This window comes from Roseovarius atlanticus, from assembly GCF_001441615.1.
In the GTDB taxonomy this organism is placed as follows: domain Bacteria; phylum Pseudomonadota; class Alphaproteobacteria; order Rhodobacterales; family Rhodobacteraceae; genus Roseovarius; species Roseovarius atlanticus.
The window spans coordinates 1-56,844 of the sequence record NZ_LAXJ01000008.1 but is presented as its reverse complement, the minus strand read 5'-3'; the positions used below and the strand labels follow the sequence as shown (position 1 = coordinate 56,844).

The 56,844-nt window shown below is 61.5% G+C and carries 52 protein-coding genes, 1 tRNA gene and 1 pseudogene (1 of these 54 only partly in view); 28 read left to right on the top strand and 26 right to left on the bottom strand.

Features of this window, described 5'->3' with window-relative positions; translation table 11 throughout:
- The 3 genes in view from hisG to hisS are tightly spaced (each overlapping or abutting the next) and all read right to left on the bottom strand, a layout consistent with a single transcriptional unit that may run on beyond the window.
- A protein-coding gene (hisG, locus tag XM53_RS09110) for an ATP phosphoribosyltransferase (protein WP_057792532.1) crosses the window boundary here: on the bottom strand, positions 1-594 show its 5' portion. Its footprint begins 102 nt before the window's first position; only the first 594 of its 696 coding nucleotides appear in the window; the start codon lies at positions 592-594; the stop codon falls past the left edge of the window.
- The gene (locus tag XM53_RS09105) at positions 591-1,688 is read right to left on the bottom strand and encodes an ATP phosphoribosyltransferase regulatory subunit (RefSeq protein ID WP_057792530.1); all 1,098 of its coding nucleotides are present in this window, start codon (positions 1,686-1,688) and stop codon (positions 591-593) included. The genes hisG and XM53_RS09105 overlap by 4 nt, the downstream gene beginning before the upstream one ends.
- On the bottom strand, positions 1,685-3,172 hold the full coding sequence (hisS, locus tag XM53_RS09100; RefSeq protein ID WP_057792528.1) for a histidine--tRNA ligase: 1,488 nt from the start codon (positions 3,170-3,172) through the stop codon (positions 1,685-1,687). The genes XM53_RS09105 and hisS overlap by 4 nt, the downstream gene beginning before the upstream one ends.
- A gap of 165 nt (positions 3,173-3,337) precedes the next feature.
- On the opposite strand from hisS, the gene XM53_RS09095 reads away from it, so the two are divergent.
- The gene (locus XM53_RS09095; protein WP_057792526.1) at positions 3,338-3,532 is read left to right on the top strand and encodes a SlyX family protein; all 195 of its coding nucleotides are present in this window, start codon (positions 3,338-3,340) and stop codon (positions 3,530-3,532) included.
- A 22-nt stretch (positions 3,533-3,554) separates the two neighbouring features.
- Here XM53_RS09095 and XM53_RS09090 read toward each other — a convergent pair whose 3' ends face one another.
- Positions 3,555-4,409: a hypothetical protein gene (locus tag XM53_RS09090; protein ID WP_057792524.1), complete on the bottom strand. Its 855-nt coding sequence runs from the start codon at positions 4,407-4,409 to the stop codon at positions 3,555-3,557.
- A 115-nt stretch (positions 4,410-4,524) separates the two neighbouring features.
- Complete coding sequence (dnaE, locus tag XM53_RS09085; protein ID WP_057792522.1) at positions 4,525-8,073, bottom strand: DNA polymerase III subunit alpha; 3,549 nt, start codon at positions 8,071-8,073, stop codon at positions 4,525-4,527.
- A gap of 166 nt (positions 8,074-8,239) precedes the next feature.
- On the opposite strand from dnaE, the gene XM53_RS09080 reads away from it, so the two are divergent.
- The 7 genes from XM53_RS09080 to XM53_RS09050 all read left to right on the top strand — a co-directional run bounded on the left by XM53_RS09080 (position 8,240) and on the right by XM53_RS09050 (position 14,975).
- A complete protein-coding gene (locus tag XM53_RS09080) occupies positions 8,240-9,757 on the top strand; it encodes an ABC transporter ATP-binding protein (protein ID WP_057792520.1) in 1,518 nt (505 codons plus the stop codon).
- Positions 9,758-9,847: 90 nt separating this feature from the next.
- On the top strand, positions 9,848-10,930 hold the full coding sequence (locus XM53_RS09075) for an ABC transporter permease (protein ID WP_057792518.1): 1,083 nt from the start codon (positions 9,848-9,850) through the stop codon (positions 10,928-10,930).
- Positions 10,930-11,295, top strand: coding sequence for a hypothetical protein (locus tag XM53_RS09070; RefSeq protein WP_057792516.1), 366 nt, complete (start codon positions 10,930-10,932; stop codon positions 11,293-11,295). The genes XM53_RS09075 and XM53_RS09070 overlap by 1 nt, the downstream gene beginning before the upstream one ends.
- Positions 11,295-12,215, top strand: coding sequence for an ABC transporter permease (locus tag XM53_RS09065; RefSeq protein WP_057792513.1), 921 nt, complete (start codon positions 11,295-11,297; stop codon positions 12,213-12,215). Before XM53_RS09070 ends, XM53_RS09065 begins: the two co-directional genes overlap by 1 nt.
- A gap of 28 nt (positions 12,216-12,243) precedes the next feature.
- Positions 12,244-13,317: a BMP family ABC transporter substrate-binding protein gene (locus tag XM53_RS09060; protein ID WP_057792511.1), complete on the top strand. Its 1,074-nt coding sequence runs from the start codon at positions 12,244-12,246 to the stop codon at positions 13,315-13,317.
- A gap of 255 nt (positions 13,318-13,572) precedes the next feature.
- Positions 13,573-14,232, top strand: coding sequence for a DUF938 domain-containing protein (locus XM53_RS09055; protein WP_057792510.1), 660 nt, complete (start codon positions 13,573-13,575; stop codon positions 14,230-14,232).
- On the top strand, positions 14,229-14,975 hold the full coding sequence (locus tag XM53_RS09050; RefSeq protein ID WP_057792507.1) for a GH25 family lysozyme: 747 nt from the start codon (positions 14,229-14,231) through the stop codon (positions 14,973-14,975). The genes XM53_RS09055 and XM53_RS09050 overlap by 4 nt, the downstream gene beginning before the upstream one ends.
- Positions 14,976-15,167: 192 nt before the next feature.
- Here the strand turns inward: XM53_RS09050 and XM53_RS09045 are convergent, their stop codons facing one another.
- The 4 genes from XM53_RS09045 to XM53_RS09030 all read right to left on the bottom strand — a co-directional run bounded on the left by XM53_RS09045 (position 15,168) and on the right by XM53_RS09030 (position 22,434).
- Entirely contained in the window at positions 15,168-17,675 is a 2,508-nt protein-coding gene (locus XM53_RS09045) for a GcvT family protein (RefSeq protein ID WP_057792505.1), read from the bottom strand.
- Between the two features lie 152 nt (positions 17,676-17,827).
- Entirely contained in the window at positions 17,828-19,534 is a 1,707-nt protein-coding gene (locus tag XM53_RS09040) for a hypothetical protein (protein ID WP_144435498.1), read from the bottom strand.
- An 87-nt stretch (positions 19,535-19,621) separates the two neighbouring features.
- Complete coding sequence (gene ggt, locus XM53_RS09035; protein WP_057792500.1) at positions 19,622-21,412, bottom strand: gamma-glutamyltransferase; 1,791 nt, start codon at positions 21,410-21,412, stop codon at positions 19,622-19,624.
- A 35-nt stretch (positions 21,413-21,447) separates the two neighbouring features.
- Positions 21,448-22,434 carry a 2-hydroxyacid dehydrogenase gene (locus tag XM53_RS09030; protein ID WP_057792498.1) on the bottom strand — a complete coding sequence of 329 codons (987 nt, stop codon included), beginning with the start codon at positions 22,432-22,434 and terminating at the stop codon, positions 21,448-21,450.
- Between the two features lie 105 nt (positions 22,435-22,539).
- On the opposite strand from XM53_RS09030, the gene XM53_RS09025 reads away from it, so the two are divergent.
- Both XM53_RS09025 and XM53_RS09020 read left to right on the top strand, forming a co-directional pair.
- Positions 22,540-23,043: an SH3 domain-containing protein gene (locus XM53_RS09025; RefSeq protein WP_057792496.1), complete on the top strand. Its 504-nt coding sequence runs from the start codon at positions 22,540-22,542 to the stop codon at positions 23,041-23,043.
- 95 nt (positions 23,044-23,138) lie between these two features.
- A tRNA-Gln gene (locus tag XM53_RS09020) sits at positions 23,139-23,213 on the top strand.
- A gap of 172 nt (positions 23,214-23,385) precedes the next feature.
- Here the strand turns inward: XM53_RS09020 and XM53_RS09015 are convergent.
- From XM53_RS09015 to XM53_RS09000, 5 genes and pseudogenes are all read right to left on the bottom strand, one after another.
- On the bottom strand, positions 23,386-25,026 hold the full coding sequence (locus XM53_RS09015) for a recombinase family protein (RefSeq protein WP_057792494.1): 1,641 nt from the start codon (positions 25,024-25,026) through the stop codon (positions 23,386-23,388).
- Positions 25,023-25,433, bottom strand: a complete 411-nt coding sequence (locus XM53_RS22435) for a DUF2924 domain-containing protein (RefSeq protein ID WP_082630866.1) — start codon at positions 25,431-25,433, stop codon at positions 25,023-25,025. Before XM53_RS22435 ends, XM53_RS09015 begins: the two co-directional genes overlap by 4 nt.
- Positions 25,423-25,725: a DUF3489 domain-containing protein gene (locus tag XM53_RS09010; RefSeq protein WP_057792492.1), complete on the bottom strand. Its 303-nt coding sequence runs from the start codon at positions 25,723-25,725 to the stop codon at positions 25,423-25,425. Before XM53_RS09010 ends, XM53_RS22435 begins: the two co-directional genes overlap by 11 nt.
- Before the next feature lie 322 nt (positions 25,726-26,047).
- Positions 26,048-26,454 (bottom strand): annotated as a pseudogene (locus XM53_RS23685) (transposase); the annotation flags it as partial.
- 207 nt (positions 26,455-26,661) lie between these two features.
- Positions 26,662-28,047 (bottom strand): amidase, encoded by a 1,386-nt coding sequence (locus XM53_RS09000; protein WP_082630862.1) that lies wholly within the window; start codon positions 28,045-28,047, stop codon positions 26,662-26,664.
- A 355-nt stretch (positions 28,048-28,402) separates the two neighbouring features.
- On the opposite strand from XM53_RS09000, the gene XM53_RS08995 reads away from it, so the two are divergent.
- The 8 genes from XM53_RS08995 to XM53_RS08960 all read left to right on the top strand — a co-directional run bounded on the left by XM53_RS08995 (position 28,403) and on the right by XM53_RS08960 (position 38,796).
- Entirely contained in the window at positions 28,403-29,485 is a 1,083-nt protein-coding gene (locus XM53_RS08995) for a TRAP transporter substrate-binding protein (protein WP_057792485.1), read from the top strand.
- 147 nt (positions 29,486-29,632) lie between these two features.
- Positions 29,633-30,571, top strand: coding sequence for a TRAP transporter small permease subunit (locus XM53_RS08990; protein ID WP_236544451.1), 939 nt, complete (start codon positions 29,633-29,635; stop codon positions 30,569-30,571).
- Between the two features lie 25 nt (positions 30,572-30,596).
- Positions 30,597-33,242 carry a TRAP transporter large permease subunit gene (locus XM53_RS08985; RefSeq protein ID WP_057792481.1) on the top strand — a complete coding sequence of 882 codons (2,646 nt, stop codon included), beginning with the start codon at positions 30,597-30,599 and terminating at the stop codon, positions 33,240-33,242.
- A gap of 1,084 nt (positions 33,243-34,326) precedes the next feature.
- Positions 34,327-34,821 carry an Lrp/AsnC family transcriptional regulator gene (locus XM53_RS08980; protein ID WP_057792479.1) on the top strand — a complete coding sequence of 165 codons (495 nt, stop codon included), beginning with the start codon at positions 34,327-34,329 and terminating at the stop codon, positions 34,819-34,821.
- A gap of 190 nt (positions 34,822-35,011) precedes the next feature.
- Positions 35,012-36,181 carry a glycine cleavage T C-terminal barrel domain-containing protein gene (locus tag XM53_RS08975; protein ID WP_057792476.1) on the top strand — a complete coding sequence of 390 codons (1,170 nt, stop codon included), beginning with the start codon at positions 35,012-35,014 and terminating at the stop codon, positions 36,179-36,181.
- Positions 36,178-36,642: an OsmC family protein gene (locus XM53_RS08970; RefSeq protein WP_057792474.1), complete on the top strand. Its 465-nt coding sequence runs from the start codon at positions 36,178-36,180 to the stop codon at positions 36,640-36,642. The genes XM53_RS08975 and XM53_RS08970 overlap by 4 nt, the downstream gene beginning before the upstream one ends.
- Positions 36,643-36,667: 25 nt before the next feature.
- On the top strand, positions 36,668-37,471 hold the full coding sequence (locus XM53_RS08965) for an enoyl-CoA hydratase (RefSeq protein WP_057792472.1): 804 nt from the start codon (positions 36,668-36,670) through the stop codon (positions 37,469-37,471).
- A 500-nt stretch (positions 37,472-37,971) separates the two neighbouring features.
- Positions 37,972-38,796, top strand: a complete 825-nt coding sequence (locus tag XM53_RS08960) for a cobalamin B12-binding domain-containing protein (RefSeq protein WP_057792470.1) — start codon at positions 37,972-37,974, stop codon at positions 38,794-38,796.
- 268 nt (positions 38,797-39,064) lie between these two features.
- On the opposite strand, the gene XM53_RS08955 is transcribed toward XM53_RS08960, so the two are convergent.
- The 8 genes from XM53_RS08955 to XM53_RS08920 all read right to left on the bottom strand — a co-directional run bounded on the left by XM53_RS08955 (position 39,065) and on the right by XM53_RS08920 (position 46,002).
- Complete coding sequence (locus tag XM53_RS08955; protein ID WP_057792467.1) at positions 39,065-39,940, bottom strand: lysophospholipid acyltransferase family protein; 876 nt, start codon at positions 39,938-39,940, stop codon at positions 39,065-39,067.
- Between the two features lie 555 nt (positions 39,941-40,495).
- Positions 40,496-41,389, bottom strand: coding sequence for a transglutaminase family protein (locus XM53_RS08950; protein WP_057792465.1), 894 nt, complete (start codon positions 41,387-41,389; stop codon positions 40,496-40,498).
- Between the two features lie 258 nt (positions 41,390-41,647).
- The gene (locus XM53_RS08945) at positions 41,648-42,139 is read right to left on the bottom strand and encodes a hypothetical protein (RefSeq protein ID WP_057792463.1); all 492 of its coding nucleotides are present in this window, start codon (positions 42,137-42,139) and stop codon (positions 41,648-41,650) included.
- A gap of 853 nt (positions 42,140-42,992) precedes the next feature.
- The gene (locus tag XM53_RS08940) at positions 42,993-43,832 is read right to left on the bottom strand and encodes a transglutaminase-like domain-containing protein (RefSeq protein WP_057792914.1); all 840 of its coding nucleotides are present in this window, start codon (positions 43,830-43,832) and stop codon (positions 42,993-42,995) included.
- Between the two features lie 34 nt (positions 43,833-43,866).
- Positions 43,867-44,823 carry a hypothetical protein gene (locus XM53_RS08935; protein WP_144435497.1) on the bottom strand — a complete coding sequence of 319 codons (957 nt, stop codon included), beginning with the start codon at positions 44,821-44,823 and terminating at the stop codon, positions 43,867-43,869.
- Positions 44,824-44,867: 44 nt separating this feature from the next.
- On the bottom strand, positions 44,868-45,341 hold the full coding sequence (locus XM53_RS08930; RefSeq protein WP_236544449.1) for a hypothetical protein: 474 nt from the start codon (positions 45,339-45,341) through the stop codon (positions 44,868-44,870).
- Positions 45,338-45,691, bottom strand: a complete 354-nt coding sequence (locus tag XM53_RS08925) for a hypothetical protein (RefSeq protein ID WP_057792457.1) — start codon at positions 45,689-45,691, stop codon at positions 45,338-45,340. Before XM53_RS08925 ends, XM53_RS08930 begins: the two co-directional genes overlap by 4 nt.
- Positions 45,688-46,002: a hypothetical protein gene (locus tag XM53_RS08920; RefSeq protein ID WP_236544448.1), complete on the bottom strand. Its 315-nt coding sequence runs from the start codon at positions 46,000-46,002 to the stop codon at positions 45,688-45,690. The genes XM53_RS08925 and XM53_RS08920 overlap by 4 nt, the downstream gene beginning before the upstream one ends.
- Positions 46,003-46,269: 267 nt before the next feature.
- On the opposite strand from XM53_RS08920, the gene XM53_RS08915 reads away from it, so the two are divergent.
- From XM53_RS08915 to XM53_RS08905, 3 genes are all read left to right on the top strand, one after another.
- Entirely contained in the window at positions 46,270-46,701 is a 432-nt protein-coding gene (locus tag XM53_RS08915; RefSeq protein ID WP_057792454.1) for a hypothetical protein, read from the top strand.
- Positions 46,698-47,111, top strand: coding sequence for a hypothetical protein (locus XM53_RS08910; protein WP_236544447.1), 414 nt, complete (start codon positions 46,698-46,700; stop codon positions 47,109-47,111). Before XM53_RS08915 ends, XM53_RS08910 begins: the two co-directional genes overlap by 4 nt.
- Before the next feature lie 306 nt (positions 47,112-47,417).
- Positions 47,418-47,606: a hypothetical protein gene (locus XM53_RS08905; protein ID WP_057792449.1), complete on the top strand. Its 189-nt coding sequence runs from the start codon at positions 47,418-47,420 to the stop codon at positions 47,604-47,606.
- A gap of 58 nt (positions 47,607-47,664) precedes the next feature.
- Here the strand turns inward: XM53_RS08905 and XM53_RS08900 are convergent, their stop codons facing one another.
- Positions 47,665-48,399 carry a Crp/Fnr family transcriptional regulator gene (locus tag XM53_RS08900; protein WP_057792447.1) on the bottom strand — a complete coding sequence of 245 codons (735 nt, stop codon included), beginning with the start codon at positions 48,397-48,399 and terminating at the stop codon, positions 47,665-47,667.
- Positions 48,400-48,549: 150 nt separating this feature from the next.
- On the opposite strand from XM53_RS08900, the gene XM53_RS08895 reads away from it, so the two are divergent.
- The 4 genes from XM53_RS08895 to XM53_RS23905 all read left to right on the top strand — a co-directional run bounded on the left by XM53_RS08895 (position 48,550) and on the right by XM53_RS23905 (position 51,183).
- Positions 48,550-48,786 carry a hypothetical protein gene (locus XM53_RS08895; RefSeq protein WP_057792444.1) on the top strand — a complete coding sequence of 79 codons (237 nt, stop codon included), beginning with the start codon at positions 48,550-48,552 and terminating at the stop codon, positions 48,784-48,786.
- A gap of 193 nt (positions 48,787-48,979) precedes the next feature.
- A complete protein-coding gene (locus tag XM53_RS08890; protein ID WP_057792442.1) occupies positions 48,980-49,267 on the top strand; it encodes a co-chaperone GroES in 288 nt (95 codons plus the stop codon).
- Between the two features lie 44 nt (positions 49,268-49,311).
- Complete coding sequence (gene groL, locus XM53_RS08885) at positions 49,312-50,940, top strand: chaperonin GroEL (RefSeq protein ID WP_057792440.1); 1,629 nt, start codon at positions 49,312-49,314, stop codon at positions 50,938-50,940.
- Positions 50,941-51,048: 108 nt separating this feature from the next.
- Entirely contained in the window at positions 51,049-51,183 is a 135-nt protein-coding gene (locus XM53_RS23905) for a hypothetical protein (RefSeq protein ID WP_268873919.1), read from the top strand.
- A 421-nt stretch (positions 51,184-51,604) separates the two neighbouring features.
- Here XM53_RS23905 and XM53_RS08880 read toward each other — a convergent pair whose 3' ends face one another.
- Positions 51,605-52,321, bottom strand: coding sequence for a DUF5681 domain-containing protein (locus tag XM53_RS08880; RefSeq protein ID WP_057792438.1), 717 nt, complete (start codon positions 52,319-52,321; stop codon positions 51,605-51,607).
- Positions 52,318-53,619 (bottom strand): site-specific DNA-methyltransferase, encoded by a 1,302-nt coding sequence (locus XM53_RS08875; RefSeq protein WP_057792436.1) that lies wholly within the window; start codon positions 53,617-53,619, stop codon positions 52,318-52,320. The genes XM53_RS08880 and XM53_RS08875 overlap by 4 nt, the downstream gene beginning before the upstream one ends.
- Before the next feature lie 134 nt (positions 53,620-53,753).
- On the opposite strand from XM53_RS08875, the gene XM53_RS08870 reads away from it, so the two are divergent.
- From XM53_RS08870 to XM53_RS22425, 3 genes are all read left to right on the top strand, one after another.
- Positions 53,754-54,083: a helix-turn-helix domain-containing protein gene (locus tag XM53_RS08870; protein WP_057792434.1), complete on the top strand. Its 330-nt coding sequence runs from the start codon at positions 53,754-53,756 to the stop codon at positions 54,081-54,083.
- 3 nt (positions 54,084-54,086) lie between these two features.
- The gene (locus XM53_RS08865; RefSeq protein ID WP_057792432.1) at positions 54,087-54,956 is read left to right on the top strand and encodes an ImmA/IrrE family metallo-endopeptidase; all 870 of its coding nucleotides are present in this window, start codon (positions 54,087-54,089) and stop codon (positions 54,954-54,956) included.
- 107 nt (positions 54,957-55,063) lie between these two features.
- On the top strand, positions 55,064-56,179 hold the full coding sequence (locus tag XM53_RS22425; protein ID WP_082630858.1) for an acetamidase/formamidase family protein: 1,116 nt from the start codon (positions 55,064-55,066) through the stop codon (positions 56,177-56,179).
- A 472-nt stretch (positions 56,180-56,651) separates the two neighbouring features.
- On the opposite strand, the gene XM53_RS23415 is transcribed toward XM53_RS22425, so the two are convergent.
- A partial coding sequence (locus XM53_RS23415) for a hypothetical protein (RefSeq protein ID WP_456238905.1) occupies positions 56,652-56,844 on the bottom strand: 193 nt, incomplete at its 5' end.

Here is a 56,844-nt window from a genome sequence, read left to right as displayed (position 1 = left end):
GATCATCCCGTCCTCCAACGTCTTCAGGTGATTGGCCCGCAGCGTATCCCCGGACGAGGTGATGTCGGCAATTGCCTCCGCCGTCTCGTTCTTCACCGTGCCTTCTGTCGCCCCCTGGCTGTCGACCAGTTGGTAATCGGCCACGCCGTTGTCGCGCAGGAAGTCCCGCACCAGCCGGTGGTACTTCGTGGCGATCCGCAACCGAAAGCCGTGCCGCTCCCGAAACGCCGCCGCCACCGCATCCAGATCGTCCAGCGTGCCCACGTCCACCCAGGCTTGCGGAACCGCCAGCACCAGATCGGCGGCGCCAAAGCCCAGAAGCTCGACCTCTTCCACGACCTGCTCCCAGCCGCCCAGCTTCTCGCGCACCAGGTCCTGCCCGGTCACGCCCAGATGGATGCGCCCCGCCGCCAGCTCGCGCGGGATCTCCCCCGCCGACAACAGCACCAGCTCGACATTCTCGACACCGCGCACGAACCCCGCGTATTCACGCTCTTCCCCACTGCGGCCCAGCTCCACGCCCCGGTCCGCGAACCAGCCGAACGTCTTTTCCATTAACCGGCCCTTCGAGGGCACACCGATCTTCACGCTCACGCCCCGCCCTCCAGCGCCACCACCTGGTCGGGCCGGATGACCCCGCCCACGGCAGGAATCTCGTGGCCTCCGCCCAGCCGCCGGGTCAGCGCGTCATACCGCCCGCCCGTGGCCACCGGGGGCAGATCCGGGCGCTTGGGCACCGAAAAGCCAAAGACGAAGCCATCGTAATACTCCATCTGAGTGCGGCCATAGCTGGCCTCGAACTCAAGGCTGTGCGGGGCCACGCCCGCGCGCTCCAGCGCCTCCAGCCGTTTGGCCAGCGCCTCGACCGCGCTCGCGATCGCCGGCATGTCGACCGCGATATCGCGCAGGTGCTCCAGCGCGTTGTCAGCCGTCTCGCGCACCGCCAGAACCGCGTCCAGCAATTCCACCTCGCGCGCCGCCAGCGGCGGCGTCGCGGCATCCTCGCGCAGCGCCCTGATCCGCGCCGCAATCTCGTCCGGCCCGCGCAGCCCGATCATCGGCGCGTCACAGGCCATAGGGTCCTTGACCGCCAACAGCGCCGCCCGGCTCTCCGGCACCGGCGCCCGCCCCGAGAACCGCTCTATCAGCGCCCGGAACCGCCTTGGCCGCCAGATATGACGGCGCAGCGCCGCCTTGCGCCGCTCGGTCGTCTCCAGCCCGTCGACGGCGGCCATCAGGATGCCGATATCGCCGATGACCGCCTGTAACGGCAAATGCTTCACCGCCTCGTGGATCACCGCGAAAACCCTTGCATCCGCCTCTTCCGGCGCGCGCCGGTCGAACATCTCGAACCCCACTTGCAGGTATTCGTTGGCCCGATCCCGGTCGTCTTCCTGTCGGCGAAAGACTTCGCCCGCATAGGTGTAACAGGCCGGCTCCGCTCCGTGCGCCATGTGCATCTGCACCACCGGCACGGTAAAATCGGGCCGCAGCATCTGCTCGCCGCGCAGCGCGTCCGAGGTCACGTAGGCCCGCGCCCGTATATCCTCGCCATACAGATCCAGAAGCGTGCCCGCCGGTTGCAGCACCGAGGTTTCCACCGGCACCGCACCCGCCGCCTCGAACAGGTCGCGCAGCCGCGCCGCCTCGGCCTTGACCGCCGCACGGTTGTCGGGGGTGATACTCATCCGTCCTGGCCGTCCAGGATCTCGCGCACCTTCGCGACCAGCTGGTCGCGCGGCACCTCGAACTGGCTCGGGCGTTCCTTCCATTCCTCCAGCGTGGCGTTCTCGGCGATCTGCGCCCCCAGCACCAGGTCCTTGATCTGCACCTTGCCCGCGTCGAACTCGTCGCTGCCCGCGATGACCGCGACGGGACTGCCCCGCCGGTCCGCGTATTTCATCTGGTTGCCGAAATTCTTGGGATTGCCCAGGTACACCTCTGCCCGGATGCCCGCGCTGCGCAGCTCCGCGACCATCGCCTGGTACTCCGCCATCCGGTCCCGGTCCATGACGGTCACCACGACCGGCCCCTCGACCGAGCCGCCAATCCGCCCCTTCTCGCGCAAAGCCGCCAGCAGGCGGTCCACGCCAATGGAAACCCCCGTCGCCGGCACCGCCTGCCCTGTGAACCGCTTCACGAGGTCATCGTACCGACCACCGCCCGCGACCGAGCCGAACTGCCGCTTGCGACCCTTGTCGTCAAAGATCTCGAAGGTCAGCTCCGCTTCGTAGACAGGGCCGGTATAGTATCCCAAGCCCCGCACCACGCTCGGGTCGATCACGATTCGGTCCGGGCCATAGCCCTGCGCCGCCAGCAGATCGGCAATCGCCTCAAGCTCCTGAACGCCGTCCGCGCCCATCGCGCTTTCGCCCACCGCGTCGCGCAGATTGGCCAGCGTCTCGGCCGCGTCATCGGATTTCGAGGTCAGAAACGCCAGCACCGGCTTTGCCTGCGCATGGGTCAGCCCCACACCGTCGATGTAAGCCCCCGACGCATCCAGCCGCCCTTCAGTCAAGAGCGCGCGCACGCCCTCCTCGCCCACCTTGTCGAACTTGTCGATGGTCCGCAGAACCGCGTCGCGCTGGTCGCCTTCGTCAAGGCCCATGACCTCCAGCACGCCATTCAAAACCTTCCGGTTGTTCACCCGAATGAGGTAATCCCCGCGCGGAATCCCCACCTCTTCCAGCGTATCCGCCAGCATCGCGCAGATCTCGGCGTCCGCCGCCATGCTGGCCGTGCCCACCGTATCCGCGTCGCATTGATAGAACTGCCGGTACCGCCCCGGCCCCGGCTTTTCATTCCGCCACACCGGCCCCATCGCATAACGCCGATAGGGCGTTGGCAGGTCGTTGCGATACTGCGCGTAAACCCGCGCCAGCGGCGCCGTCAGGTCATAGCGCAGCGCCATCCAGTCGCCCTTGTCGTCCTCGTCGAACTCCTGCCACGCAAAGACGCCCTCGTTGGGCCGGTCGACATCGGGCAGGAACTTGCCCAGCGCCTCGACCGTCTCCACCGCGCTCGTCTCCAGCGCGTCGAACCCGTAGCGATGATAGACCCCGGCGATCTTGCGCAGCATCTCGGCGCGCTCGGTCACCTCGACACCGAAATAATCGCGGAACCCCTTGGGCGTTTCCGCCTTCGGGCGCGGGGCCTTCTTGGTCTTCGCCATGTCCTTAATTCCTTGGCTAAGGGCTTTGCGGCGCGGTCTAGCCCAAGGCGGGGTGCGGGGCAAGCACGGCGCGGGCCCGACTGTGACCCAGCGTCACTTGTTTTCCCCTTGATCACCGGCAGACAAGGTTTGATCATGTTTCGGCACACAGCCCCAAGGTCGCATATGCAAGAGCTTGAAGAGAAAATCGCCCATTTGACCCGCGCCGTGGACGACCTGTCGGACACCGTCGCACGGCAGGAAACGGTGATTGCCCTGCTGAACCGCCGGCTTCAGCTTCTGCTGGAACGCGAGGCCGAGCGCGAAACGGCGCTCGGCGACCGTGAGGTCGTCGGCGACAGCCGCCCGCCCCACTGGTAATGCCCGGCCCGGGCCTGCGGCTCTAGCCGCCCTTGCGGTCCTGCGCCAGAACATCCCCGTCATAGACCAGAACCGTGTTCCACTGCGCATTGCTGCCGAACCGTTCGTAGATGCTGACAAACACCGTGTCGTTCGACAGCCGGTTGATGCGGTTGCCGCACGGCTTGCCCCGGCCCACCCGGCACACCCGCGACTTGAGGTCCTCATAGGCCTTGTCCGTGGTGCTGTAGGGCTGCACCTCCGCGGGCAGGCCATACCGCAACTGCTCGTGGGACTCCGCCCCCGCCAATACCGCGACGGCGGCCGAAAACTGCCGCGCGCAGCCATCGTCGAACCCGGTCAGGTAAAAGGTCCGCAACGCCGTACTGCCCGGCGCACTGTCATAAAGCGCATAGGTGCCGCGCCGCTCGGGGTAGGTCTCGACCTTGCGGCCCATCTGCCCGGCGCTCAGCCCGCAGATCCGCGCAACCTTGCCATAAGGCAGCACCGTACCCGGCGCGACCTCGCTCGTGGCACCCGCCGCGGGCGTGTTGCCACCACCACCTAGCAGGCCAAACAGGCCCCGCTTTTGTGATTTCGGTTCGACTTCGCGCGTCGCGCCATACGTCTCCGGCGGTGTCAGGCTGGCCGTCTTCTCCGCGCCGTCGGCCTCCGCTTCCGGCGCTCGCTCGGCCGCCTGGGCCTTCGGTGCGCCGCCGCCCAAGAGCCGCGCCAGAAACCCGCCACCGGCGGCCTCCTGCTGCGCCTCGGGTCCGGGCACCGCGCCCATGGTCTGGGCATCCTCGGGCAGGTCCTGCTCCGACAGCCGGCCGATTTCGGCCTGCGGTGCGCCACAGCCCGCCAGGGCCAGCACGCACATCAACGCAATTTTCCGCATGGTCCTCCCGGGGTCCACCGCTTCCAGCCAACGATCTAGCCCAGAACCACGATCCGGTCCACTGGCCCGACATCGAACCGGTGGAGTGTTGCCGATCCGAATCACCCGAGGCGGTTCAAAGGTCCTCGACCATCACCACGCCCTCAAGGCTCTTGATCGCGCCCTTGATCTGCGGCGTCACCGGAAACTCGCGGCCCGCGTCGATCTCCACCTCGCCAGGCAGCGCGTGGTCCATCAGGCAGAACCGGATCGGTCCGCGCCCGCCCCGCGCCGCCGTCGCCGGCGCGTTGGTCAGCACCTGCGCGACCGACCCGATGGCGGCCTCGCTGTCGACGAAGATCTTCAGCCCGCTTGCGCCCGCATCCGCGACCACCGCATCGGCGGGCTGCACCGACCGCGCCAACAGCTTCAGCTGGTCGCTTTCCATCGTCGCCTCGACCACGATCACCACCTGGTTGCCGGTCTCCAGATGCTCGCGCGCCACCTCCAGCGTGTCCGAGAACATCGTCACCTCGTAACCGCCCGTGACATCGCTCAGCTGCACGAAGGCAAAGCGGTTGCCCCGCGCCGACTTGCGCTCCTGCCGCCCGGCCACGACACCCGCCATCTTGGCCACTACCGCGCCCGACCGCGCCGCCAGCTCGTTGACCTCGTCCAGCGTCTTGACGTCCTTGCGCTTCAGCGCCGCCATGTAGTCGTCCAGCGGATGCCCCGACAAGTAAAAGCCCACAGCGGCATATTCCTCGGTCAGCCGCTCCGCCGGCAGCCAGTCCTCGACCGGACTGAGCCGCGGCTCCGGCAGGTCCTCGCCCGCCTCGCCGAATAGCGACACCTGCGCCGAGCCCTTCTGCTCGTGGATCGCCGCCGAATAACGCATCAGCGCCTCCAGGCTGTCGAAGACCCGCCGCCGGTTGCGGTCCAGTTCATCGAACGCCCCCGACCGCGCCAGCATCTCCAAGGGTCGCTTGCCCACCGCCTTCAGGTCCACGCGCCGGGCAAAATCATAGAGCGTCACGAACGGCTTCTCGTCGCCCCCGCCCCGGACCTGATCCGGGGCCTCCTCGCAGCCCTCACGCCGCGCCGCCACGATCAGCCGCATCGCCTCGACGCCCACGTTCTTCAGCGCGCCCAACCCGTAATGCAGCACGCCGTCCTTCACCTGAAACGTCGCGTCGGACCGGTTCACACAAGGCGGCGCCCAGGGCAATTCCAGCCCCTTCTTCACTTCCTCGAAATAGATGGCCAGCTTGTCGGTCAAGTGGATATCGCAGTTCATCACCCCGGCCATGAACTCCACCGGATGGTTGGTCTTCAGCCATGCCGTCTGGTAACTGACCACCGCGTAGGCCGCCGCGTGCGACTTGTTGAAGCCGTAGTTGGCGAACTTGTCCAGAAGGTTCCAGACCTCCAGCGCCTTGGCGTCATCGACCCCGTTTTCCTTGGCCCCCGCGATGAACTTGGGCCGCTCGGCATCCATCGCCTCCTGGATCTTCTTGCCCATGGCCCGGCGCAAAAGGTCCGCACCGCCCAGGGAATACCCGGCCATCTCCTGAGCGATCTGCATCACCTGTTCCTGGTAGACGATGATGCCCTGCGTCTCGTCCAGGATATGGTCCACCGACTTGTGCAGGTAATCGCGCTCGCTCAGGCCGTTCTTCACCTCGCAGTATTTCGGGATGTTCTCCATCGGCCCGGGCCGGTAGAGCGCCACAAGCGCCACGATATCCTCGATGCAGGTGGGCTTCATCCGCTTCAGCGCATCCATCATGCCCGAGCTTTCCACCTGGAACACCGCCACCGTCTTGGCCTTGGCATAAAGCGCATAGGTCTTTTCGTCATCCAGCGGGATCTGCCCGATATCGTTCTCGGCCCCCTCGTTGGGCTCGTAGATCCGGCTCCCATCGGCGGCGGTATGCAAATCCCGCCCGCCTGCATGGATCTGCTCGATCGCGTTCTGGATCACCGTCAGCGTCTTCAGCCCCAGAAAGTCGAACTTCACCAGCCCTGCCTGCTCGACCCATTTCATGTTGAACTGCGTCGCCGGCATGTCCGACCGCGGGTCCTGGTACAAAGGCACCAGCTCATCCAAGGAGCGATCCCCGATCACCACGCCCGCCGCGTGGGTCGAGGCGTTGCGCAAGAGCCCCTCCACCTGCATCCCGTATTTCAGCAGGCGGTCCACGACCTCCTCGTTGCGCGCCTCCTCGCGCAGACGATCCTCCTGCGCCAGCGCCTTCTCGATGGAAACGGGCTTCACCCCCTCCACCGGGATCATCTTCGACAGGCGGTCCACCTGGCCGTAAGGCATCTGCAACACCCGCCCGATATCGCGCACCGCGGCCTTGGACAAAAGCGCACCGAAGGTGATGATCTGCCCCACCTTGTCGCGACCGTACTTGCCCTGCACGTATTGGATCACCTCTTCCCGGCGATCCATGCAGAAGTCGATGTCGAAGTCGGGCATCGACACACGTTCCGGGTTCAGGAACCGCTCGAACAGCAGGCTATAGCGCAGCGGGTCGAGGTCCGTGATCGTCAGCGCATAGGCCACGAGGCTGCCCGCGCCAGACCCACGCCCCGGCCCCACCGGGATGTCATGATCCTTCGCCCACTTGATGAAATCGGCCACGATCAGGAAGTAACCCGGGAAGCCCATCCCCTCGATGATCCCCAGCTCGAATTCCAGCCGCTTCTCGTACTCCTCGACCGGCGCCGCATGGGGAATGACCGCCAGTCGCTCCTTCAGGCCTTCCTTGGCCTGCCGCCGCAACTCGTCCACCTCGTCATCGGCGAACCTGGGCAGGATCGGGTCGCGCCGATACGCGCCAAAGGCACAGCGCCGCGCGATCTCCACCGTGTTCTCCAGTGCCTCGGGCAAGTCGGCGAACAGCGTCGCCATCTCGGCGGGCGACTTGAAATAATGCTCCGCCGTCAGCCGCCGCCGCGGCTCGGACTGGTCCACGTAAGCCCCTTCCGCGACGCAGATCATCGCGTCATGCGCCTCGTACATCTTGGCTTCGGGGAAATAGACGTCGTTCGTCGCCACCAGCGGCAGCTCCATGGCGTAGGCCATCTCGACGAACCCGCGCTCGGTCTTGGCTTCCGCCTCCGGCACGCCCGCCTCGCCCCGATGCCTTTGCAACTCCACGTAAAGCCGATCCCCGAAGATCCCCGCCAGCTTCTGCATCAACGCCTCCGCCGCCGGGCGCTGACCCAGTTGCAAGAGCTTGCCCACGGCCCCCTCCGGCCCGCCGGTCAGACAGATCACCGACGCCCCATGCGCCTCCAGATCCTCCACCGTCAGATGCGCCAGCTGCCCGTCCCCGCGCAGATACAGCGCGGAATTGAGCTTCATCAGGTTCTCGTAGCCTTCCTCGTTCTGCGCCAGCAGAACCACCGGCGCGGGCGGCACCGGCCGCTTGCCCGGCTCGGGCGTCATGTATTCCAGGTCCATCTGGCAGCCCATGATCGGCTGCACCCCCGCCCCCTGCGCGGTGACGGAGAATTCCAGCGCGGCGAACATGTTGTTGGTGTCGGTCACGGCCACCGCGGGCATCTGGTGCCGGGTGCAAAGATCGGCCAGCTTTTTCAGCCGCACCGCCCCTTCCAGCAGGGAGTACTCGGTATGGACGCGAAGGTGGATGAATCGGGGGGAACTGCTCATGCCGCCACACTATCCAGCGCCGCCCCCGCCGCCAAGCCCGACATCTGCCCAAATCCGCATCACGCGCGCCCGACCGACGCCGCGTATCCCACACGCGCCATTGCCGTTCCCGCCCGCCTTGCGCTAACAGGGACGGGGGACCGCGAAACCGGGGGGACAACGGCGCGTGACGGAACCGCTGCTCAGCATCGAAGGGCTGACCAAGGCCTATCCCGGCGTGGTCGCCAACGAGGACGTCAGCTTCGACATCCGCGCGGGCGAGGTCCACGCCCTGCTGGGCGAAAACGGCGCGGGCAAATCCACGCTGGTCAAGATGATCTACGGACTGGTCAAGCCCGACAGCGGAACCATGCACTTGCATGGATCACCCTTCACACCGTCCGAGCCCAGCGACGCGCGCCGTCAGGGTGTCGCCATGGTGTTCCAGCACTTCTCGCTCTTCGACGCGCTCACCGTGGCCGAAAACGTCGCGCTCGGCATGGAAACCCCGCCGCCCATGCGCACCCTCGCCGCCCGCATCCGCGAGGTCTCGGAAACCTACGGCCTGCCGCTCGACCCCACCCGTACCGTGGGCGACCTCTCGGCCGGCGAACGCCAGCGGGTCGAGATCATCCGCTGTCTCTTGCAGGAACCCCGCCTGCTGATCATGGACGAACCCACCTCGGTCCTGACCCCGCAAGAGGTCGCGATCCTGTTCGAGACCTTGCGCAAACTCACCTCCGAAGGCGTGGCGATCCTCTATATCTCCCACAAGCTGGAAGAGATCCGCACGCTCTGCGACCGCGCCACCGTTCTGCGCCGGGGCCGAAACGTGGGCACCTGCGATCCCGCGCAGACCACCGCGCAGGCCATGGCCGAAATGATGGTCGGCAGCGCCTTCGCCACCCCCGCCCGGCGCGACACCTCGCCCGGAAAGGCGCGCCTCACGCTCGACGCCCTCTCGGTCCGCGCGCCCTCGGCCTTCGGCACGTCTCTCAAGGACGTCTCCCTCACGCTGCACGCGGGCGAAATCCTCGGCATCGGCGGCGTCGCGGGCAACGGACAGGACGAACTCCTCGCCGCGCTTTCCGGCGAGTTGCCCGTGCCGCAAGGCGCCCTGCGCCTCGACGACACCCCCATCGGCCGCCTGCCCCCGCAGGCCCGCCGCGACCTCGGTCTCTTCGCCGCCCCCGAGGAACGGCTGGGCCACGCCGCCGCGCCCGAGATGAGCCTGACCGAAAACACCCTGCTCACCGGCGCCACCAAGCAGAACCTCTCCAACCGCGGCTTCCTCCACTGGCCTCGTGCGCAAGGCTTTGCCGAGAAGGTCATCGCCGCCTTCGACGTGCGCACGCCGGGGCCGAACACCGCCGTGCGCGCCCTGTCCGGTGGCAACCTGCAAAAATTCGTCATCGGCCGCGAGATGGCGCACGACCCCGAGGTGCTGATCGTCAACCAGCCCACATGGGGGGTCGACGCCGCCGCCGCCGCTTTCATCCGGCAGGCGCTGATGGACCTTGCCGCCAAAGGCGCCGCCATCCTGGTGATCAGCCAGGACCTTGACGAGCTGATGCAGATCTCCGACCGTTTCGCCGCGCTCAACGCCGGCTGCCTGTCGGACATCCACCCCACTGCCGCCCTCACGACCGAGCAGGTCGGCCTGATGATGGGCGGCGCGCATGACATGGAGGTGGCGCATGTCTGAGACCGCGTACAAAGAGTATCTTGCCTCCGGCGGGGATATTTTCGGCCAGAGGAAGACACGGCATTTCGCCCCCTGCACAGGACGCACCCCGTGCTGAAACTCGAGCGCCGCCCCCAACCCTCCCGCACGTGGTCCGCCCTGGCCCCGGTGCTGGCGGTGCTGATCACCATGATCGCCGGCGGCGCGATGTTCGCGGCCCTGGGCCAGGACCCGGTCGCGGCCATCCGCACGATCTTCTGGGATCCGCTCTTCGGCGAGTTTGCCTTCTACTACCGCCCGCAGCTGCTGGTAAAGGCCGCGCCGCTGATCCTCATCGCCATCGGTCTCGCCCTGGGCTTTCGGGCGAACATCTGGAACATCGGCGCCGAGGGGCAGTACATCATCGGCGCGCTCACCGGCGCGGGCGTGGGGCTGGCCTTCTATCCTGCCGAGTCCGCCCTGATCTTCCCGCTGATGGTCGTCGCGGGCGCGCTGGGCGGCTGGGCCTGGGCGATGATCCCGGGCCTTCTCAAGGTGCGCTTCGGCACCAACGAGATCCTCGTCTCGCTGATGCTGGTCTACGTGGCCGAGCAACTGCTGGCCAAAATGTCGCTGGGCCTCTTGCGCAACCCCGAGGGCCGCGGCTTTCCCGGCTCGCGAAACCTGCGCGACTATCCGTCGGCCCATAACGCCGAGATCTTCGCCGATACCGGCATCCACTGGGGTGTGGTGGCTGCGATGATCGCCGTGATATTCGCCTATATCCTGCTCGCCCGGCACATGCTGGGCTTTCACATCAGGCTGGCGGGGCAAGCCCCCCGCGCCGCGCGCTTTGCAGGCGTGAACCCGGCCCGCCTGACACTGATCTGCCTTGGCCTCTCCGGCGCGCTGGCGGGCCTTGCCGGAATGTTCGAGGTCGCGGGCCCCGCGGGCCAGATCAATATCGAGTTCAACGTGGGCTACGGCTTCACCGCCATCATCGTGGCCTTCCTGGGTCGCCTGCACCCGATCGGTATCCTGCTGGCCGGGCTCTTGATGGCGCTGACCTACATTGGCGGCGAAGCTGCCGAATCCAATCTTGGCCTGCCCGCCGCCGCCATACAGATGTTCCAGGGGATGCTGCTCTTCTTCCTGCTGGCCGTGGACGTGCTGACCCATTTCCGCCTGCGGTGGAAAACGACGGAGGTGGTGTGATGAACATCTTTCTCAGAAGATTCTCCATTGCCACAGGCCTGAGCATTCTAATCTTGTTTGTGCTGTCCTTTACGCAACTCAATGTCCTACCCTTGCTGTTTACGCTATTGGTCGTAGAGCCGCAGGTGGGTTGGCTATTTTTTGCAATCCTCGGTGTGCCGTTCGGCGGCTTTCTCGCTCTTTTGTTATTCACACCAAACTCAAAGTTTCTGGTTTACTTGACGGATTTCTGCGGCTTCTGGGTCGGTGGCCTGTTCGGTTCTCTGATCGGCCTTTACATTGCGGACCCACAATTCGAAGAGATTGAGGGTGTTGCGCTTCAACGTGAAGAGGCTGCCGAACTGAATCCAGAGGGGTCGCAATGATGGACCTCTCCGCTATCGACCCCATCCTGCTTTTGGCCGCGCTCATCGTGGCCTCCACACCCATCCTTCTGGCCGCGCTGGGCGAGTTGGTGGTGGAGCGCGCAGGCGTGCTCAACCTCGGGGTCGAGGGCATGATGATCACCGGCGCGATCTGCGGCTTCGCCATCGCGGTCAACACCGGCTCGCCGTTCATCGGCTTCGTGGCGGCAGCCCTTGGCGGGGCCGTTCTTTCCTTGCTCTTCGGCGTCCTGACGCAATTCGCACTGGCCAACCAAGTCGCCTCGGGACTTGCCCTCACCCTATTCGGGCTGGGCCTCAGCGCGCTTCTGGGTCAGGGCTATCAGGGTATCAAGCCGCCGCCCACCCGCGCCCTCGACATCCCCGTCCTCTCGGACCTGCCCATCGTCGGCCCCATTCTCTTTTCCCACGACCTCATGGTCTATCTCGCCCTCGCGCTTGTCGCCGCCGTCTGGGCGATGCTGAAATACACCCGAGCGGGCCTCATCCTGCGCGCGGTGGGCGAGAACCACGACGCCGCCCACGCGCTGGGCTACAAGGTCGTGCGCGTGCGGCTTATGGCGATCCTCTTCGGCGGCGCCTGCGCGGGGCTCGGTGGCGCTTACCTTTCCCTCGTGCGCGTGCCGCAATGGACCGAAGGCATGACCGCCGGCTACGGCTGGATCGCGCTCGCGCTGGTCGTCTTCGCCAGCTGGAAGGCCGGCCGCGTTCTTCTGGGCGCCTGGCTTTTCGGCGGCATCTCGGTGCTGCAACTCAATCTTCAGCCTACCGGCATCCCGATCCCCGTCGAATACCTCTCCATGTCGCCCTACTTGATGACCATCCTCGTGCTGGTCATCATGTCGGGCGACAAATCCCGCGCGCCCGGCTCGCTGGGCCGCATGTTCCATGCCTCGCAGTGAGGCCAACCAACCCAACAGGGAGTTCTCCATGACACTCACCCGCATCCTCGGCGCCGCCGCCCTGACGCTCGGCCTCGCCCTGCCGGCGCTTGCACAGGACAAGACCAAGGTCGGCTTCATCTACGTGGGCCCCGTCGGCGACGGCGGCTGGACCTATGAACACGATCAGGGCCGCCTCGCCGTCGAGGAACATTTCGGCGACCAGGTCGAAACCGTGTTCCAGGAAAGCGTGCCCGAAGGCGCCGATGCCGAGCGCGCCATCACCCAAATGGCCCTGCAAGGCGCGGACCTCATCTTTACCACCTCCTTCGGCTTCATGGACGCCACCATGGCCGTCGCGCAGAAATTCCCGGACGTGAAGTTCGAACACGCCACCGGCTTCAAGACCGCCGACAACGTCTCGGTCTACTCCGCCCGCTTCTACGAGGGGCGCGCGATCCAGGGCCACATCGCCGGCAAGATGACCGAATCCAACATCATCGGCTACATCGCCTCTTTCCCGATCCCCGAGGTCATCCGTGGCATCAACGCCGCCTATATCCACGCGAAAAAGGTCAACCCGGAGGTCGAGTTCAAGGTGATCTGGGCCTACACCTGGTTCGATCCCCCGAAAGAGGCCGACGCCGCCACCGCGCTCATCGACCAGGGCGCCGACGTGATCCTGCAACACACCGACTCGACCGCCCCCCAGGCCGCGGCGGAAAAGGCCGGTGGCGTCATCACCTTCGGACAGGCCTCTGACATGGCCGAATACAAGCCCACCCCGCGCGTCAGCTCCATCATCGACAACTGGGCGCCTTACTATATCGCCCGCACTCAGGCGGTGATCGACGGCACCTGGGAAAGCACCGAGACCTGGGACGGCATCGCCCCCGGCATGGTCGAGATCGGCGAGATCACCGACGCCGTCCCCGCCGAGGTGAAGGAAGAGGCGCTGGCCATGAAAGACGCCATCGCGTCGGGCGAATACCACCCCTTCACCGGCCCCCTGAACCGCCAGGACGGCTCGGCCTGGCTGGCCGAGGGCGAGGTCGCCGATGACGGCACGCTTCTGGGCATGGACTTCTTCGTCGAAGGCCTCACCGCCGAGATTCCGAACTAAGCCTGGAACGCCCCGCCCAACCCGGCGGGGCCCAAGGTCATCCTAGGGTCATGTCGGGGATGACCTTTGCGCTGTTCGTAGGGTGGGTGACAACCCACCACTTTGGTGGGTGACAACCCACGCGCCGTTCACGCTTGCACCCACATTGCGATACCCCCTGCCACCTGCGCTCCCCCCGTCCCGCGCCCGACCCGGGACCTCTCACCCTCAAAATCCCCCTTGCACCGCACCGCGATCCGCGCCCAACTGTCCCCCATGACAGACACCCCGCCCCGCATCTCCGTCGCCCACAAGGGCGCAGGCGCCCGCCTGCACGCGCCCGCCGCCGAGCGCAACGCGGACGCGCTCCTCGACCTGCTGCGCGCCCACGCGCCCGCCTCCGGCACCGCGCTCGAAATCGCCAGCGGCACCGGCCAGCACGTGACGCACTTCGCGACCCACCTGCCCGGCCTCACCTGGCAGCCCAGCGACATCACCGACGACCGCCTCGCCTCCATCGCCGCCTGGTCCACCGATGCGCCCAAGGGTGCTATATTGCCCCCTCTGCGACTCGACGCCACGCAAGCCGGCTGGTCCGGCACCCACAAAGGCTTCGCCCTCGTCCTGCTGGTCAATCTACTGCACCTGATCCCGACCGATGCCGCCCGCACGCTCATCGCCGAGGCCGCGCAGGCGCTTGCCCCGGATGGCCGCTTCATCGTCTACGGCCCTTTCCTGCGCGACGGCAAGGCCACCTCGGACGGCGACGCACGTTTCGATGCCGCCATCCGCGCCGATCATCCCGAAGCGGGCTACAAGAACGACGCCGACATGGTACGCTGGTCGGGCGAGTCAGGGCTGGACGTCATCGCGCGCATCGAGATGCCGGCCAACAACCTGGCCCTTGTAATGGTACGATCACAGGAGACGTCATGATCCGGTTTCTCGTCGCCGCGCTGGCCCTTTGCCTGCTCACCCTGACCTCTGCCTGCGCCGGGCCGCGTTTCGGCGACAACGATCCGGTCGACTGGGACGGCCCGCCGCCCTGGAACTACGACATCCACGGCATCGACGTCGCCCGCTTCCAGAACGATATCGACTGGGGCCGCGTTGCACAGTCCGGCATCGAATTCGCCTTCATCAAGGCAACCGAGGGCGGCGACCGGCTCGACCCCAAGTTCGCCCGCAACTGGGCCGGTGCGGCGCAGGCGGGCGTTCGGCGCGGCGCCTACCACTTCTACTATTTCTGCACCCCGCCCGAGGTGCAGGCCCGCTGGTTCATCCGCAACGTCCCGCGCGAAGGCGGCGCCCTGCCCCCGGTGATCGACCTGGAATGGAACCCCTACTCGCCCACCTGCACCACCCGCCCGCCGGGCGCCGAGGTGCGCCGCCAGGCGCGGGTCTTCATGGACATCCTGGAACGTCACTACGGCCAGCGCCCGATCATCTACACCACGCTGGAATTCTACCGCCAGACCGGCATCGGCCAGCTGAACGAGGAATTCTGGCTGCGCTCCACCGCCCGCACGCTCGCCACCACCTATCCCGGCCAAAGCTGGAGCTTCTGGCAATATACCGGCACCGGCGTCGTGCCCGGCGTGGCGGGCGGGGTCGACATCAACGTCTTCGCCGGCAACCGCGCCACCTGGCAACGCTGGCTTCGGGCGCGCACCCGCTGACGCCCACACGCCCCATACCCCAAAGCCCCCGTCCCGGGCCTGACCCGGGACCTCCAGAGCGAAACGCACGAGCCCGCCCCGAACGCTCCATTAAGAAACGCGCCGGGCACATGGCACCGACGCGTTACGCCTTGAATACCGACGTGATACCGACGCGGGTTTCAGGCCGTTAACACCTTGAGTCGCGGCCCCTCACCCATCCTTGCGGATGGTCTCGTTTTTCGGGTCATACGGGCTGTCGCAGGTCACGGTCGCGTCCCACAGCGTGTCGAACATCTTGACCTTCAGCTTGGTGCCTTCCACCGCCAGATCGGGCTTCACATAGCCCATCCCGATCGACTTGCCGAAATGCACCGAATACCCGCCCGAGGTCAGCCGTCCGACGCGTGTGCCATCCTCGGTGTAAAGCACCTCGCGGCCCCACGGATCGGCATCCTCCGGCCCGTCGATCAGAACCGTGCAGCATTTCGAGCGCACACCCGTTTCCTGCAATTTATCCTTGCCGTGGAAGTCCTTATCCAGATCGACAAAGCGCGGCAGGTCGGCCTCCAGCGGGGTCGCGTCGCGGCCCAGCTCGTTGCCGAAGGCGCGATAGGATTTCTCCTGCCGCAACCAGTTCTGCGCCCGTGCCCCGACCAGCTTCATGCCATGTTTCTCGCCCGCCTTTTCCAGCAGGTCGAACAGGTAATTCTGCATCTCTATCGGGTGATGCAACTCCCATCCCAGCTCGCCGGTATAAGCCACGCGGATCGCCTTCACCGGGCACATCCCCAGCTCGATCTCGCGGCAGGACAGCCACGGAAAACGCTTGTTGCTCAATGCCGTAGCCGGATCCGCATCCTTGATGACCTCGTTCAGAACGTCACGCGACTTCGGCCCCGCGATGGCGAACACACCCCATTGCGTGGTCACGTCCTGGATCTCGATATACCCGAATTCCTCGGCCTTCTCCTCGGCTGCCTTGCGCAGGTAATCGGCGTCGTATTCGGTCCAAGCCCCTGCGGAGACACAGTAATACTGGTTTTCGGCCTCGCGCACGATGGTGTATTCCGTGCGCGTCGTGCCCATCGCGGTCAGCGCATAGGTCAGATTGATCCGCCCCACCTTCGGCAGCTTGTTGCAGGTGAACCAGTCCAGGAACGCCGTCGCCCCCGGCCCCTTCACCACGTGCTTGGTGAATGCGGTTGCATCGATTAGGCCCACGCCGTTACGGACCGCCTCTGCCTCGGCCTTGGTGTGCTCCCACCAGCCGCCGCGTCGGAACGACCGCGCGTCGTGGTCAAAGCTGTCCGGCGCATCCAAGGGCCCGAAATAGTTGGGTCTTTCCCATCCGTTGACGAACCCGAACTGCGCGCCACGCGCCTTCTGCCGGTCGTAGGCGGGCGCCGTGCGCAGCGGGCGGCAGGCGGGCCGCTCCTCGTCCGGGTGGTGCAGGATGTAGACGTGCTCGTAGGCTTCCTCGTTCTTGCGCGCCGCGAACTCGGTCGTCATCCAATTGCTGGAATACCGCTTGGGATCGAGGCTCGCCATGTCGATCTCGGCCTCGCCCTCGACCATCAGCTGCGCGAGGTAATAGCCCGTGCCACCGGCGGCGGTGATGCCAAAGCTGAAGCCTTCGGCCAGCCACATGTTGCGCAGCCCCGGCGCGGGGCCAACCAGCGGGTTGCCATCGGGGGTATAGCAGATCGGACCGTTGTAATCGTCTTTCAAACCAACGGTTTCCGTCGACGGAATCCGGTGGATCATCGACATGTATTCTTCCTCGATCCGCTCCAGATCAAGCGGGAAGAGGTCGGCGCGGAACGTATCCGGCACCGAGTACTCAAAACGCGCCGGCGCGTTCAACTCGTAGGGCCCGAGAATCCAGCCGCCACGCTCTTCGCGCACGTACCACTTGGCGTCGGCATCGCGCAGAACCGGGTGCTCCTCGCCGCCCTCCTGGCGGTACTTGACCAGCTCGGCATCGGGCTCGGTCACGATGAACTGGTGCTCCACCGGGATCGCCGGCATCTTGATGCCCAGCATCCGCGCGGTGCGCTGCGCGTGGTTGCCGCTGGCGGTCACAACATGTTCAGCCGAAACCACAATCTGCTCGTCCGAGGGAACGAGGTTGCCGCCCTTCTCGACCATCTTGGTCAGCGTCACGTCCCAGTGATCGCCCTTCCATTCAAAGCCGTCGGCCTGCCATTTGCGCTCGATCATCACGCCGCGTTGGCGAGCGCCCTTGGCCATCGCCATGGTCACGTCGGCGGGGTTGATATAGCCGTCGGTCGGGTGATAGATCGCGCCTTCCAGGTCGTCGGTATTGACCAGCGGCCACCGCTCCTTGATCTGCGCGGGCGTCATCCACTCATAGGGCACGCCACAGGTCTCGGCGGTCGAGGCGTAAAGCATATATTCATCCATACGCTCTTTGCTCTGGGCCATGCGCAGGTTGCCCACGACCGAGAAGCCGGCGTTCAGCCCGGTCTCTTCCTCGAGGGTCTTGTAGAACTTGATCGAGTAGTCATGAATATGCGTCGTGGCATAGGACATGTTGAAATAGGGCAGCAGGCCCGCGGCGTGCCAGGTCGAGCCGGAGGTCAGCTCGTCACGCTCGATCAACATGACATCTTCCCAACCTGCGCGGGCCAGATGATAGGCGATCGAGGTCCCGACGGCACCGCCGCCGACGATCAGTGCTTTGACTTGGGTTTTCATGCCATCCGACTCCCTTGGCAGGTCTGCTGGCGTGCGTTGTATCACGCCTGTAAACATGCGGCGGGTCCATCCGACATGTCACAGAACAAAAACGACGCGCCGCGCCCATACTCGGGCACGACGCGTTCAGGTTTCGTTAAGACCGCTCTGGTCTAGTCGCAGAAACTTCCCACGCAGCGTTGGCCTGACTTGGCGCTGCCGCTGGACAATTCGAGCCGCTTGGGCTTGGCCGCCGGTTCCGTGGGTTGAGGCGTCAGCGATGCGCCCTCCTCGCCACCGGTGACCTGGTCGATCAGCTTGGACAGCAGGCCGCTGGGTTGCACGCCCTTCGACGTGTCGCATTCCAGCCGCAGCGCGCCCATGTCAAAGCTGCAGCTTCCCTGCGGCAGATCATGCTTGCGCTCGAACCCGCTGGCGGCGATGGCCATGCCCATCTCCATCTCCTCGTCCGTGGCATTGCGGGCCGCGCGGAACGTCTCGAACTCGACAAGGTCGATGGGCCTGGAAAAGATCAACCCGGCATCGCGGTCGCTGCTTTCCTCGTCGACCTGCATCAGGATCTTGCCGCCCGATGAGGCGTCCATGTCCCGCGCCCGATTGGCCGCGGCGATCACCGCGGTGTCTTGCGCATTCGACGACTGCCCGGTGCCGAGCGGCATGTCGGTGGCCCCGCTGAGCGCGGCAAGCTCTGCCCGCAACTCGGGCGACATTTCCGGCTCGGGCGCATTTGCGGCGCGGGCGGCGGCAGCGGCGGTCTCGGCGTCGGCCACCATCATCACGGTGTCGACCATCTGTTTGACGTCCGCCTGCACTTCTTCGGCGGATTTGCCCGCCATCACGGCTTCGCGCCCGCGATAGTAACCCAGTTCGATCAGCCCGCTCAGGTCCGTGACCTTGCCGCCAGTGATGTCCACGTCACCGCCCATGCCGCCAAGTCGCATCGAATAGGCGCTCAGAACCATGGCTCCGGTATCGATGTTCTCGATCTTGTACTGTGCTTCCAGCGCCCGCAGGCCCAGGAACTCCGATTTAAGACGGCGCAATTCCACGCTCAGAGCCACCGGGTCGATATCGTCGGGCAGTGTCGCGTCGTTGCCGACACTGGGCACAGGGCGCGGCAGCAGGTCGTTCAGGCCGTCATAGTCGATCCGGCTCAGGATTTCCTGCGTGGCGTCGCGCGACGCGTTGGCGTGAACGCGCAGATGCACCTCGTGTCCAAACCCGATCGACCCTTCCAGATAGCGAAAATGATAGGGCCGCTCGCCATCATGCCCCAGCTTCTCGGTCAGTCCGAAACCGCCGGTCACACCGTATCCCACGTTGCGGTCGAAGGCGTCCATCATGACACCGTCCATTGCACTGGCCACGATCCCTATAAGAGAGTTCGAACTGGGCCGTTCCACCAAGCGCACCTCAACGAACACGGTCTCAGTGCCGCGTTGATAGATCCACGACCGCGTGGCGCGTTCCTTCAGCTGCTTGACGTGATCGCGGGCCTCCATCTGCTGCAAGAAACCCTTGCCGGCGGAGTTGCTCATGTCCCCGTCCAGCATCGCCTCGGGCGGCAGGATCGCACTGTCGTCGCCTTCCAGCAGGGCACGCCGTTCCCATCCCTCGGGCGCCTCGGGCAGGTAAGCCAAGCCACCCTGACGCCAGCGGCTCTTGCGCTCGCGTTCGGCAAGGTCGGACAGTTTCTCTTCCTTGGCGGAACTGAACCTGTTCGGAATGGTCTCGATATACGCGCCGGGCGTCATCTGGCCCAACGAAAAGCCCGCCCTGTTCGACTGGTCGTAGTAATCGACACCGGCCAGGATGGTCCCGGCGGTCAGAACGAACCCGATGGAATACGCGTTTATCATGCCCTGCTCCGCAAACTGTTTGCGACAGGACATGCCAGCCAATTCGGGCAGGATTGGGATGGCTGCGGGGCGATTTCCCGGCGCGTCCTACTCGCCCAGCGCGATGCCCTCGCGCCGCGGGTCGGCCCCGCCTTGCAATGTCTCTCCGAGCGAAATGGCGTGCAGGCCGGAGACCAGCACTTGCGGCGCCATCTCGAAACCCATTGCCTCCAGGTCTGGCAGCAGGTCCATTGCGGCCGTTCCAACCTCGACGTCAAAGGCACCGAAGCGGTTGACAAGGTGAGGCATATCAATCGCCGCCTGCACGTCCAGCCCCCAATCGAGATGCGCGATGATCGTCTTTGCCACGTAGCCGATGATGCGGCTGCCGCCCGGGCTGCCCACGGCCAAGACAGGTGCGCCATTCTTCATTACGATGGTCGGCGCCATCGACGAACGCGGCCTCTTGCCGGGCTCCACCCGATTGGCAATGGGGCGACCATCCTCGTGGCTGGCAAACGAGAAATCCGTCAACTCGTTGTTCAAAAGGAACCCCCGCACCATCAGCCGCGAGCCGAAGGCGTTCTCGATCGTGGTGGTCATCGAGGCCACGTTGCCGAACCGATCCACAATCGAAACATGCGACGTCGAGGGAAGCTCGATCGAGGCATCGTCCCCCCAAGCACGCGCATGATCGAAATCCGGCTCTCCGGCTTCGACGTCCGGCAAGGCCGTGTCTCGCTTCAGGAGTTCTGCACGCTCCGCAAGGTAGCCCGCGTCCAGCAGCCCCTTCACCGGCACCGGCACGTAATCGCTGTCGGCCATGTAACGGCCCCGGTCGGCAAAGGCCAGCCGGCTGGCATCGCCGATCAGCCGCCACGCCTCAGCGCTGTCCGGCCCCATCTCCCCGATGTCGTAGGGTGCCAAAAGCCGCAGGATCTGCCCCACGGTCAGCGCGCCCGAGGACGGCGGGCCCATGCCGCACACCTCGAAACCGCGATAGGGCGCACAGACCGCGTCACGCTGTTTGACGCGGTAAATCGCAAGATCGACCGCAGCCATGACGCCGGGATTGCCCTCTGCCTGCCTCACGGTCGTTACGATGTCGGCAGCGATATCACCCGTGTAGAACGGCGCGGCACCCTCTTGGGCAAAGCGACGCAAGGTGTCCGCATAGGCTGCATTCTTCAAGCGTTCGCCCGGTCGAATGCGCTGGCCGCCGGGGAAGAAATAATCGCGCGTCGCCTCGAAGCGGAACAGTCGGATGGCATCCTGTGCCACCATCGCGGCCAGGCGCGGCGACACCTCGAACCCGTTCTCCGCAAGCGTGATCGCCTCTGCAAACAGGCTGTCCCATGCGGCACGCCCCCATTTCGAATGCGCTTCCGCCAGCAATGCAGGGGTGCCCGGCACACCCACCGACCGCCCGCCGACCACCGCGTCGAAAAATGAAAGGGGCTTACCCGCATCGTCCTGAAACAGCGTGGGTGTAGCAGCCAGAGGCGCCGTTTCCCGCCCGTCTAGCGTCGTCAATTCCCCGCTGTCAGCGTCGTACCACACCAGGAAAGCTCCGCCGCCCAGACCGGAACTTTGCGGCTCGACGAGGCCCAGCACCAGTTGCACCGCTACCAGCGCATCCGCCGCCGTGCCGCCGTCGCGCAAGACTTGCGCTCCGGCCTCGACCGCCAGCGGGTTGGCCGCGGCCACCATCCAGTTCTGCGCCTCGACGGCTCGACCCGCCTCCTTGGCCTTGAGCGCGGCGGCAACGGCAGCGGACGTGCTGACCGCGCCTGCGCCCGCGCCCTCGGGCTGAACCTCGTCGGCAACCTGCTGTGCCACCGACATCCCGGCCAGACAGGGGGCAACAGACAAAACAAGGCTGGCAAGCAAAAGGCGCATTGCAATACTCCGGCATTTCTCGCCCCGGCGGGCGGTTACAGCATCGACGGCACGACCTGGTCCGGCGGACGGTGTCCATCGTCGAAGGTCTTGATGTTCAACAAAACCTTCTCACCCATTTCCAGCCGCCCCTCGACCGTGGCCGAGCCCATATGCGGCAGCAGGACGACATTCTTGAGCTCGCGCAGGCGCGGATTGATGGCGCCGGCGTTTTCGTAAACGTCCAGCCCCGCCCCGGCGATCTCTCCGGCCCGCAGCATCCGCGTGAGCGCATTCTCGTCCACCACCTCGCCCCGACTGGTGTTCACCAGCACCGCGTCGGGCTTCATCAGTTTCAAGCGCCGGGCGTTCATCAGGTGAAACGTCGACGGCGTGTGCGGGCAGTTGACGCTAAGTACGTCCATCCGCGCCACCATCTGGTCAAGGCTTTCCCAGTAGGTCGCGCACAGATCGTCCTCGATCTCGGACCGAAGCCGATTCCGGTTGTGGTAGTGCACCTGCATCCCAAAGGCCGCCGCCCGCCGCGCCACCGCTTGCCCGATCCGGCCCATGCCAAGGATGCCAAGCCGCCGTCCCGCGATGCGCCCGCCCAGCATGGCGGTGGGCGACCAGCCGGGCCAGTCCTCTTTCTGCATCATCGAAAGCCCTTCGGGGATGCGCCGGGTCACACTCAAGATAAGGGCCATGGTCATGTCGGCGGTGTCATCGGTCAGTACGCCGGGCGTGTTCGATACCAGGATGCCGCGCTGCCGGGCGGTGTGGACGTCGATATGATCCACCCCCGCGCCGTAATTCGCAATCAACTTCAGCCGTTCGCCCGCCTGCCCGATCAGCCCGCCGTCAATCTGGTCGCTGAGCGTCGGCACAAGCACATCTGCCGTCTTGACCGCCTCGACCAGCGCCTCGCGGCTCATCGGCTTGTCATCTTCGCGCAGCGTGACGTCGAACAGTTCCTGCATCCGTCGCTCTACGACGTCCGGCAGGCGTCGCGTTACGACAACACTCAGTCGACCAGATGGCATGAAGCGTCTCCCCCGTCTTCCATAATGCGCTTTCTTCTGTACAGTGACGCAGGACGCCTCGGGGCACAAGAACCCCGGGTCAGATGAGTGAGCAGTAGTGACGCCATGAAACGGTTTTCCGCCTTGATCGGTGCCGCGCTGATTGCGGTGCTGGGTTGCCCCGCCTTCGCACAGGAAACAGAGCGCGGGCCTGTGACCAACCTGCCCCTGCCGCGTTTCGTTTCTATGAAAGCCGCCGAGGGCAATGTGCGCCGCGGACCCAGCCTGACACACCGCATCGACTGGGTGTTCAAGCGCCGGGATCTGCCACTGGAGATCACTGCCGAGCACGGGCACTGGCGTCGGGTGCGCGACCGCGACGGCCAGGGCGGCTGGATCCACTACTCTCTTTTGTCCGGGACCCGTACCGTGATCGTCGAAGACGAGTTGATCGACCTTCATTCCAAGCCGGACCCGGACTCGATGACGATTGCCCAGCTGGAAATGGGCGTTGTCGCGCGGATCGACGAATGCGCGCTCGACTGGTGCAGACTGATGGCCGGAGGCTATCGTGGCTGGGCACGCAAGACCGCTCTCTGGGGCGTGGAGCCTGGCGAAATTCTCGAGTGATTCCGCCCGGCAGAACAATCGACATTAATCGGTCAAATAAATTCATCTCGGGCCTTGAACCGCGCCCGAGAGCAGAGTAATTAGCGCGGCACCGTTGGGGTGTAGCCAAGTGGTAAGGCATCGGTTTTTGGTACCGTGTATCGTAGGTTCGAATCCTACCACCCCAGCCACGCACTTCCCGCTATCCAGACCATGCAAAGTAGACTCGGCATTCTGCCGTGGTTTCAAAGCCTTGCGGGACGGCCGCGTTCCCTGAGACCAGAATGAGCCGCGCAATTGGCCGGCAAATACGGCAAAGTCTCAGGTCGCCGTTTTGGCCATACGAGGTTGAGAAGACAGGGATCAGAGAGTCGCCAGAAGCTGGCGCTGCTCGGCCCAGTCTGACGGCAGGTCATGCCGCAGGCACCACTCGGATGTGAAGCCGAGCGGTTGCCGACCTTCAAGTGTATCGCGAACGATGTCGGGCGCGAGGAAGGCGAGGCCGACCAGTTGCTGAATGCGGCGCTTTGAAGTGGCTTCGTTGGCGGCGATCTCCGAGACCGTCTCGCCCTCCTTGATCCTCTCGAACCAGGCATGCGCCTTCGCGATGTTGCGGATCAGAGTGTCATCTGTCCCTGTCGGGGCATCGTTGAGGACGATCTTCGTTTCCACCCCGCGCTTCCGCAACTGGAACGGAAAGGATCGGTCGAGGTTGGTTCGATCGAGATCGTCCGGATCGATGCCGAGCAGCTCGGCCAGGGTCCCGGCGCCAAGCCGCAGGTCAAGCTGTCCGGGCATGATGTCGATCCGCCCCACCAAGCCGAGAAGCGTCGCGGGGTCTGCACCGGCGGCATGAGCGGCCAGCGTTGCGGCCTGGCGACCGATGGCATCAGCGGATGCGCCCCGCACGAGCTTCGTCGAGAAGCCATGCTCGGCAAGCATCATCTGGACTAATTTGGCGACCTTAGATTCAAGGTCCTCGGCAGGCAGACGCCACGCATCAGAATGAGCCTCTCCCGCCTGCGCGACCAGCCGATGCGAGATGTAATACCTCAGCCGCACGCCCTTCCTCGTCTTCGAATGCGACGGCGTGAGACGATCCCCGGTGTCGTCGAAGAGCTTGCCACAAAGCCGGCTTTTGCGGTTGGCCGTTGAAGAGCGGCGACTGCGGGCGGCGCCTGCCTGGAGCCGTAACTGCACCTTGTCCCAACTGGCCGGTTCGACGATGGCAGGATGAGCGCCTTCAAAGACCTTGTCGCGGTGCCGGATCCGTCCGGCATAGATCGGGTTGGTCAGGATGTGATGGATGTGACCGCGGTCGATGGGATTGCCGCCCGTGACTTGTCCGGACGTGGTCGTGCGGCGTCGGCTCCTGAATCCCAGCCGGTCTGCCTTGTCCTTGACAGCGCGGACCGTGCCAAGGCGTTCGTAGAGATCATAAAGCGTTCTTATCGTAGCGGCTTCTGCCTCATTGATCTTCAGCGTCCGGCCATCTGGGTCGTAGCCCATGGGAACCTGCTCGCCCATCCAGAGACCCTTGCGCTTTGACGCCGCAATCTTGTCCCGGATCCGCTCCGCCGTCACCTCACGCTCGAACTGGGCGAAGGACAGGAGCATGTTCAGCGTCAGCCGTCCCATGCTGGTGGCGGTGTTGAACGACTGTGTGACCGAGACGAAAGAGGCACCGGCGTCATCCAGCACATCGACGATCTTCGCGAAGTCCGCGAGCGACCGTGTGAGCCGGTCAATTTTGTAAACGACGATCTGATCCACCCTGCCCTCGCGCACATGCTCCATCAGGCGCTGCAGCGCCGGACGCTCGAGAGAGCCACCGGAGAGACCACCGTCGTCATAGGCGTCGGGCAGCACTACCCAGCCCTCATGCTTCTGGCTGGCAATATATGCGCTGCACGCGTCCCGCTGGGCATGGAGCGAGTTGAACTCCTGCTCCAGCCCGTCCTCGGAACTCTTGCGGGTATAGACGGCGCAGCGGATCTTCTTCATGCGCTGCCCCCTGCCCCGCAACTGAGACCGAAGAAGCGCGGTCCGGACCAGTTGGTTCCGGTGATATGCCTCGCAATGGCCGAGAGAGATTTCCAGCTGCGACCGTCCAGACGGAAGCCCTTGTCCGTCACCTCGACTTGATAGGTCCGGCCGTTCCACTCCCGAACGAGATGGGCTCCGGGCTTGAGAGTGCGCCGCGAGGCCTCTGCAACCGGTTGACCTTCAGCAATACGTGCCAAGGTCTTGCCCGTCGCCGCGGATAATCCTCCGTGGCGCCGGCATTGCTGCTCATAGGCCAGCGCCCTCTCCATGAAGGCCACAGAGAGATACGGCGGAGGAGGAGATCTGAAGATCTCCTCCCAACGCGCCTTGACGTCGTCTCGCGCCGGATGCGGCTTACCCGGCATGGACGATCTCCGCAGAACCGGAGGTCTGTCGTTTGGCGTCAGGCTCCGCCGCGATGCGATAGAGCGTCGGCTTGCCGTTTTCCGACTTCGTTGCCGCGATCTCGAAGCCTGCCTTCCGCAGGCCGGTGAGCGCGGCGCGCGTCGTATGGCTCTGCCAGCCCAGCTTCTTGCTGATCGCCCCGATGTCGGACCCGGTCCTGCTTTGCAGCATCCGGATCAGCTGCGCTTTCTTCGTTGCCCTGGCTTTGCCTGCCGTTGTCTTCTTCGGCTTTTGGGATTGCTGTGCGGTCATGATGATCTCCTTTTGCTCAGTTCGAGGAGCGTGACACTCCTGCTACCAGGCAGAGCCCGGAGGTCCGGGCCGAGATCTTGACGCGGGCGACTTGAGCGCGTCGGTGGAGACATTACCGCTCTGTTGCCAGGCGAAGTCCAGTCGGAAATGCAGGGATTTTGCCAGGGAATCTTGTAGTCAAAAATGGTAGATTGGGCGGAAAGCGGTCTTTCGCTGCGGGTGCAAGAGGATTCCACCCGCTGCAGCAAACCCGACATTCAAAACCAATCAAACGGTGCGGTTCTGGGGGTTAAATCTGTTGAGCTCTTAACAGTGCGCATGCTTTGCCGCTGTCGGCCCAAGCCTGTCGGATCGGCTCCGTCCGACGCCCATCCTCCTGCGCACGGTGGCTTAACGGTTTCTTAAGCCATGCATAGAACCCGCTAAAATGGACCCGCAGCACCCGGCACATGGCCCGGACGCCGAACTCTGCGCGATGCGCCAGGATGAAGGCGTACTTCATTGGGACCCTCGCGCGAAGTACACCGTTGCCTTTTTCAGGATGTCGCGCTCCTAGGTCACCCTGGCCAACTCGCGTTTCAATCTTTGGTTCTCAGCTTCACGTTCCAAATCGGACTCCGACCTTGGCTCCGCGAACAGCTTCACTCACTTGTACAGAGAATGCGTGCTGACGCCCAAACGCTGCGACACCTCTCGAACCGGATACCCCCACACGGTGATCTGATGCACCGCGTCCCGCTTGAACTCATCACTGTAATTGCTTGTCCCTAAATCGGCCTCCTCGCCTCAATGTAAGGCGGCAAGACGTCTTCAAATCTAGGGATAACTAATACAAACTCTTGGGCTGCGAGTTCGACGCTTCCTGAAGTTGTTATCCTCTTTCCATTCAAACTGTAGTCGTCTCGATAGGCGTAACAGCCTGACTTCGATGTTCGATCAATTTTGTTGAGACCAGCACTGGCCGAACCGCGCCATCAGCCAGTCGGCGACCGTCAGCACACCGCCGTCATTGCCCATGGCCCCCACGACCTGCACCCCCATGGGTAGGCCATCATGCGTCTGCAACAGCGGAACCGAGCAGCAAGGTAGGCCCAGTAGGCTCCATATGCGATTGAAACTTGGTGAACCTGTACCGGTTTCAAACAACGGTGCGGGCCCTGTAGATGATGGCGTCAGCCAAACGGCGTTGCGCGGCACGAGCCCCTCCACCAGATGTCGCAAGCTGCGCATGGCTTGCCTGTCCCTGAGACGTTCGTCGGCGGAAATCGCGCTGCCTTTTTCTAGCTCGGCCCTCAATGCTTCTGACAGAGTTTCCGGACCCTCGGCATATTCATAAGCCAGCGCTTCGGCCGCCTCCGCGGCCATGATCCGCGCATGAAGGTCCGGCGCCTCCGCCAATGCAAGCTCGATTTCCGGCGCGAATTTGTGGACTGAAAATTTTGCAGCTAGCCCTTCCTCGAATGCCGACCACGCTGACACCAATTCCGGTTCGGCCTGGTCCCACACAGGCGACCGGTAGACCGGCAGCTTGGTTGGATTGGCACTTGCATCCGGTTGAAGGTTCAGACCGGTGAGCGCCTCGACAAGAAGCGACGCATCAGGAACAGACCGGGCGAACACCCCAACGGTGTCCAAGCTGCGCGACAGCGGTGCGACGCCGCCGGTCTCAATGAGATCGAAAGACGGCTTGAATCCGACAATCCCGCAAAATGAAGCTGGCCGGATGATCGACCCCGAAGTCTGCGTGCCGAAGGCGAGCGGAACCATGCCCGACGCGACCGCCGCTGCGGAGCCGGACGACGATCCGCCCGGTGTGCGGCTCAGGTCATGCGGATTGCGGGTGCGTGTCGGTTGGTAGAACGCGAACTCCGTGGTTTCGGTTTTTCCAAGGACAATTCCGCCGGCCCTTCGCGCCAGCGCAACAGAACCCGCATCGAATTCCGCGGTTCGACCTTTCCAGAGCTCAGACCCACAGTGCCACGGCATTCCCTTGACCGCGAAAATATCCTTGATCGCGATGGGAACGCCGTGAATCTTGCCCGACACAGGCATGCTGTCGATCATTTGCGCTGCTTCGATCGCCTCGCTTTCATGAATGGAAACCCACGCCTTCAGGTTCGGCTCGAGGTCTTTGACGATCTCCAGTCGCTGCTGAACCGCCTGCGTCGCGGTCAGTTGACCTGCTGCAATCAGTCGCGCGGTTTCAAGCGCACCGGGTGTGTTTTTCGACAAAGCCGACATTTTCCGCTCTCCCCTCCCCAGGGCTGGTTTGTTTGCAAGCCACATGAGCGAACCGCTCTGCGCAGAAATTGCCGGATTCATGTTCTGCAACCCCTGAGCCCGTACGCTACCCCAAGATGGCCCACGTCCGCACAAAAAGGCGGCCGATTATTGCAGCGCCGCTGGTTCTGACGATATGCGCCAATACAACTCCGGCACTCTTTCGATCATTCCCCAGGCGGATCGCCTAATAACTGTGCACAAATCAATGTTTGTAACGAAATGCATAACGGCTATGTTTCCACAACACGGTCGAGAACCAATTGGATCGTGTGGCGAGCGCACGGGGATTGCTGCTTAAGAATCAGGAAAACGGTGACTAGCGAACTTAGTTCCAAATTTAGTGCTCGCGATAAGACTCCCCGATCAAGAACCACACCAACAGGAGGAATGAATAATGGAGAGACGTAAGTTTCTTAAGTATGCCACGACCGGTGCAGCCGCATCGGCGCTGGCCGCACCCGCGGTTGCACAGGACCGCATCGACATGACCATCGTGTCGACCTGGGGACGGGACTTCCCGGGCTTGGGAACCAGCGCCCAGCGTCTGGCTGCCCGAATCGAGGAAGTGACCGAAGGCCGAATCGCTGTGCAGTACTTTGCGGCTGGCGAACGCGTTGGCGCCTTCGACAGCTTTGACGAGGTCGCCTCGGGCAACGCAAGCGCCTATATCGGGACCGATTACTACTGGAAGGGCAAGCACCCGGGCTGGGCGCCGTTCACGGCCGTTCCCTTCGGCCTGACCTACACCGAGATCGACGCCTGGATGAAGTTCGGCGGCGGCCAGGATCTGCTGGACAAGATCGGCGCAGAATTCGGAATCAAGGGTATTCCCTGTGGCAACACCGGCCTGCAGATGGGTGGTTGGTTCAACAAGGAAATCAACTCGCCCGAAGACCTCAAGGGACTCAAGATGCGTATCCCGGGCCTTGGCGGCGACGTCATGGCCAAGGTCGGCGCCTCGCCGGTCTCGCTTCCGGGCGGTCAGATCTACGAAAACCTGGTTTCGGGCGCCATCGACGCGACCGAATGGGTGGGCCCGTGGAACGACTTCTTCCTCAAGCTCTACGAAGCCGCCCAGTACTACTACTGGCCCGGTATGCACGAGCCGGCGTCGCAGGTCAGCCTCGGCATGAACGCCGACTGGTGGTCGCAGCTCAGCGACAGCGACAAGCGCATCATCACCGTCTGCTGCGCCGAGGAGAACGCGCGCCAGCCCGCCGAGACCAACTATCAGAACGGTATCTACCTGAACCGTCTGGTCAACGAGTACGGCGTGGAACTGCGCGAGTTCAACGACGACGTCTACGAGGCGTTCGGCGAAGCCGCCAACGAGGTGATCGAGGAAACCCGCGACCACAGTGCGCTGGCGGCCGAGATCATCGACAGCTTCCTCGAAGTGCGCAACAACGTGGGTGTCTGGAGCAACTACTCCGACGCGCCCTACGTGGCCAAGCGCAACCGCTTCCTGCGCATCTGACGGGCTTCGGTCCTTTACGCCGGCCATGGGACGGCCGGCCCTGCCGAGGCGGAAGACATTTCGCCTCGGTCAAGATATGACGGGATCCTGAATTTTCCGGGGAGGGGGTTTTCTATGAACAATGCAGCGATGGGAGCGCCAGCGATCGTGCCACGCACATTCGGCTGGGTTGTTCTGAGCGCCACTGCCGCGTTTCTGCTGAACGCGATTCTCAGATTCTGGTTCGGTCTGCCCGGCGCGGGCGCGATCCTGTCCGGCGGCGGTGCGCTGGCTGCATTGCAAATCGGCATCTACGCGCTGTTCGCCGTCGTCGCCATCTACGGCGTCATGCGGTCGCGCGACATCTCGCTGCGTACCGATGCGGCGCGGGTCTCGGCGATCAACACGTTCCTGGTGCGCGCGGCCTTCTGGGTCGTCCTCCTGGTCGGCCTCGGCGATGCGATTGTCTCGTTTCTTCGCGTGAACGGCCAACTCGAGGCCGTCGTCGGCTCCGACCTGGCCGGCAGCCTTGGCCGGGCCGAATATCGCGGCCTCTACTTTCACACGCCTCTGGTGATCCTCGGCATCCTGATTGCTGCCGTCACACGGTCGCTGGGCTTCATATGGCTGGCCCTGCTGGTCGTGGTGGCGGAGCTGCTGATCGTCTTCAGCCGCTTCGTCTTTTCCTATGAACAGGCGTTCATGGCCGACCTGGTGCGCTTCTGGTACGGTGCGCTGTTCCTCTTCGCGTCGGCCTACACACTGTACGAGGAAGGCCATGTGCGTGTGGACCTCTTTTACGCCAGTATGCGGCGCGAAGCCAAAGGCAGGGTCAACGCCTGGGGCTCCGTCCTTTTGGGCCTGTCACTCTGCTGGACGATCCTGATCGTTGGGTTCGGCTCGTCTTCCAGCATCATCGTCGGCCCGATCCTCGTCTTCGAGGTCACGCAGTCCGGTTTCGGCATGTACGTGAAATACTTCATGGCCGGCTTCCTGGGCGTGTTCGCCGTGACGATGATGCTGCAATTCGTGGCGCAGTTTTTCGAGGCCATTGCAGACAAGCGTGGCGAATCGGGTGCGCGTGAAACCCACGCGGACATGATGTAGACAAAGCCGACGGGAACCCGAAACCATGGAAATCTTCTTCCTCCTTCTGCTTGTCCTGATCATGGCCGGGGCGCTTGGCTCGGGATACCCGGTGGCCTTTTCCCTGCCGGGCGCGGCGATCATCACGGTGCTTCTGGCCGCCGGCGCGGGGTATCTCTTCGCAGGCAGCCCGGATGCCTATTTCGAGTCCGGCGGACCGTCGCAATGGCTCAGCGCGGGGGTGACCAACCTCCGAGGTGTCTATTGGGAACCCGAGCGGGATACCCTCATCGCGATCCCGCTGTTCATCTTCATGGGCATCATGCTGCAACGGTCGAAGATCGCCGAGGATCTTCTCGTGACCATGGCGCAACTCTTCGGCCCGGTTCCCGGCGGACTGGGGATCTCGGTGGTTGTCGTGGGCGCCTTGCTGGCGGCAACGACCGGCATCGTGGGCGCCACCGTGGTGGCGATGGGGCTGATCTCGTTGCCCGCGATGATGCGCAACGGTTACGCCAACCCGCTCTCCACCGGTATCATCTCGGCCTCCGGCACGCTGGGCCAGATCATTCCGCCGTCGATCGTGCTCATCATCCTGGCCGACCAGCTGGCCTCGGCGGTGGACCAGGCCGGACAATCGCGCCAGGACCTCTACAAGGAAGTCACCGGCGAATTGACCATGCCGTCCGAATTCGCCGTGGGATCGACCAGCGCGGGCGACATGTTCCTCGGCGCGCTGGTGCCGGGCCTTGTGCTTGTGGGTCTCTACATCCTGTTCATTCTCGCCGTTGCCCTGATCCGTCCGCGCTATGCACCCGCCGTGCCATACGAAGGCCGGTACGATCTGAAATTCCTGGGCCAAGTGCTTCTGGCGATGGTGCCGCCGCTGGCCCTGATCGTCATGGTGCTGGGCTCGATCATCGGCGGCATCGCCACCGTGAACCAGGCCGGCGCGATCGGCGCCATCGGGGCCATGATCATGGCGGGCTACAGGCTCTACGAAGGCAATGGTCGCCTGCGCTACGTGCCCGCAATCATTTCCCTGACCGGACTGGCTATCATCGGCTACGTGCTGTCGAACTACGACACGAATGTTCAGAACATCACCAATGCCGATGATGCATTCGGGGTGAATTTGGCGATCTTCGGCGTCGTCCTGACCGTGATCGGCATAGCCTGGAGCGGCATACGGGCTTATTTCAACGACAACGCGCTGACCGGCGTGATGGTCGAGACGGCCAAGACCACGTCGCTCGTTTTCATCATCCTGCTCGGCGCCGCAATGCTGACCGCCGCCTTCCGCGCGTTCGGCGGCGAGGAACTGGTCAAGCACTTCCTCGAAGGGTTGCCGGGCGGGTTCTGGACCAAGTTCGCCATCGTGATGCTGGTTATCTTCGTCCTGGGCTTCTTCCTCGATTTCATCGAGATCGCCGTCGTTGTGGTGCCCATCGTCGCGCCGATCCTTCTGGCCGACCCCGAGGCGAACGTGACTGCCGTCTGGCTTGGTGTCATGATCGGGCTCAACATCCAGACGTCGTTCCTCACGCCGCCCTTCGGCTTTGCCCTCTTCTACCTGCGCGGCGTCGCGTCCAAGGCCGTGAAGACCATTCAGATCTACATCGGCGTTCTGCCCTTCATCGGGCTGCAATTGCTGTCGCTGGTGATCGTCGCCTATTATCCGCCGCTGGTGAATTACCTGCCGATGCGCAGCTCGCTCATGGCGGAAACGGCACCACCTCCGATCAATCCCGCCCTTCAATACTGCGTCGAGGAATACGTGGCACAGGAATTCGCCACGAACGGGGACGAGATCGAGTCCGCGATCGACCGTGCGTCCAACCTCGACCTGTCCTACCTGCCCGAAGACGTCAGGGGCGATTTCGAACGCGGAGTCTCCAAGGCGCGCGAATCCCTGACGCTGATGCAGGAGATCGGCGACATCGAGGCCGAGCTCGCGGAGCAAGCTGTCGAGTATCGCCCGCAACACAGTTTCGTGCGCGGCCTTCAGGCCGAAGCGCGGATCATCAACGCCGAGCTCGAGGACCTGCGCGTGCAGATCAGCCGCGGTTTCGGTGACACCGAAGCCTTGCGGGCCAAGGCAGAAGAGATGGAAGCCGAGCGCGAAGCGATACTCGCCCAAATTCCCGAAAGCTGGGAGCAGGCGGAACAGGAGTACAGCAAGATCACCGCCAACGACCGGCGGGCCCGCGGTCTCTACCGGCGTACGGTTGACCAGGCCTACGAGCCGGTTCAGGACCTGATGCAGATCATCGCCTCCGCCGAGGCCCTTGCCGAGATCGAGGGTGAAATGGAACCTCTGGCGCGCGATGCTGCCGACATGGACCGCGAAACGGCAGATGAACGTTTCAAGGAGGTAGAGCGCTTGTTCGGAGACGTGGCCGGCGGCAACGAGATTCGCAGTCTGCTGTCGGATGCGCGCCGCGAAATCGACGCCCGAACACCCAACGTCGAGCGTGCCCGGGAATATATCGAGGAAGCCCAGGCGCTCTACGAACAGGAACTCGCCTGGCGCACACGTGCGTCCGAAGAGCTGCTGCCGGAGCTTCAACGCTACGACATGGCCATTCGCGACACGATCGGCTTGCGCAAACAGCCCAGACTGCCACGTGAGCAGGCGCTGTTCATCGCGTCCTGCAACGCCGAACATCGCGACATCTCGCTGAGCTTCTGATTTTTTGATCTCTAATCTGTTTTTTTGAGGTTCCCGGCCGTGGCGAAACGGCCGGACGCCAAGGTTGCCTCGGGCGGCTTCTTCTCAGGGGGCGGTGCAATCGAAATTATTCAGCACAGCCGACGTTCCTGCACCCGCGTCTAGATATGAATTAAGAAGCAAATGACCGGTCAGTAGCGACCCCACAGCGCTCTTGGATACCGGCCACCGGCTCCAGAAACCATCATCAAGATGGAACCGAGCCCGACAATGCACTAACAATCAAACCGGACCACTCAGATCAGGCTGCTCACGGTGACGTACAGAACGGTGCGGTTTGCTGCCAGTCACGTATGAGGCGGCGGACACTCCAACCGAACTCTCTGCCCAATAAAAACAGCAACTTAAGAGGCGGAGAACGTTCGATATCGGTCGCGTCCGCTCCGCCACTTGCCCCCGCGAAAGCGTTCTCCCCATCCGGCTGCGGCCGGATTTTTCCTTTTTTTCAAGGGTTATGCGGGACTGGCTGAGCACTGGCCCCGCCGCCAGGAGGCCCGGAAGCAGTCTCTCAGGGCCGATATTCTCCGAACCTCATGACTGCTCTGATTTGGTGAATAGCCTTTCAAGGGGCTGATAATAAACGCGTTTCGAAGAACGCTACCTGTTGCCTTCGATTTCGGGGGCGGTTGCATAAAAGCGACTAGCGTCAAACCGTATCGGCCTTTGGTTCAAGCCGGAACTTTGTGTGTTTTTCCCGGCAGATTGGGCGGGAAGCAGACTTTCCTGCAGGCGTGAGTGGAATAAGGTGTATAGTAAAAAGCCGTCTTTCAGCTCGAACCAAATCGAGACAATATTCTGCACCGCCGTAGGCCGGCTTCGAGTTCGTGACCTTGAATTCTGGGGCCATTACGAATGCCTCATCAGGTCGGAGAGTAGACATCAAAACGCGCTTCCTCAGTTCTAGAGAAAGATTGACGCTGTACCCCTCCCATAGGTCGCATATCCACCTGTTTATTGACCGACCTAGTCGCATAATACTGAATCAGACGATAGGTCGCCTGTTCAGAACGTACTGCGTTGCGGATAACGAAAAGAGCATCGGGATATGCGGGAAAGACAAGGGCTCGATCCGACCGACATTCGCATTCTCAGTGCCGTTCAGAAAAATGGGCAGCTGAGCAAGGCCAAACTGGCTGAGATCGTCAATCTTTCGCCGACACCTTGCTGGGCGCGCCTTACGCGGTTGCGGGCGGCGGGGTATATCCGCGGCTATCACGCCGATATCGCGCTGGAACGGGTGATCGACGCGACGCGGGTGGTGGTGACGGTGTCGCTGACGCATCATCGAAAGATCGACTTTGACAGGTTCGAGGCCGAAATCCGCGGGCGTGACGAGATCATCAACTGCGTCGCGACGGGTGGCGGCATCGACTATATCATGACGGTGGTCACGCCGACATTGTCGGCCTTTCAGGACCTCATGGAAGAGCTGCTGGCAGCGGATCTGTCGATCGACCGCTACATGACCTATTTCGCCACGCGGCTGATCAAGGCCGAGCAGCCCAACCTTGCCAAGCTGGTCGCGCGCAGCAGACAGTAGTGTTCGCGACATTACCTTGTCGCGTTCCTGCCACTTGGTCCGATCGGACTGAGAAACCCCGAATCCAAGCCCAAGCAGTCTGCGAACGACCGGTTTTCAGGCCACTTTTTTCAGCTTCAGGCGTTACATCCCCCTCAGGAGACATCGCGACGAAGGGCCAGGCCCGACGCGCATTTGAGGGAAAAATACAATGCAACTTCAAGACTTTGGCTTTGGCACGCAAATCCGCAAGTCGCCCTATTTCGACGCCACCGTGCGCTGGGGCGCACAAGGCTTTTCTGTTTACAACCACATGTACATTCCGCGCGATTTCGGCGACCCGGAACAGAACTTCTGGAACCTCGTGAATGACGCGATCCTGTGCGACGTGGGCGTCGAGCGCCAGGTCGAGATCACCGGCCCAGATGCGGCCAAATTCGTCCAGATGCTGACCCCGCGCGATCTGTCGAACATGGCGGTGGGCCAGTGCAAATATGTGCTGATCACCAATGCCGAAGGCGGCATCCTGAACGACCCGATCCTGCTGCGGTTGGCTGAAAACCACTTCTGGATCTCTCTCGCCGACAGCGACATCCTGCTTTGGGCGCAGGGCGTGGCCGTGCATTCGGGCCTGGACGTGTCGATCTCAGAACCCGATGTTTCGCCGCTGCAACTGCAAGGCCCCAAGTCGGGCGAGATCATGCAGGCGCTTTTCGGTGACGAGATCCTGAACCTGCGCTACTACTGGTTCACCGAGACCGAACTTGACGGTATTCCGCTGCTGGTGTCGCGCACCGGCTGGTCCAGCGAGCTGGGCTACGAGATATACCTGCGCGATGGCGCCTATGGCGATGCGCTGTGGGAGCGGATCATGGCCGTGGGCATGCCCATGGGTCTCAAACCCGGTCACACCTCGTCGATCCGGCGCATCGAGGGTGGGATGCTGTCCTATCACGCGGATGCGGACGTCAGCACCAACCCGTTCGAGCTGGGCCTGGACCGCCTGTGCAACCTCGACATGGAAGCCGAGTTCATCGGCAAATTCGCCCTGCAGCGCATCCGCGACAACGGTGTCGCCCGCAACCAGGTCGGCCTGATCATCGAAGGCGAGCCGATGCGTGGCCCGAACACCACCTTCTGGACGATCAACCATGACGGCGAGATCGTGGGCAAGGTGACCTCGGCTGTCTACTCGCCGCGCCTGAAAAAGAACATCGCGCTGGCGATGGTCGCGGTCGAGGCGGCAGAGCTGGGCACCGAACTGCAAGTCATGACGCAATCGGGCGAAACCACCGCGACCGTCGTGGAAAAACCGTTCTTCGATCCGCGCAAGCAGATCGCGGCCACCGGCGCGGCACAGACGGTTCAGGCCACCGCATGAAGAACGCGGTCCTTTCCGATCTCGCGGTCGAGCTGCATTGGCACCGATCGGATCCTTCCCTGACGACCGGGCAGTATTCGAACGCGCATACCGTGAAGTACAATCGCACGCACGAGCTGCAAGTGGACGCCGCCCCCGACTGGGGCGGCGATCCGGAAAACACCAACCCCGAACAGGCGCTGGCCGCTGCCCTGTCGAGCTGTCACATGATGACCTTCCTGGCGCTTTGCGCCAAGGCGGGCTGGCCGGTGGCGAGCTATCACGACTATGCCGAGGCGCACCTGGGCAAGAACGCCAAGGGGCAGATGTCGGTCACGCGGATCGACCTGAACCCGGTGGTGCGGTTTGATACCGGCTTTGCCGTCGACCAGGCTCAGTTGGACGAGATGCAGGACCGCGCGCATCGCTACTGCTTCATCGCCAACACACTGGCCGACAGCGTGGAAATCAACGTCAACTGACCGAGCCTGAAAGGGAGCCTGTGCCATGAAAAGCGAGACCGTCATCCTGTTGCGGGATCTGTCCCAGGACGGGATCCTGCGCCTGACCCTGAACGACGTGGGGCGGCGCAACGCGCTGTCCGAGGCGATGCTGACGGAACTTGGCGCGGCTTTTGCCGAGGCGGGCAACGATTCGGCGGTGCGGGTGATCGTGCTGGCGGCCAACGGCCCGGCTTTCTGCGCGGGCCACGACCTGAAGGAAATGACCGCCGGGCGGGCGGCGCCCGACGGTGGGCGGGTCTATTTCACTAAGATCATGGCTCAGTGCTCGGGCGTGATGCAGGGGATCGTCAATTGCCCCAAGCCGGTGATCGCCGAGGTGACCGGCATCGCCACCGCCGCAGGCTGTCAACTGGTTGCGAGCTGCGACCTGGCGGTTGCGGCGGAGACGGCGAAGTTCAGCACGCCGGGGGTGCATATCGGACTTTTCTGCTCGACGCCGATGGTGGCGCTGTCGCGCAATGCCGCCAACAAGCACGCGATGGAGATGCTGTTGACCGGCGACATTACTTCTGCCGCCCGCGCTGCCGAGATCGGGGTGGTGAACTATGCGGTTTCCGAGGAGGCGCTTACTGGGGCTGTGACCGAGATGGCGCAGAAGATCGCGTCAAAATCCAGTATGACGCTAGCTACGGGCAAGCGCGCCTTCTATTCACAGCGGGAAATGCCGTTGGCCGAGGCTTATGACTATGCAAGCCAGATAATGGTCGACAACATGTTGGCGCATGACGCCAAAGAAGGCATCGGCGCCTTCTTCGAAAAGCGCTCGCCGAAGTGGCAGGACCGGTAGAGGCGGCCTCGGTTTGGCCGTGCCGTAATCCGGTTCTAAACACGTGGCGGCCTGGTCGAGTAAATTGTCGTTTTTCTTAATCCGGTGCCTGAGGCCTTCAAATTTCTAGGGACAAAACCAGGGTCGAACCCAATGATCACTGAATGCTTCATCAGACGTTACCAGTCATCTGTCTGCCGCGTCCCGCAGACGTTTGTTCGAACACCAACGAGATTTCCACGCGCAGCGAGTGTCCGCTCTAACGAGCTGCAACGCAGCGACCATGCGTGTGCAACAACGGCCGGTATGGGCCGGGAGCGACGGCCACCGCTGCCTGCGAGGTGCACGGCGCGCCGCAGGGCCGCGTGTCCGCTCCGAGCCCAATCCGTCATTGCATCAAAGCGCCGCATGTGACGTGAAGGGCGAAACGCCGACGTCCGTGCGAAGTTCTTCTCATCAGAATTTGAGCCTATTGAACGAATCGCAGGCTACTTTAAGCTCGAGCTTCCGGAGGACGTTCTATGGGCAAACCGCAGGCTGCATTCGACGCAGAAGTTTTTGCGCGGACAACGTCGCTCTTTGTATCAAAGCGAGATACCTTACCTTCGGAGGCAGTAGAGGCGCTTGCCGGCGACATCGCAAGACGTATTGTATCAGCCAATTTCCTTGGGCCGGCATTCGATATGCCTGTTGTGGCCGAGGAGGAAATTTCCGCCTTTTGCGACGCGCTAATCCAGCCCGATCCTCGTGCCTCCCTGCACTTCATTGAAAACCGCCGTGCCAAGGGCCTGACCCGGCAAGGCGTGTATCTAAGCTATATCACTGCCGCAGCGCGTTGCCTGGGAGAAGGATGGGAGGAGGACAGGTTCTCGTTCCTGCAAGTGACGTACGGAACCGGCCACCTTTACGCCCTAATGCGAGCATTGAGGGCCGAAAGTCATTCGGAGCAGCACCGTGCATTGGACAATCGCCGTTACGCCCTGTTTGCGACTGTTCCGGGTGAGGATCACGGCATAGGGATCACTGTAGCCGCGGACATGTTCCGAGACGTGGGTTGGGAGATTGACCTTCAAACCGGCACTGATCACGAAGAACTCATCGCGCATGTCCAGAATACACAGCCGCATTTCATCGGCCTCTCACTGAGCACTGAGCAACGGCTGGAAGCACTTGTGCGGCTGGTCGTGGGGATGCGCATAATCATGCCCGAAGCAATCATCGGCGTGGCACCGGCTTCAAAGGTCGACCCAAAACGCCTGACCCAGCTTGTGGACATCGACCTCGTGTTTGAGGATGCACCTTCTGCCTGCCGCACATTGGATCGTCTGATCCGTCTTCGCGGCTGAGCTGTGCGATTAGGTTAATGAGCGAATTGATCGACTTCGGCGAAGGTCGGGTATGCCGGAATCAACAGCAGCGCTTCGCATTGGGCTCCAAGGTCGGCTAAGTCCGCACCGCTGACGCTAGCCTGATCGCTGGCAGGAGTCCGCTACCGGCCCAGAGCGGACCTTCAGCTTACTGCCATTCACTGCAAAGCAACCGCTTCAAACCGGCCATTAATTGAGGGCGCAGCATTCCTGTAACGTAGACAATCGGTTAAGGAACCGCACTCCTTCAAGCACCATCCCACCGTCTCAACATCCAATACCACTGTTCTGGGTCCGCCATGATCCGCCTAGAAAGGCTATCGTTGAAAGCACGCGTCATTTCGATGCTGTTGGTATGGGGGATTGGGGCTTCGAACTCTACGCGGAATGTGTTTCCATCACCGATGCGGGTGCCAAATGCAGGTATCATGGGCAGATTGTATTTCAATGCAAGCTGGGCCGCCGAGAGAGATGTGAGCGCATTATGCCCGAGAAACGCTATTCGTACACCTTCTGAATATTTTTCATCCAGCAAGATTGAAATAATTCCGCCATTCCTTAGATGCCGCACAAGGGCTCTGGTTCCGACGCGGCCGGTCGCCAAAATCGGCTTCCCCCCTGCCTCAATCCCGGCACGAATGCGGCGCTCGTAATGGCGGTTCTTGTGCGGCCGATAAACAGCTCCGCTTTCGAGCCCTTGCATTTTGATCACGGCGCGAACTGCTTCCCACTGTCCGAAATGGCCGGAAACAACGATCGCTCCCTTACCAGCCTTTTGAGCCTCTTTCAGAGCATCAAGGCCAGGACCGGAGGCCCTGAACTTGTGGTGTTGGGTCTGAAATTCAGCATCGTGATAGATCTCGAACAGAGTTCTACCCATATGCCAGCCCATATCCTGGCCGAGCCTGGCGCGGGTACTGCGCTTCATGTCGGGAAACACGCGTTTGGCTTCGCGGTCAAATCGGTTCCTTGCTGGGGGGAACCAACGCATGACGGCTTTGAATGTGGTTCCCAATCCACGAGAACGAGAGTCAAAGGAGCGCCACCTCACAGCGGTCAGCGCCGACCAAAGTGGGAAGTATTTTGCGTGCTGCAGAACTGACTTCAAAGATGCGGAGAGCATTGCTCTCTATGACTGGTTCCAGCGGTAATACCAACCGAAAAAGATAGAGCGCATTACAGCGTTTCATCTAAGTTGCAGCTTGTTTGAACGAGTTCTTACCCTTTCGATGGCACCACAGGGCAACCTAAACTCCGCTTTGCGAGTCTATAGTCCCTCCCGGCCCTAACCGGACGTTTTCCTGGATACTCGCCGACGCGGCGCAGCTAGCTCTATGCTGACGTTCATTGAAAGCGCAGTACTTTCAAAGTCGGGATGGCTACTTTGCGGACAGCGCAGCCTCTTACTGGTGCAGCGAAGCAGCTTGATCGACGAATCCGGTGCGGCTCTGCAGCGCGGATTTTCCAAAAGCGGTCGTTCAACATGACGAAACTTGTAGAAGGCGGAACCGCTCGTTCGTCGTGCCAATTTACGGTGTTCTGCATGCAGAAAAAGCGCTAATTCATTAGGCTTGGATAGACGGTTAAGCCGCGACCCGTTGCGGACCGATCTTTCGCTTAGCTAGATTCTTACGTGGCTCTTATGACAAAACCTTGGTCCGGAAAGAGAGTCGCAGTCTTAGCATAGAATAGCTAGATCACCGTGAGCTACGGGCCGCACCAAGACTTCAACTCCAAGATAGGAAAGCGCATCCGGCTGCCCTGAGAAACTGCCAGAGACCGGCACGGCCTGATGAATGTCGCGAGCGACGGCAACCGGTATCAGGTTCTGCGATCCTACGCTCCGGTTTGTGGGATCGAAGGCGATCCATCCAGCACCAGGCAGGTATATCTCTACCCATGCATGGGTCGATCCGGAACCTGCAGAGCCAATGAGTCGTTCGTCCGGATTGGATAGATAGCCGGAGACGATGCGAGATCCGAACCCGAGCATGCGGGTGGCTTCTGCAAGCAGGACCGCGAAATCCCGGCACGAGCCCGATCCTCGGTCAAGGGTCTCGATCGGCGGCTGGGTTCCTTCCGTCTCACGGCCTTCATAGGAGATCTGCGCGAAAACGCCATTGCTGATGTCTTTCAGCAGAGAAAGCGTGTCTGTTGGACGCGTCATCACAAAATTCTCAACCCACCGGCTAAGTCGACCATCCTTGTCAGTGTATTGCGAGGCCGTCAGTGAACCCAAATCCGTCCATTCATCAGGCGAATAGAGAAACGGATACTCGATAGCGGACCCAGAGATAGAAAATACCGGCCATGCCGGCGCTGTCAGATCCAGAACCACGCGGCTCTCGATCACCAGGTGATCCGTGGGCGCGTCAAAGAGTGCGGTTGCTATGGCGTTCCCGCGCACGTCATGTGCCCACGTGACGGCTGCCTCCGGGGTAATTGACAGCTTGTGCGACAAAAGCCTCAATTCCTGCTTTTCGCGGGGACGCAGCATTAACCTGTGCGCGCCGAGAGAGACCTCGTGGCGGTATCGGTAGGTCGTAGTGTGAACAACGTCGAGGCAGGTCAATCCGATTTCCAGTCTAGTTGGAAGATGTGATGTGCGCACCGATGAGCACTAGCAGCTTCAAGATATGTCCGTTCTTACAGGCAAGCCGTTTTGCGAAGTTCTCATTCCTTAAGAACTCACGGCATCATAGGCATCGGCGGTCCTGCGGAACGTCGCTCAAGGCCTATGTCTTAAGAAAGTCCTAAGTTAAACTTTCGACGTTGGCTTTCTTCGCAATAAAATCGGTCCAGGTCCAAGGACTGTGCGCGAGGGCGCTCGTCAGTCCGGTCGTGAAGGCATGCCTTCGTTTTCGGCGTTCCGGATTGACTCATCGTCGCGTGTTCTTTGATCATTTGTCTTTGAGTTCGTCACATTGAGGTTGGAGCCGGGCATATCATTCCGCGAGTAGAGATGTCGCACCTGCACCTCCGAGAAACCGTCTGCCTCCATCACGAGGCGTATCATCGGATCAGCCAGCATTTCTTCCACGAAAAAGTCGGATAACAACCTGCCCGTCAGCTTGTCCTTGGCGCGTGCATGGTCGAGATCGGTAAGGGAAACGGTCAGAGACCTCTCAAGACCGGGATGGGATGCCCGGGAATGAAGCTTCACCGAGACGGAAGCTTTCCAGGCTTCGGGGTCATTTTGATCGGGCGGTGAAACCAACTCCGTTTCGACCTCATACTCACCCGCGGGAAGCGTCTCGTCGAAGTCTGGAAGGGTGAAAGGTTGGGAAAAAACCGCGACGGTCTTGCTCGTCAAATCTTCCATTGGCGTGTTCCTCTTCCTTGATGAAGCAGGTGGTTCGTGCCCACTTTAACAAAGGGGCACGAGGCTTTCTCATGCTTCAGGATGTCTTTGATTTCGTTTGTGTATCCTTGCTGGTTCCCTTGGATGCAGTCTTCGTTTCAGGAGTATTCGCAGCTTCCTTAGCCTTCGGCTTCAATGCAGCCGCAGCCCTTGCTGTCAGATCCTTGAAAGACATATCATCGATCCTTTGATTGGCCGGCGCCAATTCCTGGTCCATACCGGACCGGGATGCTTGACAGCGGGATTACTTATATGGGCATTGTCGAACTGATTTACGATGTAGCTTCGCAAAGAAAACCAAGTTCTGTCAGTCGCTATTATGACCACGCGGCGAAGCGTTGAGATTGATTTTGCCTTCGGTCATTGCGGAACCCCGGCGACGCCATGGTGGACAGCTGACGACCTGCCCGACACCGCTCTCTTTCTTCAATACCCGAGCGTACAGTTCTGTTTGGTGCGCCTGTTTGACATGCATTAATCCCTCGACGTGCCCTATTCATCTTGGCAGGACTTTCTGCCGACCTGCTTTTAGTCCGACATAGACGAGCACCGATGAGATTCATGTGCCCGGTTCGATCCAGCCCACAGGCATTCGCATTTGCGTGGCGCTCTCCTATGCGCCGGCCATTTCTCATCGCATCTCGAAAGCTTGAACGGTCGCAAAAATACGGTTCTGGCGAAGATCGAAGTGGTCGTATCTGGTCTACAAGACAATCTGTGGTTTGGAACGCCATGACAGGAATCCTGGCTCAGCAGTGGACTTCACGACGCGAAGAGGATCGAGCGCATTCTTTGCATGACAGGACGCTACCGATCAGTTGCATTTAACAAGAGCCTCAATCGGACCTTCCCCTGCGTCTGTGGTCCAGACATCGAATTTCGTGAGGGTATTCGGCCCGAATGTCTGCGTCAGGGGCACGTCTGAGGCGTCCCGTCCGCGGGCAATCAGGATTCGCCCCAAGCGTCTTGAGTTGTTTCGCGGATCGAATACCCACCAGCGGTCGTCGAGATAGACTTCCATCCAGGCTGCGAAATCGTCGGGTGCGTGCGGTGCGGGTTCACCGAGTTCGCTAAGATAGCCGGTGCAATAGCGAGCTGGAATGTTCATGCACCGGCATAACGCGATCGCGAGATGGGCGAAATCTCGGCAGACACCCTGCCGACCGGCCAGCGTTTGCGACGCTGTGCGCGTCGCGCTAGCCTGCATATAGTCGAATGAGACAGTCTTGTGCACGAAATCGCAGATGGCCTGGACGCGCACCCAGCCCGGCGGGGTGGCCTCGAACAGGCGCCATGCCTCTTCCGACAGAAGATCTGTATCGCAGTAGCGACTGCCAAGAAGATAGATCAGCGTTTCGAAGGGCAGATCCTGGACTGGCTGCTGTGTGGCGTCGGGCGCCGTCGGATCCGGCAGTCCGGTGTCGCGGAATATCCCGTCGGTGGATAAGGTGAAGTTTCCGGCGGGAGCTACCATCCGAGTACACCAGTTTCCGAAACCGTCACGATAACTTTCCAGCGGTACGCTGGGTGAGGTCACGAGATAGTCGGCGCGCTCCAAGTCCCCGAAGCGCGAGTAGTGCACGTTCAGCATGGCGATGAATGGCGTCGCTTGCGTCAGACGGTACTCCAGGCGGCACCCGATCCGCATCCGGATGGCGGGCGTACCGCCGTGGTCTGATCGCTGCGCACTATCGTCCAAGAACACACGCCCCGTCCGAGGACCGAAAACCGGGATTGCAGCGCCATGTGTTTCCGGAACGATCCAAGTGTGCGTTGGCTGGAAGGTCTATCGGAAAACAGGCGTTTTCACTTTTCTCAAATCCTCGCTCACAGCGCCATGCCGGCCCATAGGATTCCGAAACCAGAAAGGCATTCGCCGGGAGCACAACGGGATCGCAACGGCTATCGATCTTGAAAAAGCCCCTCTCGCAGGTCCATTCGTAACCATATTCCGCATTGGTAAGATAACCATTCTCGGGAACCGCAATCGGAACGCATGCGCCCGAACTGGCGGCAAAACCGCGCTCGCAGGTCCATCCAGAGCCTGAACCGTCGTCGGTGAGATAAGCTTTGTCCGGCAGGTCGATCAGAACGCAGTTTTCGCGATCCTTCCGGTACCCGCGATCACATTGCCAGCCGTATCCCGAGGATCGCAGGAACGCATTGTCGGGCACCGGAATCGCCGCGCAGGACGACCCCTCGACCGCTGCATACCCCCGCCCACATTCCCAGCCCAAACCGTAGGACCGACCCGTTGCAAAGGCATTCTCAGGGATGTCGAGAGCCAGGCATTCGGCGCCATCCACCCGATAACCGAAATCACAGTTCCAGCCTTCACCATAGCTGCGCGACTGGGCGTTCTGCGGGATCGGGCCAGTGCCATCCTGCGCAAAGACGGGGAAGGCCATAGACGCGATCAAACCGGCCGCGACTGTCATTCTGGCGATTAGCCTTGCAATCGGGCGGGTCGTCGGGTCCTTGTGCTGTATCGACGGCATTTCTTCTGCAGAACGGGGTTCGTTGGTTGCCGCGCGAGTCTTCGGTAGCCCAAGCGTGAGCGTTTCTGTGACACCTTCGTTGAGCGAGATTGATGGCGAAACGTCCTTGGAACCAGACCTCGATGGCATTCCTTCGTTCTCGGCCACCTCTATCGAGAATTCCTGTGAGATAGTTGGGCGGGTGCTACAAGTCATCGGCGTGACAACTTGTGCAAGGCTGCTGCTGCAAGCGCATGTTCTTTCTGGTGGTAGTCGCCACGAAACTTGCCATCGACCTTCACCTCCCAAATGCCATTTCTTTCGCGCACCTGAACCCCGCTGCGCCGCGCTGGCCAGTCTATGGAAGTTTCTTTTTCCACTTTGCTTTTCGGCGGCAATGGCAGCTTGTCAGACACGTTCGCCTCCTTTGCTTTTGGCGCGCGCATTTCCCCAAGGCGTATCACGGCGCGAATGAATTCTTCCGCATAGTCGTCGGTTTCGCGGTGGTCGTGTTCGTGTCGGGCGGTGCTCATCGGCTCGACGAACCGTTCTCGCAGATGATCGGTGAACCGTGGCTCGGTGCGCGCCATATATGCGATCAGTGATTGCAGGACGCGTTCGTGCGCCAGCACCCGGCGCTCGAGGTCAGTTGTTTCGGGTGATGCAATCCGCATGGTGCGGTTCATCCTTCATCGATCTCGAGAACAGCCAAGCAAGCTTGCGCAATATCCCGGTTCGGCGCATCGGTTCCCGGCATCGTCGCCCAGCCGGTCTTCATGACAGCCTCGCGCCGCTGGTAGGTCGCGGCCGCCTTGATCGTTGCCAGCTTGTCCGTCCGCGATGGGTCGGACTGTGCCATATCGAGGCAAACCGGCACCATGGAGGCGATAACTTCGTCGCGCGACATCGCTTCTGCCCTGTCGTTCGCGGTGCCTCCGGTTACCCAGCCTCCCCAGGTGAAACCGACGACACCGACAACTACCGCGCCAATCAACGCACCATAAAGCCCGGGTTTGAGCCGTGCGGAAAAGTTCATGTTCGATCCTCCTGCGGAGAAAGCGCCGCGTCGCTGTTTTTGTTGGTTTCGAATGTGGCCGCATCCCGTCTCAGCGCCTCGTTCAGATCTTTTTCAGAGATCGTGCGCAACTGGGCGCGACCTGCATGGCTCCCCCTGCCGCGCACCATCAGGTAAGTTGCTGTTCGACGATAGGCTTCGAAGCTCAGCCCTTGTAGAAGTTCTTCTTCGACAACGACTTCGTAGTCGCCTGCTGGCAGTTCGTCCGGATCTCTCCCGAGGGTAAACGGCTTCAAGAAAGTTACTGTCGAGCTTGTCGACCGCATATTCATGTCTGGTCTCCGCGATGTCGGCAGTTTTGTCGCTCACGACAGTCGACGGCCCCTCAGATTCCGAGCCTAACCAGTCAAGCGATTCCACTCTTTGTACATCGGGATCGGCCAGCCGGCGCTGACGCAGGTTAGTCCCGGGCACAAAACCCGTCGCTCACGTGCGGGAAACAATGGCCAGCACTGACCTGTGTAAGGGCGCCCAAACTGAACAGCCCGTATCCTTCGGGAAAACCGGAACGATTTGCGTTCTTTCACCCAAGGATTGGAATGACCATGACCGAACCCGATGTTCTCAACCCGCACCCGCCCGAGTTCGAGCGATTTCTCTATGCGTCGGTCGGAGAAGACCGGAATGGATATGTTGTGACGGTACTCTCCACATTCGCGCGGCTCGACCTCGACCCTTGGATGGAAACCGCCGAACTGGTCCGGCTGAAGCGCGACGCGGCTCAGAAACGGTTGGGAACGCTGCTTGCTCGCTTTCGGGATGTTCCGACGCTCGCAAGCGATCACGACAGTGTTGCAAGAGACCTGAGCCAGTTGCTTCCTGAAGGCCCGGTGTCAGGTTACACAACGCGGGCCACCTCAATTGCCGCCGACGCCCACCCAGGCTTGAGCGGAGTAATCTGGGTCGTGCTCTCCATAGTTTTCGTAATCCTGCCGATGCTCATTCTTGCCGGGTCGGGAGCGGGCAAATGACCACGCTTCATCGAACCGAAAACCTTCCAGATCATGTGGCCCACCGAAGCGGGAAGTTCTCGCCCTGCGAACAAGACGACCTCTGGGTTATGGAGGAACACTTCTGGACCAGTGGCTCGGACAGCGCGCGGACAACGAGTGCCGCCAACGCGGTCATGGTCTTTCCTTATCCACCGGGCATTCTCCAGGGCGATCTGATGTGGGACCATCTCAAAAAGAGAACTGGTTGGCGTTCCGTCGTCATGACGGAACGCCGCGTGACGGGCGGCGGTGAGATCGCCATTCTCACCTACCGTGCTTCGGCTGAAAAGCCTGAAGTGCCGATCTACAAAGCCCTCTGCGCCTCCACCTACCTTAACGACGGAGGCAATTGGCTGAGACTTTCCCATCAGCAAACGGCCGTGATGTGAGTCCATACGGTGGACCAACCGGGGCAGGCGTCAGCGTTCAGGGCATGGGGCTACGGACCAGTACCAGTCTTCACCGCAGGCATGCTTTAGTTGAACCATAGCAAGAATCCGCAGTGTCTCGCGTCTAGGCTAACCTGCGTCAGTGCGGCAAAACGCCGGTATTGGTAACGTTGGGTGTGCCCGCCGAATATTTGGTAGGGCATTTTATTTCGAGTATCCTAGAAGTGTGTCGGTCTGCAAATTGCAAATTGGTTGGCATGCCGGCACGCTTCTTATTCTCGGACTGTCCATGAAAGGACTACGTTAATGTCTTCCGAAAATACGAAAACTGCCGAAAAGATGAAATCCGTCAAAGCCGATTGGGACAAGGCGCCCGATGGGCCGAAGAAGGATGAAGCCCTGAAGCACTATCGGGCTGCCGAAAAGGCACATACGGCGAAGAACGACGCCGAGACCAACAAGGAACTCGACGCCGCAAAGCACGCGCTTGCGTGACGCCCTGCGTCTGACCTGATCGCCGAGGCCGCCTGCCGAAAGTTGACGGGCGGCCAAGTTACTTCAGCAACGGCCCGGTTTGGTCTAGATATGCCGGATCAAACTCGGCCAGTTTCACGAGTCCTTCATAGTCGTCAAACGTCACGTGGCCCTTGCGAAATGTCATCAGCCCAGCTTCGCGAAGTTGTCGCAAGATACGGTTCACATGAATCGCACTCAGCCCCAGAGCATCCGCGAGGTGGTATTGCGTGAGCGGACATGCGTACCCCTCTTTATTCCCCATTGCCACCAAGGCCAGTCTCGATCCGATTTCCAGCAAAAAATGTGCCATGCGCGCATCCGCGTCGCGACGGCCGATCCCGACAAGGTGCTCGACCACCATCGCCTCGTCACGGGACGCCGCCCAGAGAATGGCAGTCGCGAGACGCGGGGTCTGCGCAAAGGCTACCAGGAGATCTGACTTGAGGACCTCCGCCGCCTCGATCGTCACGATCGGCTCGAAACTGTGGTCCGAGGTGCGCAATAGCACGCTGCGCAGGCCCAAGAAATCGCCAGGCACCTGGAAATCGACGACCTGGCGGGTACCATCGGCTTGGACCTTGTAGGAACAAACCCATCCGCTTGAGAGGATGTAGGCGGCCTGATCCGATTGCCCCTGATGCACCAAGTCGCGCCCCGCGGCAAAGATCCGGCGGCGTTGGTGAAGCCGTTCGAGCACGGCAAGTTCAGCCTCCGACAAGGCGACGAAGGCTGAGAGCTTTCGGGTCAGTGGGCTCTGCTTTGCTAAAATCATAGGGTTCCCTGGCGTACTGCCATTTGAGTGCAAAAAATCGGCCCGGGCACTGCTCTGGATCAGTCCAGCATAGTGAAGTCTCTGCGAGAAGTACGTATTAATCCAAGCCCCACTCCAAGCGAGGCATGGTAGGACGGAAGGAGACGACGGATGTTTACGGCGAGCGAGCACGCAGGCCAAGCCGCCCTGTCAATCTGTGAGGCCCTGTTGCTTGCCATGAACGATAGCGGGCTGCTGCCTGAGAACGAAATCTTGGGCGTACTTCTTGACGCTGCAGCGACCCATGAGAACGCCGACGGCACCGACCTGGAAAAAGAAAACCACCGCGCCGTGGCAGATCTGATTAAAGCGATCCTCGTGGGCGGGAACTCCGTTCGGCGTTCGTGAAGTTGAGCCTCGACGAACCGATCATGGCTCCCGTGCCTCAGCTGGAAGAAAGCAGGAAGATATTTCTGCGGTGCTATTGTTAAAGAACTGCTGAGCCATCATTTGATCAGTATTGGCCCTCCGGTATGGCGAGCGCCAAAGAATTTCCGAACATTGCCATGCTCCCTTGGACATCCGAAAAAGGAGCACTTGTATGTCGTTCACCCCACTCCACGACCGGGTCCTCGTCCGCCGAATCGAAGGCGACGCGAAGACCTCCGGCGGGCTTATTATCCCTGACACCGCAAAAGAGAAGCCGAAGGAAGGTGAGATCGTTGCGGTTGGCGACGGCGTCAGGGGCGAGGATGGCGACCGGATCGCTATGGACGTCAAGGCGGGCGACCGGATCCTGTTCGGAAAATGGTCGGGGACGGAAATCAAGCTCGATGGCGAAGATCTCATGATCATGAAGGAGAGCGACATTCTCGGCGTCATGGCCTGACTCCGATTCCGACGCCGTAACTTCATTCTCAGGAGCGACAACCAATGTCTGCCAAAGACGTCAAATTCAGTACCGATGCCCGCGACCGTATGCTGAAAGGCATCAACACGCTGGCCAACGCCGTGAAGGTCACCCTCGGGCCCAAGGGGCGAAACGTCATAATCGATCAGTCATGGGGTGCGCCGCGCATCACCAAGGACGGCGTAACCGTCGCCAAGGAGATCGAACTGCTGGACCATTTCGAAAACATGGGCGCGCAGATGGTCAAGCAGGTTGCGCAGCGCACCAATGAAGAGGCTGGCGACGGCACCACGACCGCAACCGTGCTGGCCCAGGCGATTGTGCGTGAAGGCATGAAATCGGTCGCGGCCGGAATGAATCCGATGGATCTCAAACGCGGGATCGACAAGGCAGTGGCGGCTGTCGTGGCCGAGATCAAGGCCATATCCCGCCCCGTTGGCGACAGCGATGAGATCGCAAAGGTTGGCGCTATTTCAGCTAACGGAGAGGTCGCGATTGGCCAGCAAATAGCAGATGCGATGGCCAAGGTCGGCAATGAAGGCGTGATCACCGTCGAGGAAAACAAAGGGCTGGAGACCGAGACCGAAGTGGTCGAGGGCATGCAGTTCGACCGTGGCTATCTGAGTCCCTATTTCATCACGAACGCCCAGAAGATGCTCGTCGAGCTGGATGACTGTGTCATCCTCCTGCACGAAAAGAAACTGACCTCTCTCGTCTCCATGGTTCCGCTACTGGAGGCTGTGATGGAGGCCGAGAAGCAAATGCTGATCGTGTCCGAGGACGTCGAGGGCGAGGCGTTGGCGACCTTGGTCGTCAACAAGCTCCGTGGCGGACTTAAGGTCGCGGCTGTCAAGGCGCCCGGCTTCGGAGACCGCCGCAAGGCGATGATGGAAGACATTGCTGTGCTCACAGGCGGCCAGGTGATTTCCGCAGACCTGGGCACCAAGTTGGAGAATGTCTCAATGGACATGCTTGGCACGGCTAAGAAGGTCCAGATCACCAAGGATACCACGACAATCATCGAAGGGGCCGGCGATAAGGCGGCAATCGCGTCGCGTGTCACCCAGATCCGGAGGCAGATCGAGGACACCACCTCAGACTACGACAAGGAGAAGCTGCAGGAACGACTGGCTAAGCTTGCCGGCGGCATCGCCGTACTCCGGGTTGGCGGTGCAACCGAGATCGAGGTGAAGGAGCGAAAGGACCGTGTGGACGATGCGCTGAATGCAACGCGTGCTGCGGTTCAAGAAGGTGTTGTGCCCGGCGGCGGCGTGGCTCTGGTCCACGCAGGCAAGGTGCTGGCGACACTAAAAGGTGAGAACAGCGACCAGGATGCCGGAGTCAAGATAATCCGGCGAGCGATCCAGGCACCGCTGCGCCAGATTGCCGGAAACGCGGGCGTCGACGGATCGGTTGTCGTAGGAAAAGTGACCGAGAATGACAGCAGCAGCTACGGTTTCGACGCGCAAACCGAGGAGTACGGCGACATGCTGAGGGCCGGTGTCATCGACCCGACTAAAGTCGTACGGATCGCACTCGAAAATGCCGCGTCCATCGCCGGGTTACTGATCACGACCGAAGCGATGGTGGCGCAAAAGCCGCAAACGGCCGCTGCCGGCAGAGAAATGTCCGATGTGGGCGAGATAATGTAAGCGTCCGTGCCGCGTAGGCAGGGCCCTTGATGCGTCAATCCGCAAAATGAGCGTGAACAAAGACCACAATGACATCGGAAACTGAAAATATGGTAAGGAGGAAATGAAGTGTCAAAAGGTGACAAGAAGCGCGGAAACAAAGAAGCGAAGAAGCCCAAAAAGGTGAAGGAAAAGGTCGTTGCGACATCCGACTTCAAGACGGGAAAAAACGTGACCACTCTGGGTGAACACAAAAAGAAATAGACAGTGATAGATGCTTTTTTCCGTGAGCAGTGTACATGACGACGTTTTCCCACACGTCGACGCTTTTTTTCAGTACCCGGTATCTACTTTCGAGTTGAGAGAGGCCGAACGCCGCTCGGCAACGGACCCATGAGCTTTTCGTAACAAGCGTGGCGTGCAAGAAACGAAACACGACACCAACGTATTTTCGGCTCTTTCGGAGCAAGCAGGCCCCGGAGCTGCTCGCGGCACCGGTCATTTTTCCCGGAAGCGGTTGAGCGGAGGCGCTGACCGAACTCCGCTTCCATACCGGCAGGAATGTCATCTCGGCGATCCATGAGTAGACCGTTTCGCAGGCGCAGAGAATGTCCGCTTTCCGCCCTTTGTTCCGGCTGACGACCGCAATCCAAGATAGACTTCTGAAGCGGGACCCTAGACCGTTTCAATACCCGATCCTTTCGACTAGCTTGTCGATGATCTCCAGCACCCGGTCGACCTGTTGCAAGTCTTCTTCCATGCGAACGCGGATATCAGCGTCATCCTCAGCTTCGATATCCTTCAGCAGCTCGTCGCGCTCTGCTTCGAACATCTCCTTCCGCTCGAGCCATAGCTCGAGCTGCGCCTTTTCCTCTTTCGTTGCAGGCCCCTTGATGCGCGCCTCGGCCGTGTTCATGTCGATCTTGATCTGGTCGGGATGCGGCACAGGCTCCGGCAGATCCGTGATCCCCAACCGCCGGCGGCGATCCAGCTCCCGGTCCCATTCAATTTTGTAGTCGAGAGCGGTGCTGAACCACTCGTCCGCCAGTTCCTTGTTCTGCCGCTCGGTTGCACTGAGCATCTCCGCAAAAAGCCGCTGCGAGCGATGCAGGCCCTTTGCGGCGTTGACCGCCAGGGATCGCACAACGGCCTGGGCCATCGGGATCGTCACGTTGCGGTCCCCGTCCCGGACCGTGATATTGCGGTAGGCCTCGTCAAGGATGATCCCTTTCAGGCGCTCCTCGTTGAGCCTCGGCCGCTTGTTCTTCGCGCCCTTGGGGCGGCCTTTCGGGTTGCCTGACTGGCCCGGCTTGAACCGCGTGTTCGCCGGCGGCTTGGCATATCCCACCTGGTAGTCGGCATCAGTTTTCTGGACCGGCAGCTTGATCTTCTTGTCTGTCATTCGGCCGCCTCCAGTGTCACGGCCGCCGGCTGCCAGCCACAGACCAGCTGCTCTGCCTCGTCCTTCGCGTAGGCTTCCCAGCGGGCCAAGATGCGATCGCAATAGATCGGATCCAGTTCGCAAAGATACCCCCGACGGCCGGTCTTCTCGGCGGCGATCATGGTCGACCCCGAACCGCCAAAGAGATCCAGCACGATCTCACCGCGACCCGAGACATCCCGGATCGCATCGGCGATCATCTGCACGGGCTTGACCGTCGGGTGCAGCGCAAGCTCGTTCATACGCCCCGCATGCCGGCTGTTGGCGCCGCGATACTCCCAGACATTGGTGCGGTACCGTCCGTGCTGGCCCAGCTCAAACGTGTTGACATGCGCGGCCTTGCCTTTCTTGAAGACGAAGATCAACTCGTGGCGCGAGCGATAGAAGGTCCCCATGCCGCCATTGTCCTTGGCCCAGACGATCAGGTTCTTCAGTTCGTCAAACACCCCCTGCCCCGCCGCCAGCATCTCCGACATGTGCCGCCAATCCATGCAGAGATAATGGATCGAGCCGTCGACGCTGTGATCCGCCATGTTCTGGAAGGCGCGCTCCAGGAACCCGGTAAATTCCGAGACCGTCATCTCGCCGGAGGCCATGGCGAACTCGCGGTGCTGGATCTTGCCGGAATTGCCTACATGGCCATCGATCTTCACGTTGTAGGGCGGATCGCTGAACACCATCCGCGCCAACTCGCCGGCCATCAATTCCTCGACGACCGCGCCCTCGAGTGCATCGCCGCAGACCAGCCAATGCTGCCCCAACTGCCACACGTCCCCTTCCCGCACCCGGGACGCAGTCTCGCCAGGCATCAGATCATCCTCCGGATCGCCCGGTTCTTCAGGCGCAACGCTGGCCAGCACGCCGTCGATTTCCGGAATGGAAAAGCCGGTGATAGACACATCGAAGTCGAGATCCGTCGACATCAGCGCGCCGAGTTCCGCCGCGAGCAGATCCTCATCCCAGCCGGCGTTCAAGGCGAGCTTGTTGTCGGCCAGAACGTAGGCCCGCTTCTCGTCTTCATTCATGTCGTCGAGACGAAGGCACGGCACCTCATCGCGTCCCAGCAACTTGGCCGCTTCGACGCGGCCATGGCCTGCCAGGATCGTCCGCCGCTCGTCGATCAGGACAGGGTTCGTGAACCCGAAGGTCTCGATACTCTCCGCAATCTGGCGGACCTGCTTCTTCGAATGCGTCCGGGCGTTGCGCGCCCAGGGTTCGAGATCGCTGATCGCGATCAGTTCTACGTCTGCTTGGGCCATGTCCGGCTCCTTTGTTGCTTCTGCTCGAAGGTCGACCGCAAGAATCGACCGCCATCGTAAGATATATCAAACGACTGGCCTTTCGTAAAGCTTGGGTGTATCGTCCCGTTCGACACATCAAACGGGAGAGAAGCATGGCTATTGGAGAACGTCTGTTCAGCCTGCGCCAGAAGAGCGGCCAGTCCTTGCAACAGGTGGCAGACGCGGTTGGCGTCTCGAAGGCGCATGTCTGGGAGCTTGAAAAGGGGCGCACGGGCAACCCCTCTTTCGAACTCGTCCAGAAGTTGGCGCGGCATTTCGGGGTGTCGATCGACGCGCTTGTGGGCAATGCCGACGAGCCCGATGCCGCCGCCTTGCAGATCGCACGTCTGCATCGCGGGTTCGAAGACTTGTCCGAGGGAGATCGGGCCGTCGTCGAGGACATGATCAAGTCCCTGAGAACACGGGCGCAGAAAGCGGGCTGACGCGTGAAGCTCGACAGGATTGATCTCTTTGACATCCGCCAGCCCGACCGGTTGGCGAAGGCTATCCACACACAGATCGGCGATCTTGTCTTGCCGGTGCCCGTGGAGGACATCGCGACCGCCTTGGATATCTCCGAAGTTCGGACCGGTAGCTTTGATGGCTTCGAGGGCATGCTGCTGACGGATCAGGCACGCAGAGTCGGGGCGATCCTTGCCAACACCCGCCGTGGGCTGCGCCGGGCGAGGTTCACGATCGCGCATGAACTGGGGCACTTTCTGTTGGAGCATCACGTCCTGTCATCAGAAAATGGTTTCCGGTGTCGCGCACAGGACCTGAAAGAAACGCGTGAAGGCCGCCGGCACCAAAAACAGGAGACCCGGGCCAACCAGTTTGCGATCGGCCTCCTCGCCCCTTTCGCCGCAGTAGATCAGTATCTGTCGGAAGATCCTGATTTGCATGACGCTCAGCAGCTGCGCGACGAACTGGACGTCAGCCTCGAAGCCTGCGTCCGCAGACTGATCGAGCAACGGTCTGAGCCGTTGGCTGCAATCTGGTCAAAGGATGCCCGAGTGCGGTATTGGCACAAGAGCAACGACTTTTGTTTCATCCAACTCAAGCAAGGGGATCGTCTGCCCCAGACCACGCAAGCCTTCCGCGTGCATGCGGAAAGTAGGTCTGGCTTCACCGCTTTCTCGGAGTCTCCGCCCATGGCCTGGACCAGCAGCGACGATATCGAGATATTCGAGCAGACGCGCCAGTCGCCGTCCGGTCATGCCGTGACCTTGCTCTGGGCGGACAAGCCTGGGCCAGACGACCTCGACGAAGAACCGGATCCCTACCATCGCGAACTCGGCGAGCCCGGGTTTCGGTAGGGTCCTGCGTTGAGATCGACGTTCTGATCTAACCTGAAACAGTTACCATGGTTTATGGTTGGGTGGACCGAACGGCCATGCAACGGAAGAATTAATAAGGGACGAACATGTCGGCTTTTGAAATTCAGAAGGCGCTAAAAATAAATCGTGCTCTATCATTGCTGGAAGAGCCGCTGACAGGCCACAATCGCTGGCACCCAGATATTCAACCCATCCTGACCGCAGCACCAGGCGAAACAGTCAGGCTCGAAACAAGAGATGCCGCCGACGGCCAGATTGTTCCTGGTTCTAGCGTGGAAATATTGGAGAACTTGGACGCGGGTCGGATGCATCCGCTGACCGGGCCAGTCAATGTTGAGGGTGCTGAACCGGGTGACCTTCTGGAAGTCGAAATCCTTGATGTTCTGCCCCAAAACTACGGATTTGCCATTCAATATCACACCCTTGGCGTTCTCGCCGACTACAGTCCTGATCGATATCTCGCCCATTTCGATATAGGCAATGGCCTGGCCGTTTCCGAACAGATCCCTGGGGCCCGGTTTCCAGGCGCGCCGTTCATGGGCGTCATGGGCGTGGCCGCAAGCTATGAAATGATCGAAGAAAGTAAATGCTACGAAGAAAGCCTCAGCTTGCCTTTTGCACAGCCAACTTGCTCTCAGTCAGTCGTGCCGGCAGACGAGGCAATCGCGCAGAGCGGACTGAGAACAATTCCGCCGCGCTCTAATGGCGGCAATCTCGATATTCGGCAGCTAACGGCCGGTGCGTCGCTATTTCTTCCCGTTTTTGTAGAAGGCGCCCTGTTTTCCGCCGGTGACGCACATTTCCTGCAGGGCGAGGGAGAGTGTGTCTCGGGGTTGGAAATGGGCGCATCTCTAGATTGCAGGTTCCGCGTCCACAAGCGCGTTGCCGCAAACCGAAACATCAAGGACCCGCAGTTCAGTTTTACCAGGTCGACCCCAAACAAGTCCCAGCCACCAAAGCGGTTCTTTGCAACAACCGGTCAGTCGTTTACAAGAGAAGGTCAGGCGACACATTCAGATATTGGCAAGGCAGTTGAAAACGCATTGCTCAATATGGTCGAACATCTCATGCGGACACGAGGGTACGATTTCCAGCAAGCCTACCTTATTTGCAGTCTCGCCGCAGATCTCCGCATCAGTCAGATGGTAAACGTGCCAAACTTCACCGCCAGCGTCATACTGGATTTGTCGATCTTCGAATGACTGGAACACTCGACATGCAATGCCGCGGTTGAAGCTTCTCTTCAGATCCATATTCCGTGTTATCCCGTAAACCTTTCCCTGATCACGCCTGATTTTTCCTTGATGCGCGCAACTAAATTCCCTGTTTTTGTAGGAACAGGGAATTGCACCCTAACCCATTGATAACGCGAACTACATCCGAGCGGAAACAAGCTGATCAGCCCGAATACCCGCCTCCAATCGCCAAATTTCCCTGTAAATTCCCTGTAAATCGCGGTTTCGGCCCAGAGACCGGATAGCCTGAGACTGGCTGCACAGCCACGCACTTCCTGCAATCCAGACCATGCAAGGTAGTCTCGGCATTCTGCCGTGGTTTCAAAGCCTTGCGGGATGGCCGCGTTCCCTGAGACCAGAATGCACGGCGTAAATAGCCGACAAATACGACAAAGTCTCAGGTCGCCATTTTCACCATACGAGGTTGAGAAGAGTGGTATCAGAGAGTCGCCAGATGCTGGCGCTGCTCGGTCCAGTCCGAGGGCAAGTCATGCCGCAAGCACCACTCGGATGTGAAGCCGATGGGTTGCCGGCCTTCGAGGACATCGCGAACGATGTCGGGCGCAAGGTGGACTGCCCCCATCGAGTGGTCCGGGTTAAATGTTAGTGCATCGTCGGTCTTTGGTCCATTG

Bases quoted from the DNA above. Each gene is read 5' to 3' on its own strand.
- XM53_RS09105 (WP_057792530.1), bottom strand. From the start codon at position 1,688: ATGAGTATCACCCCCGACAACCGTGCGGCGGTCAAGGCCGAGGCGGCG.
- hisS (WP_057792528.1), bottom strand. From the start codon at position 3,172: ATGGCGAAGACCAAGAAGGCCCCGCGCCCGAAGGCGGAAACGCCCAAG.
- XM53_RS09095 (WP_057792526.1), top strand. From the start codon at position 3,338: ATGCAAGAGCTTGAAGAGAAAATCGCCCATTTGACCCGCGCCGTGGAC.
- XM53_RS09090 (WP_057792524.1), bottom strand. From the start codon at position 4,409: ATGCGGAAAATTGCGTTGATGTGCGTGCTGGCCCTGGCGGGCTGTGGC.
- dnaE (WP_057792522.1), bottom strand. From the start codon at position 8,073: ATGAGCAGTTCCCCCCGATTCATCCACCTTCGCGTCCATACCGAGTAC.
- XM53_RS09070 (WP_057792516.1), top strand. From the start codon at position 10,930: ATGAACATCTTTCTCAGAAGATTCTCCATTGCCACAGGCCTGAGCATT.
- XM53_RS09065 (WP_057792513.1), top strand. From the start codon at position 11,295: ATGGACCTCTCCGCTATCGACCCCATCCTGCTTTTGGCCGCGCTCATC.
- XM53_RS09060 (WP_057792511.1), top strand. From the start codon at position 12,244: ATGACACTCACCCGCATCCTCGGCGCCGCCGCCCTGACGCTCGGCCTC.
- XM53_RS09055 (WP_057792510.1), top strand. From the start codon at position 13,573: ATGACAGACACCCCGCCCCGCATCTCCGTCGCCCACAAGGGCGCAGGC.
- XM53_RS09050 (WP_057792507.1), top strand. From the start codon at position 14,229: ATGATCCGGTTTCTCGTCGCCGCGCTGGCCCTTTGCCTGCTCACCCTG.
- XM53_RS09045 (WP_057792505.1), bottom strand. From the start codon at position 17,675: ATGAAAACCCAAGTCAAAGCACTGATCGTCGGCGGCGGTGCCGTCGGG.
- XM53_RS09040 (WP_144435498.1), bottom strand. From the start codon at position 19,534: ATGATAAACGCGTATTCCATCGGGTTCGTTCTGACCGCCGGGACCATC.
- ggt (WP_057792500.1), bottom strand. From the start codon at position 21,412: ATGCGCCTTTTGCTTGCCAGCCTTGTTTTGTCTGTTGCCCCCTGTCTG.
- XM53_RS09030 (WP_057792498.1), bottom strand. From the start codon at position 22,434: ATGCCATCTGGTCGACTGAGTGTTGTCGTAACGCGACGCCTGCCGGAC.
- XM53_RS09025 (WP_057792496.1), top strand. From the start codon at position 22,540: ATGAAACGGTTTTCCGCCTTGATCGGTGCCGCGCTGATTGCGGTGCTG.
- XM53_RS09015 (WP_057792494.1), bottom strand. From the start codon at position 25,026: ATGAAGAAGATCCGCTGCGCCGTCTATACCCGCAAGAGTTCCGAGGAC.
- XM53_RS22435 (WP_082630866.1), bottom strand. From the start codon at position 25,433: ATGCCGGGTAAGCCGCATCCGGCGCGAGACGACGTCAAGGCGCGTTGG.
- XM53_RS09010 (WP_057792492.1), bottom strand. From the start codon at position 25,725: ATGACCGCACAGCAATCCCAAAAGCCGAAGAAGACAACGGCAGGCAAA.
- XM53_RS09000 (WP_082630862.1), bottom strand. From the start codon at position 28,047: ATGAATCCGGCAATTTCTGCGCAGAGCGGTTCGCTCATGTGGCTTGCA.
- XM53_RS08995 (WP_057792485.1), top strand. From the start codon at position 28,403: ATGGAGAGACGTAAGTTTCTTAAGTATGCCACGACCGGTGCAGCCGCA.
- XM53_RS08985 (WP_057792481.1), top strand. From the start codon at position 30,597: ATGGAAATCTTCTTCCTCCTTCTGCTTGTCCTGATCATGGCCGGGGCG.
- XM53_RS08980 (WP_057792479.1), top strand. From the start codon at position 34,327: ATGCGGGAAAGACAAGGGCTCGATCCGACCGACATTCGCATTCTCAGT.
- XM53_RS08975 (WP_057792476.1), top strand. From the start codon at position 35,012: ATGCAACTTCAAGACTTTGGCTTTGGCACGCAAATCCGCAAGTCGCCC.
- XM53_RS08970 (WP_057792474.1), top strand. From the start codon at position 36,178: ATGAAGAACGCGGTCCTTTCCGATCTCGCGGTCGAGCTGCATTGGCAC.
- XM53_RS08965 (WP_057792472.1), top strand. From the start codon at position 36,668: ATGAAAAGCGAGACCGTCATCCTGTTGCGGGATCTGTCCCAGGACGGG.
- XM53_RS08960 (WP_057792470.1), top strand. From the start codon at position 37,972: ATGGGCAAACCGCAGGCTGCATTCGACGCAGAAGTTTTTGCGCGGACA.
- XM53_RS08955 (WP_057792467.1), bottom strand. From the start codon at position 39,940: ATGCTCTCCGCATCTTTGAAGTCAGTTCTGCAGCACGCAAAATACTTC.
- XM53_RS08945 (WP_057792463.1), bottom strand. From the start codon at position 42,139: ATGGAAGATTTGACGAGCAAGACCGTCGCGGTTTTTTCCCAACCTTTC.
- XM53_RS08930 (WP_236544449.1), bottom strand. From the start codon at position 45,341: ATGAACCGCACCATGCGGATTGCATCACCCGAAACAACTGACCTCGAG.
- XM53_RS08925 (WP_057792457.1), bottom strand. From the start codon at position 45,691: ATGAACTTTTCCGCACGGCTCAAACCCGGGCTTTATGGTGCGTTGATT.
- XM53_RS08920 (WP_236544448.1), bottom strand. From the start codon at position 46,002: ATGAATATGCGGTCGACAAGCTCGACAGTAACTTTCTTGAAGCCGTTT.
- XM53_RS08915 (WP_057792454.1), top strand. From the start codon at position 46,270: ATGACCATGACCGAACCCGATGTTCTCAACCCGCACCCGCCCGAGTTC.
- XM53_RS08910 (WP_236544447.1), top strand. From the start codon at position 46,698: ATGACCACGCTTCATCGAACCGAAAACCTTCCAGATCATGTGGCCCAC.
- XM53_RS08905 (WP_057792449.1), top strand. From the start codon at position 47,418: ATGTCTTCCGAAAATACGAAAACTGCCGAAAAGATGAAATCCGTCAAA.
- XM53_RS08900 (WP_057792447.1), bottom strand. From the start codon at position 48,399: ATGATTTTAGCAAAGCAGAGCCCACTGACCCGAAAGCTCTCAGCCTTC.
- XM53_RS08895 (WP_057792444.1), top strand. From the start codon at position 48,550: ATGTTTACGGCGAGCGAGCACGCAGGCCAAGCCGCCCTGTCAATCTGT.
- XM53_RS08890 (WP_057792442.1), top strand. From the start codon at position 48,980: ATGTCGTTCACCCCACTCCACGACCGGGTCCTCGTCCGCCGAATCGAA.
- groL (WP_057792440.1), top strand. From the start codon at position 49,312: ATGTCTGCCAAAGACGTCAAATTCAGTACCGATGCCCGCGACCGTATG.
- XM53_RS08880 (WP_057792438.1), bottom strand. From the start codon at position 52,321: ATGACAGACAAGAAGATCAAGCTGCCGGTCCAGAAAACTGATGCCGAC.
- XM53_RS08875 (WP_057792436.1), bottom strand. From the start codon at position 53,619: ATGGCCCAAGCAGACGTAGAACTGATCGCGATCAGCGATCTCGAACCC.
- XM53_RS08870 (WP_057792434.1), top strand. From the start codon at position 53,754: ATGGCTATTGGAGAACGTCTGTTCAGCCTGCGCCAGAAGAGCGGCCAG.
- XM53_RS22425 (WP_082630858.1), top strand. From the start codon at position 55,064: ATGTCGGCTTTTGAAATTCAGAAGGCGCTAAAAATAAATCGTGCTCTA.